Origin of the sequence: Chryseobacterium sp., assembly GCF_019236175.1 — a bacterium.
Classification (GTDB): Bacteria; Bacteroidota; Bacteroidia; order Flavobacteriales; family Weeksellaceae; genus Chryseobacterium.
Genome location: NZ_JAFAJM010000016.1, coordinates 1 through 57,671, shown reverse-complemented (window position 1 = coordinate 57,671; position 57,671 = coordinate 1). Strand labels below are relative to the sequence as shown.

General features: G+C 35.9%; 55 protein-coding genes (1 of these 55 running past the window's edge). 22 read left to right on the top strand and 33 right to left on the bottom strand.

Going from position 1 to position 57,671, the window contains the following annotated elements; all coding sequences use genetic code 11:
• The 7 genes from JO178_RS14565 to JO178_RS14535 all read right to left on the bottom strand — a co-directional run.
• On the bottom strand, positions 1 to 99 hold the 5' portion of the coding sequence (locus JO178_RS14565) for a chorismate mutase (RefSeq protein WP_291937383.1). The gene continues 984 nt to the left of window position 1, outside the view; only the first 99 of its 1,083 coding nucleotides appear in the window; it begins with the start codon at positions 97 to 99; its stop codon lies off the left edge, out of view.
• Positions 100 to 487: 388 nt separating this feature from the next.
• Positions 488 to 1,069 carry a hypothetical protein gene (locus JO178_RS14560; protein WP_291937381.1) on the bottom strand — a complete coding sequence of 194 codons (582 nt, stop codon included), beginning with the start codon at positions 1,067 to 1,069 and terminating at the stop codon, positions 488 to 490.
• A 32-nt stretch (positions 1,070 to 1,101) separates the two neighbouring features.
• Complete coding sequence (dnaX, locus tag JO178_RS14555; protein WP_291937379.1) at positions 1,102 to 2,187, bottom strand: DNA polymerase III subunit gamma/tau; 1,086 nt, start codon at positions 2,185 to 2,187, stop codon at positions 1,102 to 1,104.
• A 98-nt stretch (positions 2,188 to 2,285) separates the two neighbouring features.
• Positions 2,286 to 2,927, bottom strand: a complete 642-nt coding sequence (locus JO178_RS14550; protein ID WP_291937376.1) for a TetR/AcrR family transcriptional regulator — start codon at positions 2,925 to 2,927, stop codon at positions 2,286 to 2,288.
• A 6-nt stretch (positions 2,928 to 2,933) separates the two neighbouring features.
• Positions 2,934 to 4,190 carry an aminotransferase class I/II-fold pyridoxal phosphate-dependent enzyme gene (locus JO178_RS14545; RefSeq protein ID WP_291937373.1) on the bottom strand — a complete coding sequence of 419 codons (1,257 nt, stop codon included), beginning with the start codon at positions 4,188 to 4,190 and terminating at the stop codon, positions 2,934 to 2,936.
• A 419-nt stretch (positions 4,191 to 4,609) separates the two neighbouring features.
• The gene (locus JO178_RS14540; RefSeq protein ID WP_291937371.1) at positions 4,610 to 4,963 is read right to left on the bottom strand and encodes an AraC family transcriptional regulator; all 354 of its coding nucleotides are present in this window, start codon (positions 4,961 to 4,963) and stop codon (positions 4,610 to 4,612) included.
• A 79-nt stretch (positions 4,964 to 5,042) separates the two neighbouring features.
• Positions 5,043 to 5,780 (bottom strand): helix-turn-helix transcriptional regulator, encoded by a 738-nt coding sequence (locus JO178_RS14535; protein WP_291937368.1) that lies wholly within the window; start codon positions 5,778 to 5,780, stop codon positions 5,043 to 5,045.
• An 88-nt stretch (positions 5,781 to 5,868) separates the two neighbouring features.
• Here JO178_RS14535 and JO178_RS14530 point away from each other — a divergent pair, with 88 nt between their 5' ends.
• From JO178_RS14530 to JO178_RS14510, 5 genes are all read left to right on the top strand, one after another.
• Positions 5,869 to 6,516: a DUF1349 domain-containing protein gene (locus tag JO178_RS14530; RefSeq protein ID WP_291937366.1), complete on the top strand. Its 648-nt coding sequence runs from the start codon at positions 5,869 to 5,871 to the stop codon at positions 6,514 to 6,516.
• An 808-nt stretch (positions 6,517 to 7,324) separates the two neighbouring features.
• The gene (locus tag JO178_RS14525) at positions 7,325 to 10,315 is read left to right on the top strand and encodes a HAMP domain-containing sensor histidine kinase (RefSeq protein ID WP_291937364.1); all 2,991 of its coding nucleotides are present in this window, start codon (positions 7,325 to 7,327) and stop codon (positions 10,313 to 10,315) included.
• Positions 10,316 to 10,319: 4 nt separating this feature from the next.
• Complete coding sequence (locus JO178_RS14520) at positions 10,320 to 10,931, top strand: response regulator transcription factor (protein ID WP_291937362.1); 612 nt, start codon at positions 10,320 to 10,322, stop codon at positions 10,929 to 10,931.
• Between the two features lie 132 nt (positions 10,932 to 11,063).
• Positions 11,064 to 12,254: an MFS transporter gene (locus JO178_RS14515; RefSeq protein WP_291937360.1), complete on the top strand. Its 1,191-nt coding sequence runs from the start codon at positions 11,064 to 11,066 to the stop codon at positions 12,252 to 12,254.
• Between the two features lie 207 nt (positions 12,255 to 12,461).
• A complete protein-coding gene (locus JO178_RS14510) occupies positions 12,462 to 12,872 on the top strand; it encodes a hypothetical protein (RefSeq protein ID WP_291937357.1) in 411 nt (136 codons plus the stop codon).
• 144 nt (positions 12,873 to 13,016) lie between these two features.
• Here JO178_RS14510 and JO178_RS14505 read toward each other — a convergent pair whose 3' ends face one another.
• The gene (locus JO178_RS14505; protein ID WP_291937353.1) at positions 13,017 to 13,979 is read right to left on the bottom strand and encodes an AraC family transcriptional regulator; all 963 of its coding nucleotides are present in this window, start codon (positions 13,977 to 13,979) and stop codon (positions 13,017 to 13,019) included.
• 93 nt (positions 13,980 to 14,072) lie between these two features.
• Between JO178_RS14505 and JO178_RS14500 the strand changes: the two genes are divergently transcribed.
• The 4 genes from JO178_RS14500 to JO178_RS14485 all read left to right on the top strand — a co-directional run bounded on the left by JO178_RS14500 (position 14,073) and on the right by JO178_RS14485 (position 18,140).
• Positions 14,073 to 15,191, top strand: a complete 1,119-nt coding sequence (locus JO178_RS14500; protein WP_291937350.1) for an NAD(P)/FAD-dependent oxidoreductase — start codon at positions 14,073 to 14,075, stop codon at positions 15,189 to 15,191.
• Positions 15,192 to 15,353: 162 nt separating this feature from the next.
• Positions 15,354 to 16,262 carry a DUF6268 family outer membrane beta-barrel protein gene (locus JO178_RS14495; RefSeq protein WP_291937338.1) on the top strand — a complete coding sequence of 303 codons (909 nt, stop codon included), beginning with the start codon at positions 15,354 to 15,356 and terminating at the stop codon, positions 16,260 to 16,262.
• Between the two features lie 58 nt (positions 16,263 to 16,320).
• Entirely contained in the window at positions 16,321 to 17,388 is a 1,068-nt protein-coding gene (locus tag JO178_RS14490) for a histidine kinase (protein WP_291937335.1), read from the top strand.
• Positions 17,385 to 18,140 (top strand): LytTR family DNA-binding domain-containing protein, encoded by a 756-nt coding sequence (locus JO178_RS14485; protein ID WP_291937331.1) that lies wholly within the window; start codon positions 17,385 to 17,387, stop codon positions 18,138 to 18,140. The genes JO178_RS14490 and JO178_RS14485 overlap by 4 nt, the downstream gene beginning before the upstream one ends.
• Here the strand turns inward: JO178_RS14485 and JO178_RS14480 are convergent.
• Positions 18,137 to 19,003 carry a helix-turn-helix domain-containing protein gene (locus tag JO178_RS14480; protein ID WP_291937328.1) on the bottom strand — a complete coding sequence of 289 codons (867 nt, stop codon included), beginning with the start codon at positions 19,001 to 19,003 and terminating at the stop codon, positions 18,137 to 18,139. The two genes, JO178_RS14485 and JO178_RS14480, sit on opposite strands and share 4 nt — an antisense overlap.
• A 333-nt stretch (positions 19,004 to 19,336) precedes the next feature.
• Here JO178_RS14480 and moaA point away from each other — a divergent pair, with 333 nt between their 5' ends.
• From moaA to JO178_RS14455, 5 genes are read left to right on the top strand one after another with little or no spacing between them, the layout of a single operon-like run.
• Positions 19,337 to 20,326, top strand: a complete 990-nt coding sequence (gene moaA, locus JO178_RS14475; protein WP_291937325.1) for a GTP 3',8-cyclase MoaA — start codon at positions 19,337 to 19,339, stop codon at positions 20,324 to 20,326.
• 2 nt (positions 20,327 to 20,328) lie between these two features.
• Entirely contained in the window at positions 20,329 to 21,531 is a 1,203-nt protein-coding gene (locus JO178_RS14470; RefSeq protein WP_291937323.1) for a molybdopterin molybdotransferase MoeA, read from the top strand.
• Positions 21,532 to 21,549: 18 nt separating this feature from the next.
• Complete coding sequence (moaC, locus tag JO178_RS14465; RefSeq protein WP_291937320.1) at positions 21,550 to 22,026, top strand: cyclic pyranopterin monophosphate synthase MoaC; 477 nt, start codon at positions 21,550 to 21,552, stop codon at positions 22,024 to 22,026.
• Entirely contained in the window at positions 22,007 to 22,627 is a 621-nt protein-coding gene (locus JO178_RS14460) for an NTP transferase domain-containing protein (protein WP_291937317.1), read from the top strand. Before moaC ends, JO178_RS14460 begins: the two co-directional genes overlap by 20 nt.
• A 35-nt stretch (positions 22,628 to 22,662) precedes the next feature.
• Entirely contained in the window at positions 22,663 to 23,703 is a 1,041-nt protein-coding gene (locus JO178_RS14455; protein ID WP_291937314.1) for a HesA/MoeB/ThiF family protein, read from the top strand.
• On the opposite strand, the gene JO178_RS14450 is transcribed toward JO178_RS14455, so the two are convergent.
• The 10 genes from JO178_RS14450 to JO178_RS14405 all read right to left on the bottom strand — a co-directional run bounded on the left by JO178_RS14450 (position 23,704) and on the right by JO178_RS14405 (position 31,325).
• A complete protein-coding gene (locus tag JO178_RS14450; protein ID WP_291937312.1) occupies positions 23,704 to 23,913 on the bottom strand; it encodes a DUF2945 domain-containing protein in 210 nt (69 codons plus the stop codon).
• 36 nt (positions 23,914 to 23,949) lie between these two features.
• Positions 23,950 to 24,498: a DUF488 domain-containing protein gene (locus tag JO178_RS14445; protein WP_291937309.1), complete on the bottom strand. Its 549-nt coding sequence runs from the start codon at positions 24,496 to 24,498 to the stop codon at positions 23,950 to 23,952.
• Between the two features lie 19 nt (positions 24,499 to 24,517).
• Positions 24,518 to 25,432 (bottom strand): bestrophin family ion channel, encoded by a 915-nt coding sequence (locus JO178_RS14440; protein ID WP_291937306.1) that lies wholly within the window; start codon positions 25,430 to 25,432, stop codon positions 24,518 to 24,520.
• A gap of 29 nt (positions 25,433 to 25,461) precedes the next feature.
• Entirely contained in the window at positions 25,462 to 25,947 is a 486-nt protein-coding gene (locus JO178_RS14435; protein ID WP_291937303.1) for a molybdopterin-dependent oxidoreductase, read from the bottom strand.
• A gap of 15 nt (positions 25,948 to 25,962) precedes the next feature.
• Positions 25,963 to 28,356: an FdhF/YdeP family oxidoreductase gene (locus tag JO178_RS14430; protein WP_291937300.1), complete on the bottom strand. Its 2,394-nt coding sequence runs from the start codon at positions 28,354 to 28,356 to the stop codon at positions 25,963 to 25,965.
• Between the two features lie 22 nt (positions 28,357 to 28,378).
• Positions 28,379 to 28,729 (bottom strand): hypothetical protein, encoded by a 351-nt coding sequence (locus JO178_RS14425; protein WP_291937297.1) that lies wholly within the window; start codon positions 28,727 to 28,729, stop codon positions 28,379 to 28,381.
• A 198-nt stretch (positions 28,730 to 28,927) separates the two neighbouring features.
• Entirely contained in the window at positions 28,928 to 29,800 is an 873-nt protein-coding gene (gene fdhD / locus JO178_RS14420; RefSeq protein ID WP_291937294.1) for a formate dehydrogenase accessory sulfurtransferase FdhD, read from the bottom strand.
• Positions 29,801 to 29,847: 47 nt separating this feature from the next.
• Positions 29,848 to 30,264 (bottom strand): molybdenum cofactor biosynthesis protein MoaE, encoded by a 417-nt coding sequence (locus JO178_RS14415; protein ID WP_291937292.1) that lies wholly within the window; start codon positions 30,262 to 30,264, stop codon positions 29,848 to 29,850.
• Positions 30,265 to 30,313: 49 nt separating this feature from the next.
• On the bottom strand, positions 30,314 to 30,556 hold the full coding sequence (locus tag JO178_RS14410; protein WP_291937289.1) for a MoaD/ThiS family protein: 243 nt from the start codon (positions 30,554 to 30,556) through the stop codon (positions 30,314 to 30,316).
• Positions 30,557 to 30,575: 19 nt separating this feature from the next.
• Complete coding sequence (locus JO178_RS14405; protein WP_291937285.1) at positions 30,576 to 31,325, bottom strand: sulfite exporter TauE/SafE family protein; 750 nt, start codon at positions 31,323 to 31,325, stop codon at positions 30,576 to 30,578.
• A gap of 210 nt (positions 31,326 to 31,535) precedes the next feature.
• On the opposite strand from JO178_RS14405, the gene JO178_RS14400 reads away from it, so the two are divergent.
• Complete coding sequence (locus tag JO178_RS14400; RefSeq protein ID WP_291937282.1) at positions 31,536 to 32,462, top strand: Dyp-type peroxidase; 927 nt, start codon at positions 31,536 to 31,538, stop codon at positions 32,460 to 32,462.
• Positions 32,463 to 32,608: 146 nt separating this feature from the next.
• Here the strand turns inward: JO178_RS14400 and JO178_RS14395 are convergent, their stop codons facing one another.
• Positions 32,609 to 33,130 (bottom strand): DUF1062 domain-containing protein, encoded by a 522-nt coding sequence (locus JO178_RS14395; protein WP_291937278.1) that lies wholly within the window; start codon positions 33,128 to 33,130, stop codon positions 32,609 to 32,611.
• A 634-nt stretch (positions 33,131 to 33,764) separates the two neighbouring features.
• Here JO178_RS14395 and JO178_RS14390 point away from each other — a divergent pair.
• From JO178_RS14390 to JO178_RS14375, 4 genes are all read left to right on the top strand, one after another.
• Positions 33,765 to 35,180 (top strand): aldehyde dehydrogenase family protein, encoded by a 1,416-nt coding sequence (locus JO178_RS14390; RefSeq protein WP_291937275.1) that lies wholly within the window; start codon positions 33,765 to 33,767, stop codon positions 35,178 to 35,180.
• A 120-nt stretch (positions 35,181 to 35,300) separates the two neighbouring features.
• Positions 35,301 to 36,116 (top strand): AraC family transcriptional regulator, encoded by an 816-nt coding sequence (locus JO178_RS14385; protein ID WP_291937272.1) that lies wholly within the window; start codon positions 35,301 to 35,303, stop codon positions 36,114 to 36,116.
• A 148-nt stretch (positions 36,117 to 36,264) separates the two neighbouring features.
• Positions 36,265 to 37,296, top strand: a complete 1,032-nt coding sequence (locus JO178_RS14380) for a hypothetical protein (protein WP_291937269.1) — start codon at positions 36,265 to 36,267, stop codon at positions 37,294 to 37,296.
• Positions 37,297 to 37,569: 273 nt separating this feature from the next.
• Positions 37,570 to 37,983 (top strand): EamA family transporter, encoded by a 414-nt coding sequence (locus JO178_RS14375; protein WP_291937266.1) that lies wholly within the window; start codon positions 37,570 to 37,572, stop codon positions 37,981 to 37,983.
• Positions 37,984 to 38,660: 677 nt separating this feature from the next.
• Here the strand turns inward: JO178_RS14375 and JO178_RS14370 are convergent.
• The 11 genes from JO178_RS14370 to JO178_RS14320 all read right to left on the bottom strand — a co-directional run bounded on the left by JO178_RS14370 (position 38,661) and on the right by JO178_RS14320 (position 52,061).
• Entirely contained in the window at positions 38,661 to 39,365 is a 705-nt protein-coding gene (locus JO178_RS14370) for a LytTR family DNA-binding domain-containing protein (protein ID WP_291937263.1), read from the bottom strand.
• Positions 39,331 to 40,536 carry a sensor histidine kinase gene (locus JO178_RS14365; RefSeq protein WP_291937261.1) on the bottom strand — a complete coding sequence of 402 codons (1,206 nt, stop codon included), beginning with the start codon at positions 40,534 to 40,536 and terminating at the stop codon, positions 39,331 to 39,333. Before JO178_RS14365 ends, JO178_RS14370 begins: the two co-directional genes overlap by 35 nt.
• Before the next feature lie 11 nt (positions 40,537 to 40,547).
• Complete coding sequence (locus tag JO178_RS14360; RefSeq protein ID WP_291937258.1) at positions 40,548 to 43,559, bottom strand: lantibiotic dehydratase; 3,012 nt, start codon at positions 43,557 to 43,559, stop codon at positions 40,548 to 40,550.
• 18 nt (positions 43,560 to 43,577) lie between these two features.
• A complete protein-coding gene (locus JO178_RS14355; protein WP_291937255.1) occupies positions 43,578 to 44,303 on the bottom strand; it encodes a hypothetical protein in 726 nt (241 codons plus the stop codon).
• Positions 44,304 to 44,305: 2 nt separating this feature from the next.
• The gene (locus JO178_RS14350; RefSeq protein ID WP_291937252.1) at positions 44,306 to 46,606 is read right to left on the bottom strand and encodes a peptidase domain-containing ABC transporter; all 2,301 of its coding nucleotides are present in this window, start codon (positions 46,604 to 46,606) and stop codon (positions 44,306 to 44,308) included.
• A 10-nt stretch (positions 46,607 to 46,616) separates the two neighbouring features.
• A complete protein-coding gene (locus JO178_RS14345; RefSeq protein ID WP_291937250.1) occupies positions 46,617 to 46,811 on the bottom strand; it encodes a hypothetical protein in 195 nt (64 codons plus the stop codon).
• Between the two features lie 11 nt (positions 46,812 to 46,822).
• Positions 46,823 to 47,035, bottom strand: coding sequence for a hypothetical protein (locus JO178_RS14340; protein ID WP_291937247.1), 213 nt, complete (start codon positions 47,033 to 47,035; stop codon positions 46,823 to 46,825).
• Positions 47,019 to 47,873, bottom strand: a complete 855-nt coding sequence (locus JO178_RS14335) for a hypothetical protein (RefSeq protein WP_291937243.1) — start codon at positions 47,871 to 47,873, stop codon at positions 47,019 to 47,021. Before JO178_RS14335 ends, JO178_RS14340 begins: the two co-directional genes overlap by 17 nt.
• Before the next feature lie 3 nt (positions 47,874 to 47,876).
• Positions 47,877 to 49,172, bottom strand: coding sequence for a radical SAM protein (locus tag JO178_RS14330; protein WP_291937240.1), 1,296 nt, complete (start codon positions 49,170 to 49,172; stop codon positions 47,877 to 47,879).
• Between the two features lie 71 nt (positions 49,173 to 49,243).
• Positions 49,244 to 49,456: a hypothetical protein gene (locus JO178_RS14325; protein ID WP_291937236.1), complete on the bottom strand. Its 213-nt coding sequence runs from the start codon at positions 49,454 to 49,456 to the stop codon at positions 49,244 to 49,246.
• Between the two features lie 205 nt (positions 49,457 to 49,661).
• Positions 49,662 to 52,061: an outer membrane beta-barrel family protein gene (locus tag JO178_RS14320; protein ID WP_291937232.1), complete on the bottom strand. Its 2,400-nt coding sequence runs from the start codon at positions 52,059 to 52,061 to the stop codon at positions 49,662 to 49,664.
• 286 nt (positions 52,062 to 52,347) lie between these two features.
• On the opposite strand from JO178_RS14320, the gene JO178_RS14315 reads away from it, so the two are divergent.
• On the top strand, positions 52,348 to 53,649 hold the full coding sequence (locus tag JO178_RS14315; RefSeq protein WP_291937229.1) for a hypothetical protein: 1,302 nt from the start codon (positions 52,348 to 52,350) through the stop codon (positions 53,647 to 53,649).
• Positions 53,650 to 53,741: 92 nt separating this feature from the next.
• On the top strand, positions 53,742 to 54,686 hold the full coding sequence (locus tag JO178_RS14310) for a 3',5'-cyclic-nucleotide phosphodiesterase (RefSeq protein WP_291937227.1): 945 nt from the start codon (positions 53,742 to 53,744) through the stop codon (positions 54,684 to 54,686).
• A 124-nt stretch (positions 54,687 to 54,810) separates the two neighbouring features.
• Here JO178_RS14310 and JO178_RS14305 read toward each other — a convergent pair whose 3' ends face one another.
• Positions 54,811 to 55,176, bottom strand: coding sequence for a VOC family protein (locus tag JO178_RS14305; RefSeq protein ID WP_291937224.1), 366 nt, complete (start codon positions 55,174 to 55,176; stop codon positions 54,811 to 54,813).
• A gap of 98 nt (positions 55,177 to 55,274) precedes the next feature.
• Positions 55,275 to 56,567, bottom strand: coding sequence for a hypothetical protein (locus JO178_RS14300; protein WP_291937221.1), 1,293 nt, complete (start codon positions 56,565 to 56,567; stop codon positions 55,275 to 55,277).
• Positions 56,568 to 56,684: 117 nt separating this feature from the next.
• Between JO178_RS14300 and JO178_RS14295 the strand changes: the two genes are divergently transcribed.
• Positions 56,685 to 56,828: a hypothetical protein gene (locus JO178_RS14295; RefSeq protein ID WP_291937219.1), complete on the top strand. Its 144-nt coding sequence runs from the start codon at positions 56,685 to 56,687 to the stop codon at positions 56,826 to 56,828.
• Positions 56,829 to 57,671: the final 843 nt, after the last annotated feature.

Sequence of the window (57,671 nt, the reverse complement as noted above, 5' to 3'; positions counted from 1 at the left end):
AAGCATTTGAGCTTCACTTTCTGCGCTACATGGTCCTGCAATCATTAAAGGCTGTGTAAGCCCGTCGATCCACTCGTTTTTTAAATCTTTTAAATTCATATTCTAAATGTATTGTTTTGTATTGTTTAAGTTCAAAGCACGGCCCTTTCATTATAAATTTACTTTATAATTCTTTTCAAAAAATGCCGTTCAAAGTTTTTTTAAAGGAATCAGGAGAATAAAAGGGCTTTACTCCTCCTGTATTTTTTGGAAAGAAATTCAGTTAACAGTACCAATAAAATCGGTAATACGTTCTGAAATTTCTATAATAAGAAGCAGAAAAACTAAAATAACCGCTAAAATAATTAGCGGGTGTAAAATAAGACAGATATGTATTGAATCTATTTTCCATTTTCTTCTGGAAATGTCTTGTTTTAGCGTTTCTTGTTACTATTTGTTTTTGTCAAAAAGTTATTTTCGACAGAAATATTTGACAAATATATAAAAATTATGTCAAATCAAACTTCATTAAATCATCAAGATCTTTTAAAATCGGATTTTTTTCTACAAGTTTTTCAAATATTTTTCTTTTGGTGACTACCTCAATCTTCAGATTTTCAACGTCTCGCAGGTAATCTACCTCAATCGAATGGTTGTGAACTTTTCTTCTGAAATGATTAAAAAATTCGCCACTTATTTTATCAAATTCTACTTTGGCGGAATCTGAAGGGTATAAAACCTTGATTCTGTTTTCTTCTTCTTTGACTAATTTAAAGGTTTTTATGGCATTAAAAACAAAACTGTCTTTTCTCTGAAGCTGTTTAAGCATAAGATTCCACTCCATCTGCAGATCTGTGTCTGTAAAATGACTTTGCGGAAGATGATCTGTTTTTACCGTTACCTCTTCTTCTGGTGTCTGTTTTTCTTCTTTATTCAGGAAAGAATTAATACTGAATCCGGAAGATGTCCCTGGTCTGGATAAGGGTTTATTGGCTTTCTGTACAGCAATTTCCTGCATACTCTCAGTTGGAGCCACAGATTGTTCCACAGGTTTTTCTTTTTTCTCAGGAGTTTTTTCAGAAATCTTCACTTCCTGTTTCTCACTGAGAAACGGGGCCAGTATCAGGAATTTTTTTTTTTAGTATCACCTGAATTAACTGTCAGGGAAGCCAGCTGCATCAATGCAATTTCAACTGTAAGTCTTGGATTTTTTGAATTTTTATAATTGATATCTGCATGATTACAAATTTCAACAGCGTCAATCAGTTCTTGGGCATTCCATTGCTGGCTTTGCTCTACAAATCTGACCTTTGTTTTTTCGCCCACCTCAATAAGTTCTAAGGTGGCGGCATTCTGAGCCATCATAAGGTCTCTGAAATGATTTCCTAAGCCTGCAATAAAGATATGCGGATCAAAGCCTTTTTTTACAATTTCATTAAATGCAAAAAGTACTTCGGGAATTTTATTTTTTTTAGCAAGATCTACAATATTCAGATATTGATCATAGTCCAGAATATTCAATACTTCGGCAGCTTTAGCCAGTGTGATATTCTTTTGAGAGAATGTGGAGAGTCTGTCAAAAATAGAAAGTGCATCTCTCAGTGCTCCGTCGGCTTTCTGGGCAATCAGATATAAAGCATCATCTTCATACCGGATATTTTCCTTTTCGGCAATACCTCTCAGGTGGCTCTGGATATCTTCAATCGTAATTCGTTTGAAATCATAGATCTGACATCTCGATAAAATGGTAGGAATGATTTTATGTTTTTCCGTGGTTGCTAAGATGAAAATAGCATGAGCCGGTGGTTCCTCAAGTGTTTTAAGGAAAGCATTGAAAGCTGCAGAAGACAGCATGTGTACCTCATCAATGATGTAGACTTTGTATTTTCCTACTTGAGGGGCAAAACGTACCTGATCAATAAGCTCTCTGATATCATCCACAGAGTTGTTGGATGCAGCATCAAGTTCGTAGATGTTGTAGGCAAAGCCATCTTCAGACACCGAACCGTCTTTCTCATTGATCTTTCTTGCCAGAATTCTGGCACAAGTAGTTTTACCCACACCACGAGGACCGCAAAAAAGTAAAGCCTGAGCTAACTGGCTTTCTTCGATTGCATGTTCTAAAGTATCCGTAATATGGGATTGCCCTACAACAGTATCAAACTCCTGAGGGCGATATTTTCTTGCAGATACTATAAAATTTTCCATTGGTCAAAAGTAAGAAATATAGTTTTAATTTGAAAATTAAAAGTTTTCAAATTATCCACAAAAACTTATTTCTGGTCAAATTGGAAAACTTTTAATGATCAAGCTTTTGCCTTTTTTGTTGTATAATAATGATCTATAATTTCAACGATCACTTTTTCAACTTCACTTCTTCCTTCTTCCGTTCTCATATCAATACCGCAGAATTCGGTTCCGTTATATGCAGGGAATAGGTTCAGATAATAAACTCCCGCTGCTATTAGCGCCAACATAGCTCTGACATTTGTTGCATTTTCACCAAAATAAGGATCTGTTACATTTTCAAATAAATTGGCAGCTACATCTTCTCTTTGCTTTAGTATATTTTTAAGAATAGGTTTGCTTTCAGAAAGCTCCCAAAGAATAATTTTTTGTAATTCTTTATTTTTCTTTAAACTTTCAAACTGTGTAAGAATTCCTTGTGTTAAGGCATCTTTACCTTTCCCCACCTGTATTTCTTCTTCAATATTCGGACTGAATTTGCTCCAATAATCCTGAGACTTGATATACTCATCAATAAGTTTATCTGTGCTTCCAAAGTACTCATAGATAAGCTTTTTATCAAATCCGGCTACGGCTGCAATTTTACTTACTTTCAAACCTGAATAGCCTTTTACTCTCAAAATTTTCCCAACTGCGGCAAGCAGTTTCTGTTTCGTTTTTTCTTTGTCCCTGATGGGGCCTTGCACTACTTTTCTAGGCATAATTTATTATTTTTTCGCAATATGCAATTTTTTATTAATATCATCAAAAACATTCAATGTTTTGTCAAGATGTTCTTTTTCATGTCTTGCGGTTACCGTCATCCGGATCCGGGCATCTTTTCTTGCCACCGCAGGATACATAATCGGGTTCGTATAAACTCCGTGTTCTATTAGAATTCTACCAATATCCCACATTTTACTCTGATCCCCGATTTTCACCGGAATAATAGCCGAACAGGTAATCCCTGTATCTAATCCTAAATCATCCAGTCCTTTTTTAAAGTAATTGATGTTATTCCACAACTTCTCTTTCCAGATAGGCTCTTCATCAATCAGATCAATTGCTTTCACTATTCCTGCAGAAGACGGAGGTGCCGTCACTGAGAAAATATGCTGCCTCGACTGAAACTTAAGGAAGGATGCAATTTTTTTATTGGTAATCATATATCCGCCCAGATTACCAAAGGTTTTACTGGATGTTCCCGCTATAAAATCTACCTTCTGAAGCAAATCGTCATACTCAAGAGCCCCTCTTCCGGTTTCGCCTAATACTCCTACTCCGTGTGCATCATCTACCATCAGGTAAGCGTTATATTTTTTCACAAGATCATAAATTTCACTTGCGCGAGACGTATCACCTTCCTGGGAATACACCCCGTCAATCACTACAAGTTTTGTACGATACAGGTTTTCGGACATCTTCAGAATATGCTCCAGTGCTTCCAGGTTATTATGCGGAAACGTCTTTTTATTGGTGAAAGCACAGCCTTCATGTACACTGGCATGTACGCCCATATCTAAGATTGCAATATCTTCTTTTTGCATTAATATCTGTAGAGTGGCACTGTTTGCAGCATAGCCTGTAGTAAACAATACTACTTCATCTTCATTTCTCCCAAAAAACTGAGCAATTCGTCTTTCCAAAATATTATGATAATCAAAATAGCCACCGATAAGGGGTGATGCTCCTGTACCCGTTCCGTATTTTTCAATTCCTTCAATAGCTGCTTTTTTTACTTTCGGATGTTGAGAAAACCCTAAATAATCACTGGAAACAAAACTCACATATTCCTTATTCTGGTTGGCGATATCTATGCTTAATGTCGCATTGGTTCCTGATGTATTTTTCAATCTGTAATTATTATGTCCTCTAGCGGTCATATGTTCTAGAAATTCATAAAAATAGTCTGCTCTTTGAGAAATATCATAATCAGGAATATTCTCAAAATCCTTAAAAGTTGCTGTTGTAAAGTCAATTATCATCCTTAATGTTGTTTGTGAAATTTAAAGAAGCAAATATATAACTATTAAAGGCCTTTAGCTTTTATTATAAGATTAAAATATCATTAAAGGTAAATCATTTTATTCTTAGCCTCCAAAGCCTTTTCCATTTATATTTCTGCCATTTTTTAGTATGTTTTTTCGTTTTAGACTAACCTGTTTTACTAATCTAAATTTATGAAAAAAAAGAGAATGATAAAGTAATATCAATAAATAAATCATAAAAAAAATGATCATTTTTTACAACGATCTCATTTTTAAAACTTTATTTTTTTGAAAATTCTTCTACGCTATTACCATTAGTCTACTAAAAAGATCTTTTTATACAAAAACAACGCTTTTTAAATCCCTAAAAAGAGAAATACCAATATCAAAAAAAATGCCAACCAGACATTTTTATTTTATTTGATGTGAGACTTTCTAAATTCCCCGGGTGTCATTCCTGTCATTTTTTTAAAAAATTTGGAAAAATTGGAAGGATCATAAGTAAGGATCCGGGCAATTTCTGCTATAGACTCATCAGATTCTACAAGCATTGCCTGAGCCTTCTGAATAATTTTCTCATCATAGAAAAAACACGGATGTTTACCCTTTTCTTTTTTGATGGTATCGGTGAGATGGGTATGGGAAACAGCAAGCTCTCCGGCAATTTCACTCAATTCCATAAATTCCGGAACATTTCCTGAAACCACATCCTCAATGTGCTGATCCAAAAAGGTAAAGTACTGGATGGTAATTTCTTCACTTCTTTTCATCGTTTTTGTTTTTAAATAATAAATTTAAGAATATTAATGAAAACAACAGGGTGAACTTTTCGGATATACAGAATCTCAATTAGTAAAAACTATCTTTAAATGCCTGTGTAGAGTTTTTTACTTTTAATTTTTCAAGAATATTCTGACGGTGTCTGCTTACAGTATTAACACTAATGGAAAGCAGATCTGCAATTTGTTTACTGCCGTACCCCTCGCCTACAAATTGTAAAACCTCCCGTTCTCTATGAGTCAGAATATTTTTATAATCCAGTTTTTCTTTGGCTACAATTTCTCCTTTAACTGTATTAATAATCAAGAATTCAGGAATTGTGGAGGGCTTTAGGGCTATATTGTAAATACAGAAAGCCAGTCTCAGTTTCCTGTTATAGGGAGAGTAAACATAAAACATCCTGTGTTTCATCCATTTATATTCATTATTTTTATCGGCCATCCTGATATTTGACAATACACTGTATTCAGAACGGGATTCAGCAGGCATAGCCTCAAGCAGTCTAAAGAAACGAAGTTCGTGGATATATTTTTTAAGTCTGTCATCCGGATGTATTTTTTTTAACATTTCTTCTTCCCAGATAGAATCAATTTCCACGGGATTCTCATGAAAACTCATTCCTAATTCCAGCGCCGCGCCGGATTTATAAATATAGCTTTTGTCTGCCTGCATATCGCTTAATACACATATAGCTCCTTCTATCTGAGCATGCATTAAAGCTTTTTGCTGATAAACTTTAATATCAAGCCGGCATTTTTTTCCGGTATTTTTCAATAATTTACCACTTAATTGTTCCCGGATTTCCATAATGGTTATTTTTCAGTATTGATGTGAAATTGCTTTAGTTATACTTTTGCTAAAATAACAATTTACGTTTAGAACTTATTAAAAGAAAATGAAGAGATTAGTCTTAAGCTTCTGTGTCTTTATCCTGCTTCAAAAGGTTTCGGCTCAGACACTGGAAAAAATGTCCTGGTTTAACGAACCTGAAAAATGGGAAATTAAAAACAAAAGTTTATTGATGCAGGTAACCCCGCAAAGTGATTACTGGAGAGTGTCTCATTATGGGTTCACGGTAGATGACGCCCCTTTTTATTATACGACTTATGGCGGAGAATTTGAAGCGAAGGTAAAGATAGCAGGAAACTATAAAGCAAGATTTGACCAGGCAGGACTTATGTTGCGAACGGATCATAATAATTATATCAAGGCCGGAGTGGAATTTGTAGATGGAAAATATAATATAAGCACTGTTGTTACCCATGACAAAAGTGACTGGAGTGTAATTACACTGGATAAAACACCTCCTGCTATCTGGATAAAAGCCATAAGAAGGCTTGACGCCATTGAAATCTTCTATTCTTTTGACGACAAGAATTATATCATGATGAGAAATGCTCCGTTTCAGGATAACACGCCTGTTATGATTGGGCTTATGGCCGCCTGTCCCGATGGTAATGGTTTTACTGCTGTTTTTGAAAACTTCAAGGTCAGCCATTTACCGGATCAGCGCAGATTAAACTGGCTTAAGAACAATAAATAACCGATTGAGATACGTTTCAATATACAGTCAATTTTTGCCTCTCGTTTTTCGGGAGGTTTTTTTTTTGCTCCAAAAACAGATACATCAGCAAAAAAATAAAAGCAAAAGATCTCTGGATGAGACCTTTTGTAGCCATGCTTAATCGCCTGTGTTCTTAGAATCATGATCTGATGCATTTCCACCAGTATTTGGAAACAATTTTGCAAAAGTAAACATCCTATTTCTCAGATGCAAAATAACAATCGTAGAATTAACATGCCATTTTTGTAAAATTATTACTACATTTTTTTTAATTAATTTAAAATTTAAATCAATAATATAAATGACAGAAAAAAAATAAATATAAATTAAAAAATCACTACATTGAGAATCAATAAATTCTGATCACTCATTTTAAAAAGAGAGTAATAATAATGTATTTCCTTTAAGAACAAGACTTAACGTACGAAAATCATAATGAAATAAGAAATACTTATCTGCCAATACCATCTCTATTACAGAACATATTTTCACGAATCGTAGAAATAATACAACAAAAATACAGCCTACAGGCCTTTTATCCTTACTTATGCCGGATAAAACTCATATGAAAACGCCATAAAACATACCCGTTAATCTATATAATTTCACTATTTTTACACCAACAAATAAAACTATTAACGACAAAAACACAAAGACCAAAAAAAATTAATGACAAAAATTTATTTTCAATCATTCCCCATTTTAAAAAAAACTTCGACTTGTACAAAAACTAGTATTAACCATTTTTTGCATTGATATGCAAAAAACATAGATCTGTTTTGCACATATGAGGATTTGGGCATTATTTTTTGCTTTCTTATATTTAAACATTCACGGGCAGCGTTATACCTCTACCTGGTATAATATAGATAACGGGCTTCCGCAAAGCAGCGCGAAAGCTATTGTCAAGGATAAATATGGCTTTATCTGGATCTCAACGGAGAGCGGACTGGTACGTTATGACGGTATCTCATTTGTAACATTTAATAATTTCAAAACAAATAATCTTCATTTCGGAGAATTTACCGGCGATCCTCTTTTGGACAGTATTACCACATTCAATGATTTCCAGGAAAGTAAAATTATTATTAAAAATAGATTTCCTAAGCTAAGTCATTTCAAAAACACGAATAAGGTCAGTTTTCCAAAAGAGAATAATTTTGTTCAGAGAATTGCTAATAATATTATTTCGTCTAATTTCTATAATGATCTTCAATATTTTATACAGCTTAAAAATTCAGCCTATATTTTCAAAGAAAAGAATAGTATTTATTATAAAGATGAAAAGGGAACCGAGACGAAGATTTCCCTTTCGTTTTCTAATGAAGACCTGAGTAACATTTTCGTTTTTGATGAAACTCTTTTTATCAATGATCCCGGAAAAAGAAAAACGTATTCTATCAACAAGGGAAAGCTCTCTGTTTTTGAAAAGCCAAGTCTTTATAATGATCCTGAAACTAAAATATACTGGCAGCAGATCACCAACCAGACCTTTATCATTAATCACGGTAATATCTATATTGTGGAAGATAACGGAAAGGGGCCTGCTTTGAAATTTCTGGTACAATATAAAGAAATAGGAAGCCATTCCTACTACTCTATGTTTTATGATAAAGATTTTAATAAACTCTACCTTGGAACTCTGAATAACGGGCTCAATATTCTCCGTCTTTCCCATTTTTACGTAGCGAAAAAGGAAGCCGATTTTTCAAATAATGTTTCTAATGCCTCTTTACCATTCAGTAAAAATACAATTATAGCAGAGGACGGAACCGAGTTTAATCATGATGGCATTGTCAACACGTATCCATTTGGGAAAAATGATAATTACCTTATGATGTATGATCATTCGGGGAATATACTGATCAGAAAGAGAAACAGCATTCTCAGGTTTTACAAGGATTCCGGCTATACAAAGAAAGACTCTATACTTATCAGACAAGGTTTTGAAGCGTTTATGAAAAGTGGTAACCTCTATGGTTTTTCTTTATTCGGGACTTCAGATAATCAATTACAGATTTTCAAAAAAGGACTTTTTACAAAACCTGATTTCATCTATCGTTTTAAAAGTTATGTCACTACATTCTTTCAATATAGTGAAAACGAGATATTAACCGGAAACAGTGACGGATTGTATTCTATTATGTTAGGAAAAAACAATATTACTCCTCTGTTTAAGAATATCCACGTTAAAAGTATTGTCAGAACCCGGGATAATCTGGTTTGGATCATGACCAATAAAAGTGGTTTTTACCTTTTAAAGGACAGAAAGCTTATCAAAATGCCTAATGACAGGAATAATTTTCTGCAATCGGCTCACTATATCCTTGAAGACAGGAAAGGCTTCTACTGGATTTCCTCTAATAACGGGTTGTTTAAGGTTCCTAAAAATCAGTTATTACAGTATGCTAAAGATGGTAAAAGCAAAGTCTTTTACTATCGTTTTACCAAAAAAGACGGTTTTCTTTCTAATGAGTTTAATGGCAGTTCACAACCCAATGCCTATACATTGGAGAATGGGGAATTTGTATTTCCATCGATGGATGGCTTTGTATTTTTTAATCCTGATCAGGTTCAGACATTTTATCCTGATCAGAAGAAAATTTATCTTGAACGTGTAAAAATCGGCAACGCTGCAACAGAACACTTTGATGGTATACTTGATTTAAAAAACAATTATAAAACAGCAGAAATCTTCATTGATATTCCGTATTTCTCAAATCTTGAAAATCTTTATATTGAAGCCAAAATATCCGGTGAAGAAGAGACGAACTGGGAACCGGTTACAGGAAAAGATTTAAAATTTACAATCAGTAATCTTAGCCCGGGAGATTATACCCTGAGTGTAAGAATGCTGGCTTCTCCTGAGGGAAAGTATGAAGAAAAAACTGTCAAATTCAAAATCCAGCCGCTTTTCTTCCAGACTTTATTGTTCAAAATCCTGTTTTCGATAATATTTCTGGCCGGAATAACGGCTATTATCCTTCTGATGACAAGATTTTTAATAACAAAAAATAATGCTTTAAAACAAATTGTCCACAATAAAAACTCTGAACTTAAAGAAACGTCTCTTAATCTTGAGGTGGTAAAAAATAATTTACAAAGAGAAACGGAATACCAGAAAAAGCTGGTGGAAACCATTAGCCATGACATCACAACTCCTATCCGGTTTATTGCCATGTTATCTCAGAAACTTCATGAATCAGATGATGTAGAGCTTCAGAAAAAATATTTTGACAGCATTTATAAATCTTCTGAGCAACTCTATCAGTTTACTTTAAATTTAAAGGAATATACTGAGTTGTATAAGGCAGAAAATATATTCGAGGAAAAAGAATATCCTGTCAACAGGATTCTGGAGGTTAAAAAGAAATTATTCTGGGAAATTGCCAAGGAAAGAGGAACAGTCATTATTAATTCTACTGAGACCAATGTATCCAGCAGAGTCAGCGAGAGCATACTCTCTGCTATTATTCATAATATTCTTGATAATGCAGTAAAAAATACATTCAAAGGAGAAATCACACTGAATATTATAGAGGATGAGCAGAAAATCATTTTTATCATAGATGATACGGGAACCGGCATGTCTACGGAACAAATGATTCTTTATATGAACCTGTTTAAAAATCCGAAATGGAAAACCCCAAGCTTTAAAGGTAAAGGTTTAGGTCTGCATATGGTTATTCATTTGGTAAAAAAAATTAACGCAGAAATTAGTTTCAGCCAAAATTTTCCAAAAGGAACTATTGTAGAAATAACTGTCAAAAAAAACTAAATATATGAATGAAAGAATTTTAATTGCTGATGATCATTACGTAGTAAGAGCAGGCACTTCCCTTGTTCTAGAATCGGCCTATCCGGGGCTGAAGATAGATTTCGCAGAAAATTATGAACAGGTAAAGGAGCGTTTACAATCCCATTATTATCATCTTCTTATTCTGGATATTGATATGCCCGGAACTCGGTATAAAAAAATGATTTCCGAGCTTAAAAATATACAGAGAGATTTAAAGATTCTTGTTTTTTCAGGATATGACAAAGATGTAGCTATTCAATATATCAGAGAGGGTGCTGAAGGATATCTTAATAAGCAAAGCAGTGAGGAAGAAATTAAAAATGCGGTAAAAGCGGTTATTGAAAAAGGATATTTTTATCCGGCAGAACTCATGGGGATTATTATTCAAAACAAGAGAGATAATCCTGTAGAGAAGCTTTCCACAAGGGAATATGAAATCTTTAAATTATTAGCTGACGGCCACGGAAATCTCGAGATTTCCAACCAGCTCAGTATTCAGATGTCTACCGTGAGTACTTATAAAAAAAGAATATTCCAGAAGCTGGATATCAATAATATTGCAGAACTGATCAAAGTGTATGAGATGCTGCACTGATATCCCGTTATTTCTAATTGGTTTCACCAATGAGATTCATTGAAATATGCATTTTTAGATTTGAAAAATAATCAGGAAATTTACAGGAGAATAATTTCTGTGCAAATCACTGCATTATAAGGGTAAAAAATCATGAATTCATCCGAAAAAGCAAACCAGGGAAGCCTACGTTTCCGATCTATAAAACTTTGTATTTTCTTTTCAGGGCTTTCCGTATTTGCTCAGCTTTATCTTTTTCAGCCGATGCTTCCCATGGCAGCAGAACAGTTTAATGTAAGTGTAGGAGACACTTCACTTCTTGTCTCTTCCTCTACTATAGGGATGGCATTAGGATTATTGTTCTTTGCATTTAAAGCTGACAGCTATTCAAGGAAAAGCCTGATGACTTTTTCTTTGATTTCATCAGCATTACTCACTATTATTTCAACATGGATCCCCAGTCTCAGCCTTCTCATTGCCATTGGAGTTTTGAAAGGGTTTGTCGTTTCGGGCGTTTCAGCGGTGGCACTGGCTTATCTTTCCGAAGAAGTAAGTGTCGCAGCTGTTCCTGCTGCCATTAGTATGTATCTGAGTGGTAATACGATTGGAGGAATGAGCGGAAGAATATTGGCCACTATTTTAGCAGGCGAATTCGGGTGGAGGAATGCCGTTTTTTTCATCGGTATAGAGAGTTTAATTCTTGGGACGATTTTCTGGAAACTCTTCCCGGAATCGAAGTTTTTTAATCCGCAGAAAACTGATTATCATCAAAAAGCCAAACAAATGAAAAACTTTATAACGAATTCTTATATGCTTCGTTTGTATTTCATTGCGGCATTGCTGATGGGGGCTTTCGTAAGTGTTTATAACTATCTTACTTTCAGACTGGAAGCCAGACCTTTTTCATTAAGTCATTTCATCATGGCTTTTATATTCCTGATGTATATTTTTGGGGTATTCGGAACAATGATTACAGGAAGGCTGTCTAAAAGATTTAATAAAAATAATATTTTAAAAAGCTCGATTCTTTTTATGCTTTGTGGTACGTGTTTACTGTTATCAGAAAATATTTATATTGTTATTTTCGGATTAGGCCTGTTTACGCTGTCATTCTTTGCTGCCCATACCATGGCAAGCCAGATGACCGCACTTCATGCGAAACAGGGTAAATCTTCCGCTACTTCTATTTACTGGTTATTTTACTATTTCGGATCGAGCATTCTGGGAAGTGGTACCGGCTATCTTCTTCATTCATTCTCATGGAATATATTCATCAGCATTCTTGCTATTAGCGTTATAACAGCTTTGTTGCTGGCCACTGCTAACTCCTCATTAAAAGAATAATTATTCAGGTACCACATTGATACCACAATTATTTTGTCTGGGTAATCTGCTGTAATCGTTATGCCATGCCTCTTTTAAGAGATTATTAATGATTACGACACAACATTTAACATATTATTCACTAAAAGCCTGTCCCGCAATAGGATGCAGGGCATAATATTTGCTATTTTACCGATACCAAATACCACCTTTAAAAATCAAAATATTATGAACGTAGCAGATCTTAAAATCAAAAATTTAGTCGAGTACAAAAATCAGATTTATACGATCACTGAAATTTTTCAGAGTATGAAGCAGGCCTATTTTGTTAAAATTGAAAATGACATTCACAGTATTTCAGTTCCGGCAGAATCCATTAAACCTATTCAAATAACGGAGGAATGGCTTGAAAAATTAGGTTTCTCTAGAATTTACAGTTCAGATCAAAGAATCCGATATGAAAGACCGGAAGCATTTATAAAATATGATATAGATTTAAGCTCCCGAAAAATTCTGGAAGGGCTGAAAATATACGGAAATGCTATAAAATGCAAATACATCCATGAATTCCAGAATATTTTTTCTTGTTTATTTGGAAAAGAACCTGTTCTCAATTATGGATATTTAAAGACAGAATAGTATTAAATAGTTCTTAGTTATTTATAGAAGCTGTACCCGTAAAAAGTACAGCTTTTATTTTGTATCCTTAGATCTTACCCCTGTGGTCATTATAAAATCTAAGACAATGATTCTGATGCTTATACAACAGTTTGACAGATCCAATTAAAGCCTCATTGAATACTGTTTAGGTTTCATACCTATATGTTCATTGAATATTTTTGAAAAATGGCTCAGATTGGAAAAACCCAGCCTATACCCCACTTCTGAAACTGAATATTTCTTTTCTTTAAGTAAAGCAGCCGCTTCTTTCATTCTGAACTCCTGATAATAATTAAAAATACTATTTCCGAAAATCTGTCTGAAAAGGCGTTTAAGCTTAGTAGGACTCATGCCAGCTTTTGTTGCCAGATCATGAATAACAGGCGGAATTTCCAACTGTTCAAGTATATTTTCTCTGACTTTATAAATAGTTTCAATATCCTGTATATTCAGAGCATATACTTGTTTTTCGCTTCTTTTTTCCAATTCCATCAGTAATTTACAAATCAGCTCTTCTGCCTTTATTCTGAGGAAAAACAATTTAAAAAACTCATCAGTCTGTCCGGAAATCATTTCGTTGACAATATTCTGTAAACCGGGATCCATCACCTGTTCAAAAAGAAAAGGACGGGTATTTTGCAATAAACTTTGTAAAACCGGAGACTGATGGGATGAAGGAAATAATCCTGCAAGATAACCTGCATCTATTTCAATATTAATGGTTGAGGTATTAGAATGAATAGAAACAACCTCATCCGTATTCATCCGACTGGTAGCTATTAAAACAGTTGGGATTTCAGATGAAAATTTTTCGGATTGCAAAGCTTTTATTTTAGGGAAAATATGCCGGAATTTAAAAAATATCATCCTTTTCTCAGAATTCATCTCTTTGTTTTCAATGCTGACATCTTCTTTTAATTCATAATTACAGACCAGCATCCGGATATTTTCATTAAAAATAAATCCGCTGCAATACCCGCTCCCAAACTGGGGCGGAATTTCAAGAGTTCTCTGTTTTATTTCTGTTCCTAATAAAGCGGCCAGCTTTTTTAATACTTCCGGAACTGTTGGATCATCTTTTTTCATAAAAGTCTTTTACGGCTATTTTAAAGTCTAATGTAATTATTTTATCTCTAAAAAACACCGGAAATTCGCATCAATATGTAACAATACCACATTATGTTATTAAAAGATAAAAAAATAGCTATTATTGGTGCCGGCCCTGTAGGACTTACCATGGCAAGGTTACTTCAGCAACAAAATGCAGAAGTAACGGTTTATGAAAGAGATAAAAATCCTCAGTCCAGAATTTTCGGAGGTACTCTGGATCTGCATAAAGATTCAGGTCAGCAAGCAATGAAAAAAGCCGGATTATTAGAAACTTACTTTAAAATGGCGATACCGATGGGAATCAGCATTACTGACCAGCATCTTAATGTCCTGTTTACTAAAGAAATCACTCCTGAGAATCAATATGATAACCCCGAAATCAACAGAAATAACTTAAGGACCCTGTTACTCAACAGCCTGTCGGAACATACCGTGAACTGGGACAGGAAATGTATGACGCTGGAACCTCATCAGGGAAAGTGGCAGCTGATTTTTGAAAACGGAATACAGGATACTGCGGATCTTGTCATTGTGGCTAATGGCGGAATGTCCGGAATCAGAGATTATGTGACAGACGCTCAGGTTGAAGATACCGGAACTCTAATCATTCAGGGCGACATTTCCAATCCTGAAGCAGATTGTCCTGAATTTTATCACATATGTAACGGAAACAGATTAATGACGGCCTATCAGGGAAATTTAATTGTGATCAATCCCAATAATAACGGAGCGTTAGCTTATGGTATCATTCTCAAAAAACCGGATAATGATGAATTAACTATTTCAGATCCTCAGAGCGTTCGTGAATTCCTTCTAAAGAGATTTTTTCATTGGGATACCCGCTATCTGCGTTTATTTCAGTCAACGGCATCTTTCTGGAGTCTGCCAACACGAAAATTACCTCTGAACCAGCCCTGGAAAAGCGATCGTCCTCTACCCATAACGCTTATTGGTGATGCAGCTCATCTTATGCCTCCTTTTGCAGGACAAGGTGTTAACAGCGGATTAATGGATGCCCTGATCCTATCCGAAAAACTTACCGGCGTAAGATATACTTCTGTAGAGGCAGCCATTGCTCATTATGAACAGGAAATGTTTGTGTATGCCACCGAAGCTCAGCTGGCTTCCTCAAATAATGAAATAGAAATGCGCAATCCTGATTTTTCCTTCCGGCAGCTGATTCATTAATCATTCAGACCTTTTTGTTATCAGAAAGCAAATAGAATAAAAAATTCATTCCTGAAATAATGCAGTTCATCCTTAAAACGCTAAACCTTATCATTTAATATGCTAAATACCAGTATATTACAAAATTATTGAAGTTTCTTTGTGCTTTCAAATGAGAAAGTAATGAGAAAGAAATGGATTATAATGGCTGCACTGATACAGGCAGTTCATACTTTTGCCCAAATAGAATTAAGATCGGAATATCTTCCGCAGCAAAAGTATATTGATGACAACGGTGATAAAACAGCGGGAAAGAGTTCTGCGATTACCACTACTCTGACTGCCAGTATTCCTGTCAGTATTAGACCGACAGGGTATCAGCAGCCCAGAATGTGGGCAACAACGCTTAATGCGTCCTATACTTCTTTTAATAACAACGGGGTCGCTTCAGATGTTTTACCTAAAGAAATGGGTTCTGCAGATCTCGGGGTATTGTATATGAGCCCCATCCATGAAAAGCTAATGTTTATCGGAGGGGTATCGGCAGGAGTATATGCTACTCATACTGATCTTAAAAAACTAGAGGCAGATAATATTATTATTAATATGTATTCGTCATTTATATGGCAGCTCCGGCCCAAAATTAAAATCGGAGTTGCCCTTGTCGCTAATAATGCCTTTGATAAACCCATGCTTATCCCTATGCCCTATTTCCAATACCATAGTGAAAAAAAGCGCGGTATGGAGTACCATGCAGAGCTTAGTTACAATCCTAAATTTTCTGTAGGTTACAAATTCAATGATGAATTGGCCATACGCATTGTAAACCGGCCCCGATTTTTCTTTTCTACAGCTAAAATCGACGGGCAGAAAAAATATTTTGATCATCATTATGTAAGTTTAGGCCTGGAGCCTGAGTTTAAAGTAAACAATTGGATAGTCAGCGGTACATTCGGGGCTAATTTTGGACGTACCGACCGGTACCGGGACAGAGAACCTTCTCAGTTTCTGAAATGGGGGGATGCCAGTTTTGATCCTTCCTTGTATGTTTCTGCCGGGATTAAGTATAACTTTGCAGGAAAGAAAAAATAATCAGTGGCAACATCGATGATAAACTTACAATTTAACAAAACCATATTTGAAACGGTATATGAATTTTTCTGAAATTTTCCGGGATCAGGAAATGAAATCAAGGCGATATGTGATTCTTTTCTATTATTTTATAGTCACCACCATTTATACGGTATACCAGATTTTTTTCTTCAATACCATTATGCAGAGTAGCATCCTTTCGAAAGTAAATCTCTGGGATAATTTTCTGCTCCAGTTTGTATTGTTCTATCCTATAGTACTGGTTATGACTTTCCTGGATTATCTGCTGATCAAACTCATCAACGGGATCACGCCTATGCATACAAGTATGTACAGGCACGCTTCTTCATTATTCGTAAGTAATATTTTGCTGTGCATCCTGTTGTATTTTACATTTAATTTTATGGTTACCGAGATATTTGATGTGGGAATAAAGCAGGCTCTTTCCTATAAAACAGGCCTTATTCTCAATATCACTGCTAATCTCCCGATTCTTCTGGTTCTTGATTTATTATTTTATTTCCGGGCAGAACGTAAAGCGATTAAGATTTCCGAAAAAGCGAAGCGAAATATGCTCATATATCAGTATAATGCCCTGAGAGCACAGGTAAACCCCCATTTTCTGTTCAATTCACTGAACGTATTATCTTCTCTTATTTATGAAAATCAGGATCAGGCCAATAAATATACTAAGGCTTTATCTCAGGTGTACAGACAGGTTCTTTCGGTAAGTAAAAAACCATTAAATACTTTGAAAGAGGAGATGCATTTTTTCAGACAGTATCTGTTTTTAATGGAAATAAGATTTGAAAACGGATTCAGAATTGAAATAGAGCCTGCTGAACAATGGGAACAGCATAAACTGGTGGCCTTCAGTTTCCAGTTGCTTCTTGAAAATGCCTTTAAACATAATGTAAGTTCTGTTGCCGATCCTTTGCTTATCTATATTTCTATAGATGACAACGGAATATCTTTCCGAAACAAAATATCTTTGCGTAACGATATTACCAGAGGAGAAGGAATAGGCTTATCTTTTCTGAATACGCAATATGACCGATATCATAAAAAACTGATGATAGAAGAGAATAATGATCAGTTTATTGTAAAAATACCTTTCATAGAATGAAAAAATATTTAATTGTTGAGGATGAACGTCTGGCTTTTTCCGAACTCAAACGAATGATGGATAAACTACGTCCGGATTATACTTTACAGGGAAGAACTCAAAGCGTCTTAGAATCTGTAGAATTTTTACAGGAGAATAAGCCGGACTTTATTCTGATGGACATCAGCCTGTCAGATGGCAGTTGTTTTGAAATATTTAATCATATCAAAGTGGAAGTTCCCATCATCTTTACCACTGCCTATGATGAATATGCCATTCAGGCTTTTAAAGTCAACAGTATAGACTATCTTCTGAAGCCTATTTCTGAAGAAGATCTGGAGCGGGCATTTATAAAACTGGAAGATCTGCATTTTGATAAAGAGCAGGAAGCGATAGGTATACGTATGGTAGAATCTTCTCTGATGAAAAAGATTAAAAATCGTTTTCTTGTACATTCCAGAGAAGGGTATCTTTATGTGGAATCCAGAAATATTGCCTATTTCTACAGTGAAGAAAAAGTGGTCATGCTGCATACCTTTGATGATAAAAGGTATATTGTCAACTATACCCTGGATCAGTTAGAAAATCAGTTACCGAAAGATACATTTTTCAGGGTTTCCCGCAATTGTATTACCAATATAAAAGCTATCAATGGAGTTAAAAAAGTAGTCAACAGCCGTCTTGCCATTGAATTTGATCCTGAATGTCCTCATGAAATTATCGTAAGCAGAGTGCGTGTTCAGCATTTTCTTGAATGGCTGAATGATGATTAGGGCGTACTGGGATCCGACTGTTGGAGCCTCTTTCTGTAGTTTTTAGGTGTTGATCCCGTTTTAATTCTAAAAAGATAGGAAAAGTGAGAAAAGTTCCGGAATCCCAATTCAAAAGCAATTTCCTTAATAGACCGCTCAGAACTGTGAAGAAGATTTTTTGCTTCCAGAATACTTCTTTCCTTAATAAATTCCAGTGGTGAAACCTGATATTGTTTTCTGCAAATAACTCCAAGGTAATTAGGTGTTATACATAATTCTCTGGCATAAAACGCTACATTTTTCTGGGTTTTAAAGTTCTTATCAACCAGCATATGAAAACGAAAAGCTAAATTATCCGGAGTGTTCAGCGCTTTATTTCCATAAGCATGTTCTACCCACAAATTGATAATCAAAGCCAGCAGCCTGATCCGTGCATTAATCAGTTCGGGAAAAATGGTATCTGCAACGATTTCTTTCCTGATTGCATTAAACTCAACACTGAATCTATGATATGTTTCTTCATCGGGCTTAATCATCTCAAACCTGCTGTAGGAAGAAAAAGTATATTTGAGTGTAGGAGAAAATGTCTTTAATACAGAATCATTGATGATAAGTCTTCTTCCGGCAGTTCCGGCAGGCAAATTCCATTTATATTCTCTTTTGGGAAGATGAATGAAGAGTTGCTGAGATACCAGATCATAGGTATTAAGGCCTGTAATACAACGTCCGCTTTCACACTTGTCTAACAGGATAATCGTAAAACAGTTCTCGGGGAAAAAATTTAATGATTCAGCATTGATTTCATCCTGAAAAACAACATCTATCCCTTTATTAAAAACTTCTTCTACGGAATTTTTATTGATTAAACCTTTATCTATTACCATACAATTTCTTTTCACTCTCCATAAAGCGGTACACTAATTTATGAAAATACAATATATATTTTCTATGCACAAAGAGCATATTTTAACAGCATGCAAAGTTACGCTGTCCTTTCCTTTCAGAAATATCACAAATGGTGAAAGAACTATCATATTTTCATCCCATTTTTTCTTAATATCCAAACTCAAATTAAGAGAAAACCTTACGTACTCGTCATTATTCCAAAATATTAAAACAGAATCGGCCAATGATTAATGCTTAATTTTCAATATTGAGATTTTGGTATATCGTTAAAACAATAAGTATATTTGTATAAGGCTCTTTTGCTGTGAAAGATGTTAACAGATAAATTCGGAAGACATATCAACTATCTGAGATTGGCCGTTGTAGACCGATGTAATCTCCGCTGTACTTATTGTATGCCGGAAAACGGACTTATATGGATCAAACAGAAAGAGCTGATGACTGATGAGGAAATGCTCAGAATATGTTCTGTGTTTACCGAATTGGGGGTTGATAAAATAAGAATAACCGGAGGGGAACCTTTTGTAAGGAAGAACTGTATCGGACTTATCAAAAAAATCTCACAACTCAACGGGCTTAATGGTCTGAGTCTAACAACCAACGGACTTCTTACCGAACAATATATCCCACAGCTTAAAGAGTATGGAATACAATCTGTCAATCTGAGCCTTGATACCCTGAATGAAGAGCGTTTCTTCAGAATCACCCGCCGGAAAAGCTTTGATAAAGTAATGAAAACACTGGATGCTCTGTTAAAACATCACATCAGAGTAAAAATCAATACCGTGGTAATGGAAGGCCGGAATATGGAGGACATTATTCCTTTAGCTGAGCTGGCCAGAAATCTTCCCATAGATGTGCGCTTTATTGAAGAAATGCCTTTTAACGGCAATGATCACGCAGCAATATCCCTGCAATGGAACCATCTGCAGATTCTCCACCACCTCAAAAACCATTTTCCAGAGCTGCGGAAGACTGAAGATCCGAAAAGTTCTACCTCCTATAATTATAAAATTCCCGGATTTACCGGAGATATCGGAATCATAGCCGCCTATACCCGATCATTTTGTGGTGACTGCAACAGAATCCGCATTACACCTTCCGGTTTATTGCGAACCTGTTTATATGAAAATGGTGGTATCAATTTAAAAGACGAGATGAGATCGGGGAAAACCAATGAAGAACTCAAAAATATAATTATCAACAGTATACATAAAAAGCCAAAAGATGGATGGGAAGCTGAAAAATTAAATGCGGATGCTTCGGAAATCCACCAGTCTATGGCTACAATCGGAGGATAACTATGGAAATGATTACCGTACAACAGGCAGAAGATATTATACTTTCTCAGGTACAAGACTTTGGGAAAGAAGATATTTCTTATCACGAAGCATTGGGAAGAGTACTTGCAGAAGATCTTACTGCAGACCGGGATCTGCCTCCTTTTAACCGCCCCACTGTAGATGGGATTGCCATCAGTTATGAAGCCATCAGTAAAGACAGACATTCCTTCACTATTAAAGCCGTGCAACCTGCGGGAGAGCCCTCGATACCTATTGATTCAGAGGATGAATGCGTTGAAATAATGACAGGAGCCGCTTTGGATCCTTCCGTAGATACGGTGATACGGTATGAAGATATTTCAATAAACAACGGGATAGCGACCATTAATACAGACGTTAAAAAGGGACAAAATATCCATCTGCAAGGAAGGGATAAAAAAGAAGGTGAAATTCTGGTAAAAGCTGATGAGGTCATTACCTCTGCTATTATCGGAATTGCTTCTTCTATTGGAAAGACTTCTGTATCGGTAAAAAAACTACCTAATATTCTTATTGTTTCCACCGGAGATGAAATGGTAAGTGCAGAATCTGTTCCCAGTCCGTTTCAACTAAGACGTTCTAATGGAATTACATTACAATCGGCATTGGAAAAATATAAAATTAAAGCAGATTTTCTTCACCTTAACGATGATTACGAAGAGATTAAAAAAGAACTATCCCGTTGCATTAATCAATACGATGTCCTTCTCATGAGTGGTGGCGTATCCATGGGAAAGTTTGATTATCTCCCTCAGGTTTGCGAAGAACTGGGAATAGAAAAGCTTTTTCACAAAATACAGCAAAGACCCGGAAAACCTTTTTGGTTCGGTAAAAATAAATACCGGAAACTTGTCTTTGCGTTTCCCGGGAATCCTGTTTCCGTTCTGATGTGCTTTCACCGTTATTTTATTCCCTGGCTGGAAAGATCACTGAAAATGAATGAAAATCCTTATCAGTTTGCTGTTTTACAAAATGATATTGAATTTCCTTTTTCGCTTCAGTACTTTTCACAGGTAAAGCTTAACGTCAATCATCTCGGACAACTCACTGCCGAATCTGTCAATACAAACGGTTCGGGAGATTTTTCTCATCTTGCCGAAACTCATGCCTTTATGGAACTTCCCCTGGAACAGAAAATTTTCCGAAAGGGAGAGGTTTATAAAATCTGGAGATATACTTATTAAAAACACAACGAAACAAATATGTCAGAATTTACCCATCTTAATCAAAACGGCCAGCCGGCCATTGTAGATATAAGTGACAAAAAAGTGACCCACAGAAAAGCTGTTGCACAAGCGGTTATTACATTGCCTCTTCCCGTTCTGAAAGCATTACAGCAAGGAGATTTTAAAACAAAAAAAGGATCTGTTTTCCAAATAGCTGTTATTGCCGGAATTATGGGCGCAAAAAAAACGAGTGAGCTTATCCCGCTTTGTCATCCCATAGGACTAGACAACTGCTATGTACAGATTGAGCTTAATGAGCATCATGAAATCGTAATCGAATGTACGGCAAGCATAGAAGCGAAAACCGGAGTGGAAATGGAAGCACTTACAGGTGCTTCTGTTGCTGCATTAACGATTTATGATATGTGCAAAGCACTAAGCCATGATATCGTTATTAAAGAAATAAAATTAATCGAAAAAACCGGTGGAAAAAATGACTTCTCCAGAATATAATAACATCCCAATAATCAATGGTCTTGTTCTCGCAGGAGGAAAAAGCCGAAGAATGGGGAGTGATAAAGATCTTCTTAACTGGCATGGAAAAGAACAACGTTATTTTGCGGCTGATCTTCTTGCTCCGTTTTGTAATGAAGTGTTTATTTCTTGCAGGCAGGATCAGTTGGAAAATTTTGATTATTCATATCATGCGCTTACCGATACTTTTCTGAATATGGGGCCTTTTGGCGGAATTCTCTCTGCGTTAAGAGCTCAAAGGGATAAAGCATGGCTTGTGGCAGCTTGTGATCTTCCTTTACTGGATCATCGGTCACTGGACTATTTAATACGGTCGAGAGATCCTGAAAAAGCAGCTACAACTTACGAAAGTCCGTTTGATGGGTTTCCGGAACCTCTGATTACTATTTGGGAGCCTAAGAGCTATCCATTGCTTCTCCATTTTCTGGGAGTAGGAAATACATGTCCCAGAAAAGTGTTGATCAATAGTGATACCCTCATTTTAAAACCTGATAATCCGGAGGCCTTAATGAATGTCAATACTCCTGAGGATGCAGTAAAAGCAAAGGAAATTCTGAATAAGCAGGCAATGCATAAATAAAATATTTTGAACCCCGAAAGGAAATAATGATAACAATGAGTGATTCGTTTGAACGTTACCGCTGCCAGATCGCTTTACCAGGATTTGGAACTTCATCTCAGGAACGGCTCGCCAATGCCAGAGTTCTCATTGTAGGTATGGGAGGCCTTGGCTGTCCCACCGCTCAGTATCTCACATCTTCAGGAGTCGGAACCATCGGTATTGCAGATGATGATATTGTTTCTTTAAGCAACCTGCACCGTCAGATTCTTTATACGCCTGAAGATATCGGATTATTTAAAGTGGAAGTGGCCGCAAAAAAATTACAGCGGCAAAATCCCTCTGTTTCTGTTATTCCTTACCGTATCAGGATTTCTTCCTCTAATGTTACGGATCTGATTTCAGAATTTGACCTCATTATTGAAGGAACAGATAATTTTGAAACCAAATGCCTTTTGAATGATGCCTGTGTATTAGCCGGAAAGCCTTTGGTATATGGTGCTATTTATCAGCACGAAGGACAGGTAAGTATATGGAATGTTTTACAAAAGGACGGCACTTATTCTCCTAATTATCGGGATGTTTTTCCGGATGCCGAGGAATCCCAGGTTCCGAACTGCAGAGAAGGCGGAGTTATTCCTACACTGGCAGGAATTGTCGGGAATATGCAGGCTAATGAAGCTATAAAATACCTCACGCATTCGGAAGATATTTTAGCAGGAAAATTATGGATGATGAATGTCCTGAATGGAAGAACACAAATCATTAAGCTTAAAAAAACATCAGTCCGGATTATCGATTTACCACAGACTGTTCCTGTCATTACCCTGGAACAGTGGAAGCAGGATCAGGATGATTTTGAAATAATAGATGTCCGTTCAGAGCTGGAACATTCTCAATTCAATATCGGTGGCAGAAATATTCCTCTCGATGAGCTGCATCATCATGTACACCTCATTTCTGCAATATCTAAATCTATTCTCATCTACTGTCAATCCGGAAAACGCAGTGGGGAGGCCGTTAAAAAAATCAAAGAAGCTTTTCCTAAGAAAAAGGTTTTTTCTTTAAAGGGCGGAATCAGTAAAATACAGCTGTAACTAGATCTTTGTAAGGGCAGATTCTTTGTGGGCCGCAATATGGTCGGATTTATTACTCCTGATCTCGTACTGAGGACTTTCTTCACTGGCATGATGAGTATACCCTTTATAATCAAAATCTTTCATATGGATTTTAATGATCGTTCCTGAAACTCTTCCCCCTTCGGAATTCCAGCTAACCTGATCTCCTATTTTGAATTTGGTTTTCATAAGCTTTGATCTGATTAAGTGATGTAAACAATGATCCTATTCATCAAAAAGACTTTCATCAGAATAAAAAACCTGTCCGTTTCTTACCCTCGCCGGTGAAGTAAAGGAATGTTCTTCCGCTTTTCCGATATTCATAATATGTTCCACCTTCCAGCCTCTCGCTTTGAGGTAATCGGAAACCATAGACCTGTGACAGCTCCACCATACTGCTTCTGAGCACATAAAAGCAGTTGTTTTTTCCATGGCAATATGCTCAAGTTTCTCAATAGCCGCTACAAATACTGAAGTCTGCATATAATCGGCATATCCCCGGAAAGACTCATTCCTCCATCTGTTGTTCACCGAACCGGGCTGTACCTTTCTCCGCCCTCCCAGATCTTCAAAATGGATATATTCTATGTGATTTTCAGGTAATATTTTCTCCAGATTATCTTTACTGAACCATGGATACCTTTTTGATCCCGGATATCTCCGGATATCTGCCAGTATTTTAATATCAAATGAATTCAGCATCTCAAGAAAATAATCCAGAGAATGCACGGAGTGTCCCACCGTATACATCACAGGTTTTTCCGAATTTCCCATGTATTCGTCGTTTAATATATCAGTCAATGATATTTTGTACTGTTTTTGGAGAAATCACAATCTCTTCTCCGGACATCTCATGAATGGTTTCATCAATCATGACGGACATCGTATTTAATGCAAGATCGTTGGCTTCCGTACCAAATGGTTCTTCAATTTCATCTGCTATAGCTTCGAAGGCTACAAAGGTATATGCTACAAATACCACGATAAGAGGAGTAAACCATCTTAGCGAATCTACCAGTCCAAAAGGTAAAAGAAAACAGTAAATATAAACCGTACGATGCAATAAAACCCTGTAGCTGTAAGGAATTGGTGTGGAAACTATCCGTTCACAACCTCCTACGATATCAGAAAGTTTATCAAAATTCTCATCAAAACGTGCCTGCTGAATAGAATCTATACCACCATCCTCTTTTAATTGTTGTACCCATTCTCCTAATAAACGCAGGATAACAGCAGGTTTATATTTTGAGAAAGCAACTATTTTAAACTGATCTTCATTCAATCTGGTTTTTAAATCCTCAGAGGCATCCGTTCCTCTAAGCTGATGTTTTAAAGCAAAAATAAAAGCACCCACCAGCCCGATAAATTCAGGAACAGAAACATTTGTATTCATATTTTTAAGTGTTAAAGCCTGCCGGGTCAATGACCGTGCTGTATTTAATAAAGCACCCCATAATTTCCGCCCTTCCCAGAATCTTTCATAGCTTGCATTATTTCTAAAACCTAAAAATAAGGCCAGTACAAAGCCAAATAAAGTTAATGGTGCAGGGTTAAGCGGAACTTTAAATGAAAAGATCACTCCGCGCAGATACACTACTCCTACCGATAAAATAAAAAGTAAAAAAAGACGTGGCAGCAACCCCGGTAATACAGAGCCGTGCCATACAAAAAGCATTTTAAACCAATGTTCCTTCTTCCTTATAATCATAATGTGTTTTTGTAAAGTCTTTCCTAAAGTTATTTTTTAATCTGTCCTATTATCAAAGATTCCAGCTGGTAAGAACTTCGGGCCGGTTTCTTTTCTCCTTCCGCAATAAGACGAAGCGGACCTCTTGATTCGGGTAAAGGTTTTCCGTCTACCATATCTGCTACAATGACATTTTTATCTGCAACAGAAGCATCAAGTTCGGCCAGTGAAAATAATACCTGATACCCGTCGGTACATCTGGCAAGCAGATATTTTGATAAGTTTTCACCATGAAGCTCTTTACCGGAAGGAACTCCTGCTTTGGCAAGAATATCCTGTAATGACACACCTTTGTATAGGTGAATGCTTCCGTCTTTATCTTTCAATGAAGCTTCTTTTCTGGGCATTTTTGATAAATCGGTCAGAGTCATTTCCAATGGTTTTGAAACGTCTCCACTCACTTTAAGTGTAAATCCGGACTGGCAAAATACCCATCCTGAAAATAAAAACAACGCTAAAGGCAATATTTTTTTCATATATAACACGATAATTTATGGTCTTTGAACAGCTCCCTGATAAAGCATCTGATCTACTTTCTTATACACTTCCGGATCGTGTTTTTTTATTTTAATTTTCACATACTTGGAAGCCGGCATATTACTTTCCTTCACCACATTGTTTACAGAGATCAGCACATTGGTTTCAGGAAAATAAGTTACTGTATTTTTTTCAGGAATCTGGTAAGAAACAATGATAAATAAAGGAGCCACCCTTTCAATCCCGTCATCGTAATTATAAAGATCTACCCTGTCTCCGGCCTTAAATCCGGCCTTATCAATATCTTTCTGATTCATAAAGATCACCCGACGTTCGTTTTTAATCCCACGATAGCGGTCGTCCAATCCATAAATCGTTGTATTAAACTGGTCATGGGTACGTGTGGTTGCCATCATATACTCATCAGGAGCAAGGCTGTTATCCGGAATTTCCGTTAATGTAAACGGAGCGCGCCCACCGAATTCTTTCGAAAATACCTGTTCATCTCTTGCGGCATTGGGAAGATAAAATCCGCCTTTTTCTCTTACACGGACATTATAATCTTTAAATCCGGGAATACATTGTTCAATATCATCTCTCACGGCATCATAACTGTCATGATACCGCTGCCAGTTTACTACAGATTTGTTTCCTAAAGTAGCCATAGCCATGCGGCATACGATCTGGGTTTCATTGATGAGGTTATCCGATACGGCGTCCAGCATTCCCTTTGAGCTCTGCACAACCCCCATTGAATTTTCTGTACTTACGATCTGTACTTCTCCGTTTACGATATCTTTATCACTTCGTCCATAAGTAGGCAGGATTAATGCTTCTTTCCCATGTACGAGATGTCCTCTGTTTAGTTTTGTGGAAACACATACCAGCAGATTGAGCTTTCTCAGGGCATGTGCCGTATAAGTAGTGTCCGGTGTTGCAGAAAGGAAATTTCCGCCCATACAAAACATCATTTTCACTTTTTCCTCATGAATTGCTTTTATAGTACGTACTACGTCTAAGCCATGTTTACGGGGGACTTTAAAACCATAGAAATTTTCAAGACGATCAAGCTGTTCATCAGTAGGTTTTTCATCAATCATCATCGTTCTGTTTCCCTGTACATTGCTATGGCCCCGTACAGGGCAAACCCCTGATCCCGGTTTACCTATACTTCCTTTAAGCAAAAGAATATTAAGTATTTCCCGAATCATATCCACTCCGTTAGGCTGTTGTGTAAGCCCCATTCCCCAGCTTATGATAATCCGTTTTTTAAAAGCGATCATTTCTGCTGCTTTATAAAGCATGTCTTTGGAAACACCTGAAAGTTCAGCTAATTCTTCTAACCTATACGCATCAAATTGTTTCAGGAAATCTTCATATCCTACCGTTTTATCTCTGATAAAGCTTTCGTCAAAAACTTTCCCGGGATTTTGCTTTTCAAATTCTATTAAAAGAAGTTCAAGTGCTTTTAAGAGCGCCATATCTCCATTGATCTTTACCGGTAAATAAAGATCTGCAAGCTGTACACCTCCGGTCAGGATGGCTTTTACATTCTGTGGATTAATAAATCCCATTAAACCGGCTTCCGGCAACGGATTAACGGCAATGATCTTAGCTCCGTTTTTCTTTCCTTTTGCCAAAGCACTCATCATCCTGGGAGCGTTGGTTCCCGGATTCTGACCTATAATGATAATCACTTCGGCATCATAAAAATCTTCCAGAGTTACCGTACCTTTTCCGATTCCTATGGTAGGCCGCAATGCGGATCCCGAAGTCTCGTGGCACATATTGGAACAGTCCGGCATATTATTGGTCCCAAATTCTTTGGCAAATAACTGATACACAAAAGAGGCTTCATTACTTGTACGTCCGGAAGTATAAAATGCTGCCTGATCCGGAGTTTCCAGGGCATTGAAATGTTCTGCTATTTTTTTAAAGGCATTATCCCAACTGACAGGTTCATAATGAGTGGCTCCCGGAGCAAGATACATGGGATCAGTAAGTCGTCCCATTTTTCCAATCTGATAATCATCCAGTTTCGCCAGATCATATACTGAATGCTGTCTGAAAAATTCCGGAGTTACCCTTTTTGTCGTTGCTTCTTCGGCAAGAGCTTTTGCTCCGTTTTCACAGTATTCTCCAAGAACTGAACGTTCATCATCGGGATCAGGCCATGCGCAACTCGGACAGTCAAAGCCTCCCATCTGATTCATTTTAAACAGGGCTCTCATTCCCCGGACAGGTGCTTTTTCTTCAAACAAATCACTAAAAGCGGCCATTACAGCCGGTACTCCCGCTGCTGCTTTTTCAACATGGGTCAGCTTAAGATCAAGTAATGTAAAAGGATTCTCAGCACTGGGTTCTTTGCTGATTTCATTTTCTACTTTCTTTTTGTTATTTTCTTCCATACCCGTTTATTTTGTAAAGTGATCAACATTTCATATTGGGATTAGGATAGTTATCGCTTTGGTCTTCTATCGTATTGTCTATACATACGAAGTCTTTTTCTACCAATAGCTTTACCATCCCTACCTCTCCGCTGAAACCGACAGTATCTGTAGATACCAGTTCTTGTACCATGGCTTCAGGTATTTTCATGACGATTCTATTTTCAATAAATACGGCAGATAAAACTTCATCTTTTGTTTTTTCGATGAGGTACACAAATGGTCTGTCCACAAACTGAGTCACACTGGAAACCATACCGTCTCTGCTTAATTCCGATACTTCTGGCTGAGTCAGCCGGAATCGTATTGAGTTATCTTTTATTCTAATTTTCATAGGTTTATTTTTTTGCCACTTAGATTTTCATTCGTGTATCCGTGGCTAATTTTTTATTATTTAAATTATCTGATTTTGCCACGAATACACGAATTTATTGTCTATGGATTCATTACATATCATACTACTATTCGTTTATAATTCAATTTTAACTCTCCAAAATTCACTATCAATGTGAATCTAACTGACCAGAATTGATTATTTTTTTATAATACGATGAGCACTGCTTTCATTATAAATATTAAACCGGTTATCCCGTAGAAATCCCAGCAGACTCATATCAAATTCTTTGGCAAGATCTACTGCTAAACTGGAAGGTGCCCCTATTGCTGCAACAATAGAAATACCTGCCATCGCAGCTTTCTGAATCAGTTCAAAACTGGCACGACCGCTTAAAACTAAGATATTATTTTTTAAAGGAAGCTGCCCTGTACACAAAGCGTGGCCTATCAGTTTATCCAATGCATTATGCCGTCCTACATCTTCACGCAAGGCAAGTAAGTTTCCATGCCCATCAAAAATTCCTGAAGCATGAATCCCGCCCGTGGCACTAAAATTATCCTGAAAAGACTGCAGATTTCCTGACAACCTGTACAGAATTTCCAGCGTTATATTTTGCTGTTCTTTTTTTTCATTCTTAAAAGTACTTACCGTTTTGATAGATTCTATAGAACCTTTCCCACAGACTCCGCAACTGGATGTTGTATAGAAGTTCCTGTCAGCATTCATCAGCTGAGGGATAAAGTCTTCTATTAATTCTACTTCAATACTATTGTCCCGGTTTCTGGAGCATTCTGCTTCGGGATTTTGTATGTTTTTGATCTGATGGTATCCTGAAATTATTCCTTCCGTAAACAGAAAACCGGTTGCGAGTTCCGCATCATTACCGGGAGTTCTCATAGTTACTGATATATTTCTGATTTCTCTCCGTTTTTGATTACCATAGGAAATCCTGATTTCCAGAGGTTCTTCTACAGAAATATCATCGGTATAAGAAAAGCTATCGTTGCCTTTTACTTTGATAATATCTATCTGCCGGACAGATTTATTTTCTAATATACTGGTTTTCATATCTGAATAATCTGGTATAGTAAATATACGAAATTTCACACCTCAAATTACGGATGGGCAGAAACCCATTCTTCTCCGTCTTCAAAAATTTCTTTTTTCCATATGGGAGCTGTTTGTTTAATGGTATCAATAATATAACGGCAGGCATCAAAAACAGCATCTCTGTGTCCGTCACTTACCACTATTATTACGGCTGCATCGCCCGGAAATAAAATACCGGTACGATGATGAACGACTACATTACGTGCAGAAAACTGAAAAACAGCCTGTTCAGCAACCTTTCTGATTTCCTTTACAGCCATAGACTGGTAACATTCGTATTCCAGACGGATTACAGATTTATTTTTTGTAATATTCCGGACTGTTCCTATGAATGTTGCAATACCTCCACTATTCAGATCTTGTGCTATTGCGAGGCATTCGGTACTATTTAATTCATTTTCTGTGATTCTGATATCAATCATTTACTTATTTTTTACTCCAAAACAGATAGACTTTGAATGTTTTTTACTTTTATCCGCCGCTTACAGGAGGGATGATGGCTATTTCATGGGTATTGAACACAACCTGATGGTCTTCTGCATATTCTTCGTTCAATGCAATAAAATAGGATTTTAGCTTTTTCAATTCCGGAAAGTCCTCTTCCAGTATTTTTTTTAATTGCCCTACAGTCAGGCCCTCAATGACTTCCATTTCTTTTTCAGATGTTCCGAAAATATCTTTCGTAATCCCAAAAGCCAATATTTTAAGTTTCATTTTTATTCTTTATCTAGATTTACCAATATTTTATTAAAACATTTACACCTGCCACAAGAACAAGAATAGCTGTCATTCTTTTTATGATGAGAGGATTCCATTTCAGGGACATTCTGGAACCGATCTGTCCGCCAATAAAAACGGCAAGACATAAACTCAGAATTCTGAAATAATCCATATCTACTGATAGTTTTGATAGTTGCCCGAAAATACCGGACACGGAATTGACCAGGATAAAAACGCTGGAAGTGGCTGCTATTTTTCTTGGAGTATCCCATTTCATCAGATTAAGCAAAGGTGAGAGAAAAATTCCGCCGCCGATTCCCACTAATCCGGATAAAAAACCGATTCCCCCTCCTAAGAAGCTATTTCCGGCTAAAGAAAATCCGGAATCCGGTGCTGTTTTTCCATCATTCTTTGTTTCTGTTTTGATCCATAGCAATACGGCAGCAATGATAAGGGTAATTCCTAAAATCAGAAAAAAAGTTTCCTGACTTATTTTAAGTATAGCTCCTGCATAAGCCATGGGAACACTTACAAGGGTAATGGGGACTACTTTTTTCCAGTCGATCTGGCTATTTTTAATATAAATATAGACGCCTCCCATCACTACAATAACATTGCAGATCAATGCTGTTAACCGGATTTCCTGATAAGGCAGATTATACATCGCCAATACGGCAAGATAACTGGACCCGCCTCCAAATCCTACTGATGAATACACGAAAGCAATGATTAAAAAAAAGAGAAAAATCTCCCAGTGTCCCATATTATTTTGTTGAAGGTTTATTCTATACAATAATACTCATTATTATAGTTTGTTTAGTAAAATAGAATATAAAAGTCATACAGTGGTTTGTGAAAAAAATGTCATCAATTGTGTATCTCAAGAATAAAATAGTGAGGTACCGGTATCATTTTATTATATTTGATTCATTAGAAATAATAAAAAATGCCAACAGACAAAACACAAAAAAACATGCATTCTCAAAATGTTACAGACTATCCTAACAACAATACTTATTTTCTGGTTTGGAATTTTAAACAGAATGCAGATCCTGCACAGATCAAATCAGTATTTCAGAGAATGTGTTCTTTAATCATCAATCTTAACAATTCTGCTCTTGACCGGTTTCCGGATTCCAAAGCAAGCTGTGTAATGGGTATCGGGTATGAAGCATGGCTTCAGCTGGAACTTCCGACGCCGCTACCCAGGGAGTTTAAAAAGTTTGAAGAAATCAAAGGTAATAAGCACACTGCTGTGAGCACCAGAGGGGATCTTCATTTTCACATTCGTGCCGATGAAAAGAGTTTTGCCTATGACATGGCTGCAACTATTTCTGATTTTATGAAAGATGTTGCAGACTGTATTGTTGAGGTTCAGGGCTTCCGTTATTGGGACAGCAGATCGATTTTGGGGTTTGTAGACGGAACTGAAAACCCTCATGGTGAAGATCGTGATTATTTTGCTGTTATCGGAGAGTCAGATCCTCAGTATGAAGGGGGAAGTTATCTTTTTGTTCAGAAATATATCCATAATATGAATGCCTGGAAATCGCTATCTGTTGAACAGCAGGAACAAGTGATTGGCAGGTCAAAAGAACAGGATATTGAAATGGATGATGACGTCAAACCTAAAAATTCTCATATCGCGTTAGCCAATGTAGGTGACGATTTTAAAGTAGTCAGAGATAATATGCCTTTTGGCAATGTATCTACCAATGAAATGGGCACTTATTTTATCTGCTACGCCAGCACATTCAGTACCGTAGAAAAAATGCTGACCAATATGTTTATTGGAGATCCACCTGGAAATTATGACCGAATTCTGGATTTCAGTACCGCAAAGACCGGAACCTTATTTTTCGTTCCTTCTGCCGATATGCTGGATGATCTTTCTTCTTAAATCTGAAAATTTTCGTTAAGATATATTATAAATAGCCCCGAATACACGAATGAACGGTTTGTCTATCCGGGGCTATTCTATTTTTAATGCAGATCATAAATATAAAACCTGTGCATCAAAATCTGAAGGTTTATCATTGACAGCTATTACTGCTTTTCCTGCCGTCTTTCTTTTTCCGGATCATACAGCTCCGTCAGCTTCTTTTTATTGACCTGCACCCTATCCCCATTCTTTAATTTATATTTCTTCCGTAAAGGTTTTCCCTGAAAAAAAACGCCATTTATCTCCATCAGCTGATTAAGTTTACTTGAAGAAAGATTCAGACATGTTCTGATCACTGTTGAAACCCTGAGATTAAAATCGAACGGATATTTAATTGTAAATGTGAGTATTTCACTTTCAGAATAAAGAAGATTTTCTATAGGATCATGCTCTATATCATATTCCACACTTTCCAAATCTGATTCTACATTATTCTTCCTTCTTGTTTCCAGAGAGAATGCATATTCCCAGGCTGTATCTGCATTATTTTCTGAGAATTTACTAAAGAGATCTCTAGTTATGGATTCTGTCCTGGTACGTGAATACAGCGTCATATTATAAGTATTTTTACATTTTGTACACCTGTAAATTAACCATATATCGATATTCTTTTTTTGAGCATTCATTCTGAATTTATCGCTACAGTAAAACCTTTCGCTGTCACAATGATTGCATTTCTTTTTGAGAAAGGGGGTATTTTTAGCTTTTACCTCCCATATATATTCCTGACTCATTATTTATAATCGTGCTTAGTATTATCTGTTTAGTTTTTGTATACTATTCACGCATGACCTGACCTGATATCCTGTTTGTTCTTATATGAAACTTTCCTTCAGTTGTATCTGAGAAAATGACAATATCCGGGACAGCTTCAAGGATCCTTTTCAATGTAATACAGGAAGTTCCAGACTAATTCTGTCGTTTTATTGGCAAACAAAAAGCAGGTTGTTGGTGCGAAAATAATATGATGAAAACCCGTTCAGGGAGAATTACCTGAACGAAACAATGACTAGCCTCTGGTTTGGAAGGCTAATACTAAGCGAATATAGGTTTACGGGTGGTTCCCAAAATGTGACCTTTTTATATTAATGGAATAAAAATAATCAATTTTTACTAATAAAAACAAAAAACATCCTTTTTATATCCGGAATATGAATTTCAATCTTTAATAATGAGCCATACAACAAACAAAATTTGAGCTATACAACAAACTCATCTTTTATTTTTCAACCGAAATTTGCTGTATCAAAATCAATCAAAATGATACAGATTAATAAAATTTACATCAATGGCGAATTTGTTTCGCCACGCGGAACAGAAACTTTTAACCTTATTGACCCCACTACCAATCAAAAAACGGGAGAAGTTACTTTAGGAAATAAAGAGGATATAAAAGCCGCTATTGCAGCTGCCAAAGAGGCTTTCAAAGCGTTTTCAAAAACGACCAAGGAGGAACGTATTGATTTTCTTAGAAAGCTTCATGAAACGGTAAGCAAAAGAGAAGAAGAGCTGGTATCCGTTATGGTCAGTGAATACGGAGGTACATTACAATTCTGCAGAATGAGTGTACAAAATGCAATCTCAGCCTTTACCAATACCATAGAGCTTGTGGAGTCTTTTGATTTCGAAACCACCATCGGGCACTCAAAATTACGTTTTGAATCTCTGGGTGTTGTCGGCATCATCACTCCCTGGAATGCAAGTAACGGTTTTATATGTACCAAACTGGCTACAGCTATTGCTGCAGGATGTACAGCAGTGATTAAGCCGAGCGAAATGAGTGCAAGACAAACCCAGATCATTACAGAGTGTTTTCATGAAGCCGGCTTGCCAAAAGGTGTTTTTAACATCGTTAATGGGCTAGGAAATGTGGTAGGCACAGAGATTACCGCTCATCCTGATGTTGCCAAAATTTCCTTTACAGGATCTACGGTTACAGGAAAAGCAATTGCCAAGGGAGCTGTAGATACGATGAAACGGGTTACCCTTGAACTTGGTGGAAAATCTCCCAACATTATCCTTGAAGATGCTGATCTTACAACGGCAATTCCTATGGCTGTTTTCGGAGCTTATATGAATAACGGACAGGCATGTATTGCTCCTACCCGTCTTCTTGTTCCTGAGGATCAACTGGAAGAGGTGAACAGACTTGCCATAGAGGCTGTAAAAAATGTAAAAGTTGGAAATCCCAATGAAGAAGATACTCTTGTAGGGCCTATGGTAAGCGCGAAACAATACGACCGTGTCCAAAGCTATATTCAGCTTGGGCAGTCTGAAGGAGCTACATTGCTTGCAGGAGGTGAAGGAAAACCGGAAGGGCTGGAAAATGGTAATTTTGTAAAAGCAACCATTTTCACAAATGTCCGTAACAATATGCGTATCGCCCAGGAGGAGATATTCGGGCCTGTATTATCTATTATTCCTTATAAAAATGAAGAAGAAGCCGTTTCTATTGCCAACGATACTACCTATGGTTTAGCGGCATACATCAGTTCTTCCGATAAAGAACATGCAGAACGCATTGCAGCACAGATTGATGCGGGAAGAATCTGTATCAACGGATTTGCGCATGATCCAAAGGCTCCTTTCGGAGGGTTTAAACAAAGTGGTATTGGCCGTGAATACGGAGTATTCGGGCTTGAGGCTTACCTAGAACCTAAAGCAATATTGGGATAAAATATCATGACCATCCGGTGAAATCAGTATTCATGTGATTGAACCGGATGGTATCTCTATATGCTGATAAAAGTTTGTAAGTTTGAAAAAGAAATCATTCCCGATAATAATATTCAAATCATGAAAGATCAAAAGACCCTTATGCCTGTTAATTACTCCTGTCATTTTGCAGAGTTCAGAGACGGAGAGCAATTCAGCCTGACTCATAGTTTAGGTTTAATACTTTCTGGTGAAATGGAGCTAAATGATGGTACTGTTAAAACTTTATTTAAGGAAGGTGAACTTTATTCTTCAAGAAAAAACAGCCTGGTAAAGTTTGCCAAATATCCGCCTAAAAACGGTGAAATTAAAACGGTAACTATTTATTTTGATGATGATATATTGCATGATTTCAGTCGTGAATACGGGTACCAGGCCGAAAAGCAAAAAAATATCCAGGCATTTATAAAGCCGGACAGTAAAGCTTTATCAGCTTTTATGTATGGCCTTCTTCCCTATGAGGAGCTCCTCAGTAATCCTGATTCTAAAGAGCTTATTCGTTTAAAGCAAAAGGAGGCTCTTCTTTTGATGATGAGCTACGATCCGGATCTTGCTCATGTTTTATTTGATTTCTCTGATCCTTATAAAATAGATATCGAGTCTTTTATGAATAAAAACTTTCATTTCAATGTTAAAGTTGAACGGTTTGCTTATTTAACCGGAAGAAGTTTATCGGCTTTCAAAAGAGATTTTCAGAAATGTTTTGGGCTCCCGCCGCGGCAATGGTTACAGATTCGGAGGCTTAAAGAAGCTCATACTCTGCTTAGTCAGAATGGAAATTCGGTTTCTGATATTTACTTAGATCTGGGATTTGAAAATCTTTCTCATTTTTCATTTGCCTTCAAAAAACAATTTGGCTACCCTCCGAGTTCAGTCCGGCTGATGGATACAAAATAGCCGTATTATTTATTCATTGTACCGCATACTGCTGCGGCAAAGAATCACCCTTTTGTGTTATTGTAATGCATTAAGGTTTGCTTATAAATTTACATAGGTTTTCACCTGGCGGAAAGTCTACAATAATTACTAACAAAACCTTAATGTCATGAAAACTAAAAAATTATTTACCGTAATATTGTTATTGTTTGCAGTGTACGGCTGGGGACAGAATATCAATCAGACCGAAAGGGAAATGATGGTTTATGATAAAAAACCGGATTCCCTTAAAAAAGAGGGAAAAGAGATAAATACAAAGATACAATCAGCGGACACTTTAAGTTTATTGTCAAAACTTGTATTTTTGAATGCTTATAATTTCAGTTCTCCCACCAGCTTAAAATCTAATTATGTATGGCAGTTAGGATTAATGGCTCCGGATCTGGGAAAAACAAGATGGGGCTTTAATGCAGGCTTCACAGGAATTGATTATTCTGTCACTCCGGAAACGGAAGATAATATCAGAGTCCTGCGACAGATCGATTATGTTGCCCAATCACCACTTGACCAGGTTAAACAGGGCTCAGAGTATTATCAGCAGTTGAATGAGTACAGTTTTGAAGTAAAGAATTCTTCTTTTAGTGTGTATGTCCAGCCCTTATTTCGGCTTACCGATTCAAAGTCAAATCAAAAAATATTTATTCATACCCATTTTGAGCTCTACAATTCAAAAAATATGACTACGACAACTATTAAAACTATTCTTCAGAAAACGTTAGTTTATGATTCTGTGCAGAAAACAGTAGTTAAACATAATATTAACGGAGATACACAGGTTCAAAAGTCGTCTTTATTAACCGGATATTTTGGAATTGGAGCCACATTTTATTTGCAGGATAACAGGCAAAAATGGGAATTTTTTGTTCAGCCTACCATCGGGTTCAGCGTTTCAGGCCAGAATTTTGGCAAAAGGGAAGACAGCTCTTCTTTCAGCTTTCCAGCCTATGGCTATGAAAGCCGTCATATTGCTTATGGTTTCTATTTAATAAGAGCTCATATTGCGTACCGCCTTACCGGTAAAAAAACATCGTTGATTATAGGAACGGATATTCGGGGCTTCCTGCCTTATTATTCTCCGCAATATGCTGTTTATGCAGGAATTAATTTAGGTGTTGAAGATATTTTGAGCCTGTTACAATAAGCTCAGTTTATTTCCCTGCTTCCCAATAAGATAAATTACTGCAGGAATGTCTGTCATTAAGAGTCTGACAGGTGATAATTCATCGTAACAAAATAGAAGGTATAAAAAATGCATAAAAATTTGATTTGTCTATGACAAAAGGCACCCTGTCAAAATAAACCTGATATTGGGTACAGGATTTGCTGCACATGATAAAGGCAATATGAAAGAATAAAAAATGAAGTTATTATGCCGGAAACTTTAACAATATTTCAAACCAGTAAATTTTAAAATATGTGGTGGGTCTACGCAATTCTTTCTGCATTTTTTGCCTCATTAACAGCAATTTTTGCAAAAATCGGGATTACAGGGGTTAATTCTAATCTGGCTACAGCTATAAGAAGTATCATTATCTTATTTGTTGCATGGGGAATTGTTATAGCACGCAGCGAATATAAAGGAATCCCTGCTCTCTCCAGGCATAATCTTACGTATATCATTATTTCCGGAGTGGCCACCGGACTTTCATGGATATTTTATTTTAAGGCACTACAGGCCGGAAAAGTAACACAGGTAGCACCTGTAGATAAGCTGAGCCTTGCTTTAACGATTGTATTATCTGTTTTGTTTCTGGGAGAATCTCTTACCCTGAAAACCGGTATTGGAGCTCTACTCATCATTATCGGTACTATGGTTCTGATTTTTTGAATCAAACTATCTTATAAAATAAAAAAACTCAAATGATACATTTGAGTTTTTTTGGTCACATGGTAAGAGATATTTGTTAATTTTTATCTATAACATGACTTATTTCTGTAATAAAATCGTGGTAGCTAGACTTCTTATTTAAAAATCCGAAGTTTGAAAAACTGTTTCCCATAAGCTGTTTTATAAAATCCCGTGAATATACGGATGAAATAAAAACAGGCAGAAACGGCAATGACAAAATTTTCTTAACATTCTGGACGCCAATCTTTAATGAATCTATATCAAAAAACATAAACATTGGATATCCGTCTTCAAATGATAATTCCTCTTCGTCAAAAATTTCTAAAAAATAAGTTTGCTCAATAAAAAATGTAAGTTTATTAAGAACCAGATCATTGTTGCTTACCATAAAGCATTTAATAGAAGTACTCAAAAAATTGTCCAGGTTAATGTTGGGGTTGTATTTATTATAGAAGTTGCCTCTTTAGAATTGTCGTTTTTCTTTACAACTTTCTTTTTCACTTTTAACTTTTCGATCTCAGTTTTTTTTGATTGTGTATTCATGTTTTATTTAGTTTGATACAAAAATGTAACATAACTAAAACTTACACAAAATCTGTCGCTGAAAAATCAAATTTTACCGATAGAAATAAACAAAAGCAGGTTTAAATAAATAATTACAATCCCAAAAGAGTGAACAACTCGTCTTTTTTACTCACCGCAATAGAGATGATTTTTCCGTTAACAAGCTCCACCATATTCCCGTTAATAGCCTGAACAGCAGAAACATTCACAATAAAAGAACGCTGAACACGAAAGAATGCAGGAAGGGTCAGTGCTTCATCCATAGACTTCATGGTAGAAAGTGTGGTATAAGAATTTTTCTCTGTAGCAATTTTCAGATAATCTCCCTGAGCCTCGACGTATAAAATATCCTTCAAAAGGATTTTAACCAGCTTTCCGTCTGTTTTAATAAAAATCCTGTCTGTAAGATTTTCTTTCTTGCTTTTTTTATTATTTCCTATAAAGTCTTTGGCTCTGTTGATTGCTTTTAAAAACCGGTCAAATCTTACCGGTTTTACCAGATAGTCTGCGGCACCGGTGTCAAAACCGTCAAGAGCAAAATCACGGTGAGCTGTAATAAAAATAACGACGGGAGGATTAGGCAATGATTGTATCAATTCAAGTCCGTTGATTTTAGGCATTTGAATATCGGTCAGGACAATATCGACTTCGGATTTTTGCAAATAATCTAATGCTTCAAGAGGATCTCCAAATGAAGATGATAATGTAATAAAAGGAATCTTTTCTACAAAGTTTTCAATAACCTCTCTTCCAAGTGGCTCATCATCTATTACTATACAACGCAGTATTTCGCTCATTCAAATCAATTTTTAGAGAAACTCTGTAAATCTCATCATTATTTTCCACCACAAGCTCATGCATATCAGGATATAATAATGATAAACGCTTTTTGGCATTTGAAAGACCTATACCTCCAAAATAACTTTTGTTCCGGTTTGCAGTTTCTTTTTCTTCAATATCGTTTTCGACTACAAAGAAAAAAATATTTTCTTTAATATCAATAATAACCTTAACAAATTGCTTATTAATATTTTTCAATCCATATTTAAAAGCATTTTCTATAAATGTGAAAGTCAGTAAGGGAGCGATTTCCAGCCCTGCTGCTGCCTCTTCTCCTAAAATAATTAATTGAATTTTTGTGTCTTCCGGATAGCGCATTTTTTCCAGCTCAAAATAATTGGAAATAAAATCCAGCTCTTTATGTAAAGGAACTTTTTCAGTATTGGATTCATATAAAGTATAGCCCATTATATCTGATAAGTTTAAAACAATCTCAGGAGCTTTGTCATCTTTTTTAACGGTCAGAGCATATAAATTATTCAGTGTGTTAAATAAAAAATGGGGATTAAGCTGGGCTTTAAGAAAATCTTTCTCAATGTTTACATTATTAATTTCAAGATCAGATTTTTGCTTTTGTATGCGAAGTTTTTCTTCATTCAGCCTTGTGACATCCACAATGATCTTAGTAAAGAAAAATGGAGATAAGGAATAAATGACAGATAAAGAATTCAGAATGATAAATTTAAAATTAAAAACTTCTTTAAGATTAGGACGATAATCTTTTCCTTTTCCCATGATAGGATACAGATTAGAAAGATCAAATTTCAAATAATCTGCCATCACATAACATAAGTTGTTAATAACAAGCCATATAACAATAAAAACAGGAAAGAAAATGACTAAAATCCATATTTTTTTATTTTTCCGGGCAAAAGGCAAAAACAGATAAAAAAACAGATAAAAGACCACAGCACTGCTGAATAACACCCGTCCGGATAAGAAAACAGACTGCCAAAAGGAAATGTTGAGTGCTAAATAATAATCTAAGAACAGTAAAAGACTAAATGACAACCACATGGCGGTGTGTAATAAAATCTTGGTTTTCAGACTTTGTGATTCTTTATTTTTTATCAGATAATTAATATTGGTGAAAGCGAAAAAACCTTTCTCTTTTTGGGCAGGGCTCATTAAAATTCAGTTTAGTTATTTAACAATCTGTTGTAATAGTTTTTTAAAAAGATATAGATCATATATTCAAACATTCTCTGGCTGGAATCAAACCACCTGTTTATGCTCATATGAACAAAACTAGGTAAATTTTCTTTGTCGAGGCTAAGACTTTTTATTTTATCCGCTCTGGACTGAAACTGTTCTGTTAAATCATCACTTCTCATATAATCATAAAGGGGTTTTGAACAGTCACGAAATTTTGAGTATAATAATTTTTTCATTTCTCCTCCAAATTCCAGTTCAAAAGCCAGCTCCATTTCTTTACAGAAGAAAAACTTATCTTCAAGACCTGTATAGAATACCGACAAATAACTATCCGTACTTTTAATGGCTGAAAATATTCTGGTATTTTCATCTGTATCAAAATATTCCGCCATAAGACATTGAACGAAAAAAATACTGTCATAATAAAAAAGCATTTCAGTATTTTCCATACTCTGAACACCATATCGTTCAATTTCCCGTTTGTAGGTATCCAATTGAATATTCCATACTGCCTGATTTTCAATATAAGGGTTTACCGCCTCATAAAATGCTCTTAAAATCTCAGCAAAATGAGATGCCTCATTCAGATGAAGCCGTAATCTGATATGATAATGCGGATCAGTATATCTTATAAAGAAAAATGAGCTGATCATGTTTTTTGCCTTCCAGTCCATCAGCAAAGGGCTCAGAATATCCTTTAACAGAGTATCTGAAAAAGGAGAACTGCAATATATTTTAACATAGAACCATTCTGATCCCGGAACAAAATCTCTTGTAATATTTACCGTTTCTCTTTTTTCGATATTTGAATTATACCGTCGGTAATTTAGATTTCTGTACGGAATAATTACCTGATCGGCAGAATCCAGACAATCAGCAGGTTTTAACCATTCAGTAAGTACAATATTAGATTTTCTTTTAATTTCTTCCAGCAACAATCTGAGGTAGGAATCATTACGGATATCAATAAAAAGCTCATTATCTCCATCCATCAGCATAACAAACTGTTCCGTTTTTATATTTTTCAGGAATTCTTTCAGGGTCTGTAACGGTTGTTCTGATTTTAGAATTCCTGAAATATCAGAATCTCTCAGCACCCAGCTGGCCCTGTGTAAGATTATGTTTTTATAAACGATTCTCGGGAAAAAACGCTTATAGGAAGACTGATAATCTATACTAAAACCTAATCCTGATATTTTCTGGTATTGTAATGAGCATAAAAACCGGAACACAGGGATAGTACTGTTATCGAAATTATAAGCATTAGAAAGCCTCGGAATGATTCTTTTATTTAGTTTTTCTGATTTTAAAATCACTTCATTGTCAACAATAGAAATCATCAGATCATGTAAAGGGATTTGTGTTCTGCCCGTCACAGGCCCTTCCGTAAGAATAGGAATTTCATAATCTGAAAAAGAAGTATTTCTCACCACATTCCCAATTTTACCATTAGGTATATGGCAGACGTCTGCAAAAATAAGATCAGGATTATCTTTTTTTTCCGTCTCCCGGATGTCTTTACATAAGGTGTCTATTTTTTCATCCATATACGCAAACCGTCCTAAAAGAGAAGCATGAGCCCCACCTATATTTTGAATGAAGAAATGTTCTTTATGAAAGCTGCCCATTACGGCAAAGTTTTCGGAAATTGTTGTATTAGGAGTAAAATGAGAAGGAATATCGGTGTCATTGATTTCAAGGGCATAAGTATCCCCTGCCTGATCTATTTTATCATACAGCCAATTCAATCTGGAGTTCTTATTCCCTGCTAAAGATTCATTGCTGTGGCTTTTTTTAGCTTCCACAAAATAATCATCATGTGCAATATTTCCCAATGATTTTTCAGCCGGAAATCCAATTCCGAACTCATTGTCCAGAACACTCAATAAGGGAAGTTCCTGATTCTCATATTTGGTTCTGAAAACATTAATAAAATTTTTCAGCTGCCTGTCAATCTTTGATTCATTTACAGACAGTTTAGTCAATAGTACAATAGCTGACAATAAGTCTCCCGAATATTGCCCGTAAAGAGATTTATAGATCAGATCATCCTTTGCTGTTTTCAGAAAGTCAATATGAAAAATACATTTGCATGTTATATCTTTTTTGAGAATATGTTCTTCAAGTTCACTAATTTTCTGTAGGGGAAGATAATCCTGTTCAGTATTGCTGATCATATCAATACATTCCGATATTTTTTCCAGTAAAACGGAATAGCTTTTATCATCCGGATAATAAGCATTTTCTATTCTGCTGACGACTTTATATAAACTCTGAAGATCTTTAATTCCAAAAACTTCACTGGTGATAAATCCGGAATCAATCAGGTCAAAAATAAAATTCCTTACATCTTCATCTGTAAAGCTATCGGGAAGTATGGATCTGATCTCCTGCAATGTGGCCTTTCCTTTTTCTTTCAGCTGATGGTAGATAATATCTATAAATTCCGTTTTTTCCAATGAGCTCAGCTGATACTGAGCGGCCTCTTTATCTGAAAAAAAAGGCTCTGTAAACCTGTAACTGTCTGCAATCTCATAGACTGAATCATTCACAGCATACATTAAGTAAGGTTTTATTCTGAAATCATTTTCAATGGTCTTTTTCAGCTCATCCAAAAACAAAAGATCAATTCTGGCCACCCTTTTATTCTGATCTGTATGATGATCTTCTGACAGGTCAATTGAGCCAAGTCCTGCAAATGTACCATAAGGCGTAGCACGGGTGCTCGCCCTTAAAGCATATTTGGTCAGAGAAGCCAGCAGTTTTTCTTTTTTTGATTCTTTAAGCTCTCCTTTTTTATACGATTGAACAGTTTTATACAGTTCCGGTGAACTCCAGTAGATTGACGCCATAAAAAAATCATCCTCCAGTAAATCGCGGACAACATCCTGTAAAGGTTTTGTTTTATGACTATCTATAAAAAGAATATCATAAGAAAAAGAAGGTTTTCTTATGATATATCTTTGAAAATTTTTAAATGATTTTTCTGAAAACATAAAATAATTTAGCTCAATTTAGAAAACGCTTCCAAAGATGCGATAAAAAATACTTTTATCACTTAATAAAATTTCGCCTTCGCCTTGCATTACCGGCATTATAGGAATTTCTTTTTGTTCGGAAGTCATTATTTTTTTACCCGGAAGCTTGACATAAGCCTGATGCATTCCGTCTATTTCTACAGGAAGAATGGTGGATATCTGTCCTTCAATAAATCCGTATTCGTGGCTGGGAAAACCATGAAGGCTGAATTTTACGGTTTGCCCGGTTTTTACATTCCCGGAGCCTTTGGTCGGATATTTAATTTTAACTTCGGAGCCGGTAGACTCCGGTACCACCCAAATAATTTTGTCTAATGTATTTTTTTCATCTGTCCCGTTAGACAAATAAATTTTGCCTTTCATTGGCGTTGTTGTCGTATATTTCTGTCCTGTAATCTTATCTACATGAATAAGAAGAGTATCTCCCGGTTTCACCTCATCTCCATTCTTTACTAAAAAATTAAAGATCTGATTGGCATCATCTCTCTTTACGGTAACTTTTCCCGGCTGATTTTCAGACTGAACAAGCACTGTCGTTTGTAGCGTTTCAGGATAGCTGATGAAAAAAGATACAAACAATCCTATCATAGCAATAATAAAAAGGCATGTCAATCCCCAACGGGTTATCCAACTTGGTATAATGCCAACGATTTCTTCCATCTCGGCACTACGCTCTTCTAAAATTTGATTTAATTCTGGCATAATTACGCTGCACCTAATTCTAATTGGTTCTTAACGAGTTCAAAATAATATCCTTTGTTTCTGGCAAGTTCGTTATGGTTGCCCTGTTCTACAATTTCTCCGTCTTTCATCACGATGATCTGATCTGCATGTTTTACAGTACTCAGCCTGTGCGCAATCACCACAACAGTTCTCCCTTCATAAAACCGATTCAGGTTTTCCATAATAATTTTCTCATTATTAGCATCCAAAGCACTGGTAGCTTCATCAAAAAACAGATACTTCGGATCTTTATAGACAGCTCTGGCAATGAATAGTCTTTGTTTCTGACCACCACTCAGCCCTGAGCCGCTATTTCCTATACGTGTTGTAAATCCTAGCGGAAGTTTTGAAATATAGGGATGCAGATTGGCAATTCGTACAGAGTCAAAAAGTTTTTCTTCATCAATTCTTTCGCCGTTCATGGCAATATTTCTGGCAATAGAATCTGAAAAAATATACCCTTCCTGCATTACCGTTCCCACATTATTACGCCAAAGCTGTGCTGAAATATCCTGAAGAGAAATTCCGTCTACACTGATATTACCTTCACTGGGTGGATAAAATTTAAGAAGTAATTTCAGTAATGTTGTTTTCCCGCTTCCGCTTGCTCCTACAATGGCTGTAATTTTACCTTTAGGAATAAACAGATTGACATCTTTCAGTACCAATGGGCTTTTAGGGGATCCGTAGCGGAATGAAAGATTAGAAATTTCAATACCGGAGCCTCTGTTTTCTTTTAATCTTTTGGTAAACAATTCATGACTCAAGTATAAAGAGTCTGAATCATTTTCAGGACGAATAGGATATTTGCTGTCATTATACCCGATAAGATCTTCTTCACTCTCCTCTTCTTTTCTGTTATGAATTTCGTTGAGTCTGTCCAAACTTATCTGAGCATCCTGAATACTTTTGATAAATGAAATAATCTGGGTAAGCGGACTGTTCATCTGTCCTACAATATAAGATATACTGAGCATTACCCCCAGAGAAATCTGCTGATTAACCACAAGGCTGGCTGCAATGTAACTGATCAGAATATTTTTCAATTGGGTAAAAAATGTAGCTCCCATTTCCTGATATTGCTCAAGAGAAAGACTTTTTATGTTGACCCGGAATAATTTTGCCTGAATTCTTTCCCACTCCCATCGTCTGCTTTTCTGGCTATTATAGAGTTTTATCTCCTGCATTCCTGTGATAATTTCATACAAGCTGTTCTGATTTTCTCTTGACCGTTGAAATCTGTTATAATCAATATTTTTTCTTCTCTTCAGGAAAAGCAGGATCCATCCTATTGACAAAAGACTTCCTATTGCGAAAACGCCTAAAAGTTTGATGTTATAGATTCCCAGAATAAACGAAAAAACAAATAAATTGATGATCGAAAAAAGAGTATTTAAGGTAGACCCTGTTAAAAAGGTTTCAATTCTGTGATGATCATTAATTCTTTGTGTGATATCGCCTACATTTTTGGATTCAAAAAAGTTAACCGGGAGTTTCATCAGCTTGATTAAAAAGTTGGATATAATGCTGATGCTTATTCGGGTACTGATATGGAGGAGAATCCAGTTTCGCAACATATCAATCGCAATACTTCCTAAAAACAGCAGCAGCTGTGAGAATAAGATAAGGTGAATGAAGCTGATGTTTTTTCTGTTAATCCCAAAGTCTACCAAACTCTGCGTAAGAAACGGAAAACACATACTGATCAAACTGGCCAGAATCATCCCCAAAACAAGTTGCATGAAGTAGCTTTTATAGGGTCTGAGATATCCCATAAGGAATCCGAAGCCATTCTTATTTTTTTCTATTCCTTCTTCATTACGATAGAAATCGGGTGTAGGTTCTAATAAGAGAGCAATTCCCTTTTGATTGGCGGTAGATATCCAGCATTTTTCAAATACGTCTTTTTCAACCCTCACCATGGTATGGCCCGGATCTGCAATGATAATCTGATCTTTTTTACGGAAAAGATTCTTCTTTTTAATATCATAAAGCACAATGAAATGTTCCTGATTCCAGTGCAACACACAAGGAAGCGGTACATCATTGGTAAGTTGCTCAAAATTCAATTTGGCAGTAAGGGTTTTAAATCCTATTTTTTCAGCCGCCTCACTCAGTCCAAGAAGACTTACACCATTCTTAGTAATATATGAATTGGCCCTCAAATAGTCCAGTGAATATTCTTCTCCATAATAGGAAGATATCATTCGCAGACATGTTGGACCACAATCCATGTAGTCCAACTGTTTATAAAACTTAAATTTTTTACTAAGAAATGACATTGATACAATATTATGGGTTAATAGTAGGCCATTGCGTGCGAACGGTAGGGTCTGTCTGCTTCCCTCCGGTAATACTTTCCGGATCCACACTTTCAATATCAGTAGGTAATTCTTTTGTAATTCCTAAGAATTTTATTTTTTCACGATTGACAATCGGATTTTCTTTATTGCTCTGATCCTTATTTTTTTTATCTGTTTTTTTCATGGCTTATAGGTTTATTGTGAATGGCTGTCCGCAAATAGATTTTTTATCTTAAGTTCTGTATGTTCAATGTGATCCTGGGTGTAAATCGGGGGTTGATATTCTCTGAATCCTCCGAAAAATTTATCTGCTTCCGTCTGTTCCTGTATGTCTAATTTTTGCTTACAGTCTTCTATATTTTTCACTTTAAGTTTTGTGATCCTTAGTTTGTCAAATAACTTTTTCATTTTCGTATATTTTGTTTATTACAGTAAGTATTGAAGTGGTTCCGGGGAATAGTACATCTTTATTTTTTTCAATAAAGTCTGCTGCATTTTCAGAATATTTTTCCGAATCATACTGTGAAATAGTTTCAAGAAATTCTTTCAATACCATTTCATTTTCAAATTCAGGTGCAAATTCAGATAAAATATTCGATACAAATTCTATAAAAGAATACAGATACCTTTTGTTTTTGATTCTGTAAAGATTCTGGATAGTTGCAAAAACAATCTGATAGGCCATACTGCATTTTAGACCCGACTCTTCTGTTTTATCTGTAAATGCAAAATGAGAAAGATATTTTACACCTACGTCTTTTTTCGTAAAAAGAAACAATAACAATCTGCAGTTCAGAATAATTCCTTCAGAAAAATATTTCGTTTTGAAACAAATAACTGAAATATTCTGATATTGCTGTATCTGAACAAAAACCGGCAGATCGACACCGCTCTTTTCTTTAATTTTCTGATTGGTAATGATTGATCTTAATGTAAGATATCCGGCCAATCTTATCTTTCCTTCTCTGTAATATAAATAAGCTTTCTTCGGGTAAAGCGTATCGTTTAGAATAAGGCCGAAAACATCTTCATTATCTTTTTTGGGGAATAATTTTTCTCCGTTATTAAATAAAGTTTTACTTTCTTCTAATTTATTCTCTTTAATGAGATCAAATGCCTCAAGGAACGTATTTTCCAGGTGATTATACAGTATACTGTCATCTAAAGATCTCTTATTAATAAATTCTCTGTTATAAATTTTTGTGAAGAGATCATCGTTTATTATAGAGGAGATATTTTTCTGCATTGTTTAACCTGCTATACGGATAAGTTTTTTTCTGACAATTTCTTTTTTCTGATTTTCATCAAAATCATAGACACAATAGTCTTTACCTTTGTTTTCAAGTGCATGTTGCGAGCAGCCTCCGTTACATAATGGTAGTATTGAACAGGAAAGACAAGGCTTATTATTGAACTTGATGTTCATTCTGTCTTCAAACTTTTCATTCCAGTCTATTTCACCGTTATCCTTTAAGATACCTTCTCTTGAACCACCGGAGAAATCTCTTGCCGTACATTTGAATACATCCCCGTTATAGTTGATGGTTGCATTATTAATTTTATCTGCATAACATGAGTGTTTCACGTTATCCGGAACAGCTCCCTCATGAGCAGCAAATCCTAAATCTTTTACTTTTCTAATTAATTCATTGACTCTGTCAGAGGTTTGCGTCTCTTCTACTACCTGCCAAACCTTATGGAAAGCAATTCCTGCATAATCTCTTTTTTCTTCGTCAATTTTTTGAAGATCTTTGTAAACTTCTTCAAAATCTTCCAGATTATCATTTGTATAATTGACTCTGATTCCTACGCTAAAATCATTTTCACAAAGTTTTTTCACATTCTGCATAATGACATCATAAGAACCACGTTTAGCGTTTACATATCTTACGGTATCATGAGATGCCTTATTTCCGTCTAATGTGATTTGAAACCCATTGACATTATAAGCTTTTAATTCTTCTATCATCTCATCTGTAAACAAAAATCCGTTGGTTGTAAACTGAGTATCAAATTCTACTCCGTGTTCTTTGCAGATTTTGTCAGCAAATGCCATGATAGGAGCAATTACTTCTTTATAATACATTAAAGGCTCTCCGCCAAACCAGGAAATGTGAAATGTTTTTAACTCTTTTTTAGTAGTGATGATATTATTAATCAAAAGGCAGGTTTTTGTTACCGTCTGACTATTCATCTTTGATCCTTTTACGTGGGATTCATAGCAGTACCAACACTTGAAATTACAATTCATTGTCGGGTTTACAATCAAAGAATAATGAGTCTCGTCAGTATCAATCTTCTTACTCAAAGAACGTACTTTATCTACCTCATTCACCTCTTTCTCTACAATAAACCCATTTTTATATAAAGAGTTATAAAAAGAAGGATGGTAGCCTGAAAGATCATTGATATCTTCTTCAGTTCTTAAGGCTTTAAAAAGGTCGGAGATGGTTGTATCTATAGCAATGAATTTATTGCTGAAAGAATTATAGATATAGTTGGTATTATTATGAAAAATAATATGATTGAATTGACTTGTTTTCATAATTAGTTAGTTTTTTTTTAGGAAAAAGTTAGCCTAAACCGAAATCCAGGCTAACTTGATTTGTTTTTTAATTATGCTGGGTTTAAACCTGTTTCAGGCTTAGTAGCACATTTACACTTGAAGATGTTGATGTTGATATCTTCCAATTGCTCTTCTGAAACAGCTTCTGAAAAACCACCAGCTAATTGACCAGCTTCGTTTTCATTTACAGATTCGAATTGTAATGATTTTGATAATTGCTCTAAAGCCTTCTCATTTGCGTTGTTTAAATCTTTTTTTGACATTTTAATTGTATTTATGGTTATTTTTGCCTACTCTGTTCTACCGGTTTTCAGCTTCCCCGTATTTGCTGCAACAATATTTTTAAAGTCTGCCTTTATTGGCATTTACTTATTTATCTTGTATTTATTTAGGATCCAGGCCTGTTTCAGGTTAATTGTATTTTATGGTTTTGTCTCTTTTTTCAATCTCTCACCTTACAGCAGGATCTTATAATCTTCCTTTTTCATCCGTATTACTGGATTCTATCTTTTTAGCTTTAAAGTTCTCTCCTGTTTTAAAACTGTAAATCAGAGAAATAGAAAACACCCTTGACTGTTCTTTATGATTGATCCAGATTCTTGTATCATTAAAATAACTGGTCGCTTTGTAATTATTGGTATAAAAAATGTCACTTACAGAAGCCCTTGCGGTAAGCTTGTTCTTGAAAAATTTCTTCTGTACCCCGACATCTACACTGGCAATTCCTTTAGTCACCACATTTCCGGTTACCATTTGCGGAGTATAAAATCCGTTTAAAGTGAAAGTATATCCTTTACCTAATGATATTTCATGCTCTGTCTGTAAAATAAATGACGGCTTCTCTATTAAAAAATACGGTGACTTTGAAACCGTATAGGTTAATAGTAAATTATTATTGGTTGTCCACCATTTGGCAATAGTAACCGGAGCACTTAACGTTGCAGTCAGTACTTTATTTGTACCGGCATTGGCTTTGATAATTGTAACCAGCTCCTGCCCCGGATAATTTTCTATAATCTGGGCAATAATATCCGTCGTATAATTATAGCTTATAGCAGTGTAATATTTCCCGCCCCACATGCCACTGATTTCATAAGAATTCGTAAACTGTGGTTTCAAATAAGGATTCCCTGTAGTCACAGAATAGTTATCTATATAGTATTTATAGGGATTAAGATCAAAATAAGATGGTCTTTTAATCCTTCTGTTATAGGAAAGAGCCAAATAATTATTCCCTTCTTCATCCAGATTCCTTTTTAGAAATACCGATGGAAACCAGCTGAAATAATTTTGAGAAACTTCTGCTGCCTGACTTCCCGAAAGGATACCTTTTACATCCGATTGTTCACCCCGAAGGCCCAGTTTATATTCTATTTTTTTCCATGCTCCGGTAAAACTTGCAAAAGCGGCATATATTCTTTCCCTGTAGCTAAAGTTAAAATCATGGTCAGGAATGCTGTACCACGTGTTTTGAAATACATCATAACGGTTTTCATTATCAATATCCGTACTTGTAACTTTCGCACCGAAACTCAGGTTGGCTTTAGATTTAAAATTCCAGCTGTATTTTGCATCAGCAGTAAAAATCTTTGCCGTGCTGGGATATGAAAACCTGAATAAAGTATCTCTTACAATTATATTTTGAGCATTAAGATCTCTACTGTCACTTAAACTGCTTCCGTTTCTTTTGTTATAAGTATAGTCTGCAACTAAACTGAATTTTGAACCTAAACTATCCGTCTTAATATTGTAATTCAGCCCTGCATTATGAAAAGTAGTTTTAGATTCGGTAGGAAAACTTCCTACAGATCTCAAATTCTTAGTAGCATCAGGATAAGTAATATATGAATCTGATACGGAACTACTGGAAAAATTACTAAACTGTCCTGTATACTGAAGGCCTATAGATTGTTTTTCAGAAATATCATAAGTTGAACCTATTTTGACTCTGTTGCTTTTATTCTTCTGAACATCTGTGGTCGACTGGTCATAATTACCGCCATTGGGAAAATTTCTTTTTTGCTGTAATTCTTCATAACTTTTACTGTTGTTATAAGAATAACTTGCACTTAATCCCAGCTTACCTTTTTTATAATTAATAGCTGCATATGGATTATAAGTCGGGTACTTACCCATTCCGATTGAGTAGTCATTCCCTATATATCCGTTAATGCCTTCTTTCGTATTTTTCTTAAGAATGATATTAATGATACCTCCGGAACCTTCCGCATCAAATTCTGCCGGCGGGTGCGCTATTACTTCAATAGACTGAATTTCATTTGATCTCAGATTCTGCAAATAACTTTTTAAATCTGCTCCGGCAAGATTGAGCATTTTACCATCTACCATAACCCTCGTGCCCCAGACTCCATTAATAGAAATTTTTCCGTTATTTACAAATACACCCGGAGCGAGTTTAAATAATTCTAAAGAAGATTTTCCTGCAGCTATCGGATTTTCAGAAACATTCATTACGATTCTGTCTATCTTTCTTACAATACTTGATTTCGCTTTTTTATTCAGAACAACTTCCTTGATATCTGTCACTTTCTCTTTTGGAAGAGTAATAGTAACCGCTACTTCAGAAGTAGCAAAATCATATTGTTGTGAAAAAGGGGCCAGGTTTTTATAAGACGTAACCACATTATAGGTTCCGTTTTCTGCAAATAAAATTTGGAAATTCCCATTCTCATCAGTAATTTTTTCAGTAATGGATTTTGAAGTATCATTGATTTTAGAAAATTTAAGTGAAGCGAAAGACAGAGGTTTTCCTTCCGCATCTACCACACGACCTGTTACTGTAGTCTGTGCGCCCAATGCTCCTAAACCCATAAAAAAAATAGCACTTATAAAGACTGACTTTCTCATTACCTTCAAAATTATATCTCAAAAATATCAGGATGAATGATTTTTATCAACTCTTTTCGACAGAACAGGATTTTTAGTCGATAAAAATGGCAAATAAGACGTTAAATAGAAATCCGTATAGTGATAATCCCCCTCTCAGGCCCCTTAAATTACAATAATAATCTGTAAAATATTAACCATTAGTATCCTTTCTAAACTATAAAAAATACTAGGTGTCAATATTTTACATATTTTTATAGTATCCAATTATGTCACTGATCTGCTTTATCATTTAAACTGTCATTTTATGAATCATATTATCAGGAAGTATACTTGCATCAGAATACATCATCTCCTCTTCATGGTATTTCTACTTTTCCCAGTCCTTCATGCAGCTGCTTTGAATGGCAATTATCCAACGATAACGCTCAATGGCCCATGGAAATTCAAAACAGGAGACAGTATGGAATGGGCTGCCCCTAATTTTAATGATTCGACATGGGAAAATATAAACCTTACCGCTCCTCCGGGGGCACACGACGGTGATGTAGGACTTACCGGATATACCGGAGGATGGACTACCAGAGGCCATCGGGGATACTCGGGATATGCATGGTATCGTATAAAAGTTTCATTAGATTCTATAAAAGGGAATACACTTGCATTCACTGGCCCCCCATCTGTGGATGATGCTTATCAGGTATTTGTAAACGGAAAATTACTGGGTGGCGCCGGGGATTTTTCAGATCCGGTACCGGTAGCCTATAGTATACAACCCAAAATGTTTCTGCTTCCTCCTTATATCAGGAACAAAAAGCAGATCACCATTGCATTCAGAGTATGGATGAGTCCTGCTACACTAGATCAGATTTCTGATGCCGGAGGAATTCATATCGCTCCTGAGCTGGGAGAAAAAAATAGTATCGAATTAAAATACAGAGATCAGTGGGGACAAACGATCAAAGGATATATCCTGGAAGTTATTGAACCTTTATTATTTATCTTTCTGGCAATCATGATTTCCATATTGTTTAAACCTGTAAAACCATACAAATGGTTGATTGTTGCTTTAATTCTGCTGGCTATGGTTCGCGCCAACCAGGCTTTTTATTATTGGCTGCAGATAGAAACTACCCATGGAATTGATATCATAACCACTGTGATATTAACGCCTCTGGTACTGGGTTCCTGGCTTATGGCATGGCGGGACTGGTATGGCTTGTACCGGCCGTCATGGATTCCGCCGTTTATCATTCTCCTTACTTCTGTTTATATGGCCTCACAACTTGTAGGCCTGGAATGGGTTGCCCGCTCTATTCCGGATGCTCCTTTTCATTTAATCTCCGGATATACCCGTTTTTTGTTTGCTTTACTGATGATACTCATTATCATCTGTGGAGTTTACAAAGAAGGAGCAAGGGGCTGGCTTTCTCTACCGGCAGTCCTATTAATCTCCACAGGATTGTTTGCCCAAGAACTTTCCCAACTTCATATTCAGGGGATCTGGTTTCCTTTCGGAGTCGGTGTTTCCCGCAGTCAGTATGCATATGCTGCTTTTGTCATCGTGATGTGCCTTCTATTGATATACGAAAAAAAACACAGGGAATAAAAAGCTTTCATCTGCTTAGCTTCCCTGTCAGTCCATAAAAATAATGTAAATTTGTTCCATCCTTATATACAGGATGTTTTAGCTTAAAATTCATGAAAAAAATTACAGTCTCTTTATTTGCATTTTTTGTACATATTGCCTGTCAGGCTCAACATTTTGATGTTGTTCCGTTAGGAATATATGGCGGAGAACAAGAAGATAACTTATCAGCTTACCTGGTTGGGGCCCCTAAAGATCCTGCATTTCTATGTCTGGATGCAGGAACTGTTAATACAGGAATACGAAAAGCCATTCAGCTGAATAGTCTTACCGGATCTGAAGAAACAGTTCTAAAAGATCAGATAAAAGGATATTTTGTATCACATGGCCATCTGGATCACCTTGCAGGTCTTATTATCAACTCCCCTGCTGACAGCAAAAAAGATATCTTCGGAATAGCTCCTGTACTTCAAATTCTGCAAAACCATTATTTTATTACAGATACCTGGATCAATTTTGCAGATCAGGGACAAAAGCCCATGCTCGGGAAATATCATTACAATGAACTTCAGGAAGGAAAAGAACTTCCTGTAAAACAAACTCCGCTTTTTATAAAAGGCTATGAATTAAGCCATATAAATCCCTATAAAAGCAGTGCTGCACTGGTAAGATATAATGACCACTATCTGCTTTATTTAGGAGACACGGGAGCCGATAGAATTGAGAAATCAGAACAACTTAATAAACTTTGGGAAAGTGTTGCCCCGCTTATAAAAAAAGGACAGTTACATACCCTATTAATTGAAGTCTCTTTCCCAAATAGCCAGCCTGAACACCTGTTGTTTGGCCATCTTACTCCTAATCTCCTGACAGAAGAAATGAGCAAACTCAAAGAAAAAACAGGACAAAAAAACCTGGAAAATCTAACAATTGTAGTCACCCACAGAAAACCTACAAAAGACAATCCGGAAATCATTAGAAAGGAACTTCTGGAAAACAATCCTTTAAAAATAAATTATATTTTCCCTGAACAGGGTAAGAAAATTAGTTTACCATAATACATACGAAAAAGATGAGACAAGAATTTGTTTCATCTTTTTTATTGGCAGGAATATTTAATTGTTTTGTATTATTCTTTAGTCTAGTCATTTTTCATAACCATATCTTCCTTCGGTCTCCCCGTTATTTTTGTTGTACATTAAATACCGTACCTGCAGGATCTGTGATCCAGTGCATATTTTCCGGAAGCTTTTCAATTTCGTCGCAGGTCTCTACTCCGTTAGACTGAAGATATTGTGTAGCTTCCTCCACATCAGGAACAGTAAGTTGCAGCCAGGTTTCGGAATGCGTATAATTATCCACACAATCCAGCCATATTATATTATTCCCGAATTTCACTTCATGGGTTCTGGAAACGGTCGGGTTATGGATAGGCTTTTCTTCTACTTCCAGTTTTAAAATATTTTTGTAGAAAGCCACTGTTTTTTCATATTTATTTTTGGGAATTTTTATAGCAATATTAATTCCGGCTTCAAAGATTGTCTTCATATTTTATATTTTAATGTGTATACAAAGTAATACAATTGATAAAGACAAGGACTTATCTTATGACAGTATTTTTGAAATTTACGACCTAAATTCTGTCATCAGTTTTTATTTTTTTTTAATTTATAATTCCCATTGGTCTGATCTTTTTCCAAACTATAGCCATCCTTGAGTTCAAGTGTCCAGCCATCACCGGCAATTTTTTCACCTTCTGTTCCGGTAGGATTTGTTATGGAAATCTTATCCCATTTCGGGCTCATTAACGCTCCGTTTTCAACAGTCAGAATTCCCCACAGATCGGTAACCCTGATATTGGGATAAACGGTTCCCTGATCTCCCAGCGGAATAATATTTCTGGGATCAAAGGAAACATTCATTTTTTCAAATTGAATTTCAAAATGAGGCCGGTCGATGAATTTGAGCTGATATGCGGCAATGAGTTTCTTTGTTTTTTCTTCCCGTTCTTTTTCCTCTTTAATGATGACGTTTCCGTTGTAATATCCGGATATTTTCCCGGCCGTTGTTTTTAAATCTGCAGGAATATATATCTTGAATGCCTGTATAAAATAATCCGTCAAATCAGTGTCTGACTTAATTTTTTTATGCCCGTTTCTTTCTTTATGATACGACAGATAAAGATAAACCGGAGCCGTATAATAAGCAAATGAACGGACAAAAGTAGGATTTCCGAAAAACTCATCTATTCCGTTTATAAAAAAAGTTTTTGACTGTAGTATATTTCTGCCGCTTACTACCGCGCCTGTAAACTCCGCTATTCCTTCATTTAATTCTAATGAATTTTCCGCAGCTGCTGCCCCATTATACAACAGATGTCTGTATTTTCTGAAGATGAGAGCATGGGTCAGATGTTCTTTCATTTCCTTTTCAGAAGAAGACTGAAGCGCTTTCTTCAGAGCTTCCAGTTCCAGGCGCAGATAAATTCTTCCCTCCTTCTGATCAAGGTGATTGTTTTCGGTATTGTTCAGTTTAAATCCTAAACCGGGTTGAATATTGTGAAAGGATTCATGAGCCAGTAAATGAATACGGTTCTGCTTATTCTGAGGAAGAGGAAGCATTACCATAGTCCATCTTTTCCCATTCCAGCTGAACGCCGTATTGGCAATATTGATCTGAGCGGGTAATATTCCGGAATAGAGACTTCCGTCAGCTTTTAACAAGCCTCCTGTGTCAGATTCATTGGCCAATATTTCTCTGGTTTTCGGATCAATGAGAATCGTTGGCCCATACAGATCTCTGTCCCAAAGTTCTGTATTCTTCTTGGATGCTGTTCTAATTTCATCAAAAAAAATAGCGACACTGTCATGAGAAACTTTCTGTCCCGTTACAAATTGGATAGATAAAAAAAATACAGCGATCAAAGCGATCTGTCTCATAATTCAAGTATTTGCTCCTGTTATAGGGTTATATTGGGTTAAAGATAAATATTTTATAATAATTTAATTCAATTAATAAAATTTGATTAATTTCGAACAGAACTAAACCAAAATATTATGAAAAATTTAAAAAAAATCGAAAGACAGGAGCTAAAAGTAATTAAAGGAGGGATCAATTGTCCCGGAGGTCAGATATGCATGATCAACGGAAAATGGACCTGCATGCCGTACGACGGATGTGGTGGCGGAAACCAGCCTTAAACAGGATATTAACTAAATTACTTTGTTATGAAAAATTCTAAAAAAATTTCAAGAGATCAATTAAAAAGTATTCAGGGCGGAGCATCCGGATGTTCCGAAGCCTGCTGTCCCCCTCCGGGTATTAAAAAATGTCCATGGGTAATTTGCATAGTTCCATGTGAGATACTAAGCTAATAATGTATCAGTTTACTGAAACACCTACACAACCTTAGCATTTTTGATGCTAAGGTTTTTTATACCATTATTATCGGACGCAAAGTACTCGAGCTCAGACTCTTTCAATATCAGCCTTTATTTTTCTTATTCTCACATAAAAAGCCTGCCGTATTATCACAGCAGGCTCAAAAGTTTTTACTTTTAAAAAACTTATCTCATTGCCTCACAAAATTACAATGAAATTCCTGATCCAAAACAATAACTTCTGTAGAATAAAATAGAATATTCTGTAAAATTTTTTCTATCCTCTTGTTAAAAGTACTCCATAAAAACGCTCAGTAAAGATGGATAGACCTCATAAAAAAACCTGTTGTATTTCTACAGCAGGTCATCTCAATAATATCAAATAATGAAAATAAATTATTTCACTATCTCAAAGCTAGCATTCTTTAAAACACACTGAAAACTAATACCACAGAATAAAATCCCATATCCTATAAAACTTTTTCTACATTGTTTATATAAATTATTCCCCTGCCCTAAGTGTTTCTTATTTCAGGATTTTATATCTAAATAGCTATAGAAAAAATTTGACCATTAATAGCCATTTCATTCTACACAATATTCCCGTATTGAAAGACTAATCTTTCTATTTTTAGTTTTAAAGATTCATTATGTATGCTACCT

Coding starts and splice junctions, on each gene's coding strand:
- JO178_RS14535 (WP_291937368.1), bottom strand. CDS start 5,780: ATGGAAATCCGGGAACAATTAAGTGGTAAATTATTGAAAAATACCGGA.
- JO178_RS14480 (WP_291937328.1), bottom strand. CDS start 19,003: ATGGTAATAGATAAAGGTTTAATCAATAAAAATTCCGTAGAAGAAGTT.
- JO178_RS14450 (WP_291937312.1), bottom strand. CDS start 23,913: ATGAAAACCAAATTCAAAATAGGAGATCAGGTTAGCTGGAATTCCGAA.
- JO178_RS14320 (WP_291937232.1), bottom strand. CDS start 52,061: ATGAGAAAGTCAGTCTTTATAAGTGCTATTTTTTTTATGGGTTTAGGA.
- JO178_RS14470 (WP_291937323.1), top strand. CDS start 20,329: ATGGAAATGATTACCGTACAACAGGCAGAAGATATTATACTTTCTCAG.
- JO178_RS14485 (WP_291937331.1), top strand. CDS start 17,385: ATGAAAAAATATTTAATTGTTGAGGATGAACGTCTGGCTTTTTCCGAA.
- JO178_RS14545 (WP_291937373.1), bottom strand. CDS start 4,190: ATGATAATTGACTTTACAACAGCAACTTTTAAGGATTTTGAGAATATT.
- JO178_RS14375 (WP_291937266.1), top strand. CDS start 37,570: ATGTGGTGGGTCTACGCAATTCTTTCTGCATTTTTTGCCTCATTAACA.
- JO178_RS14360 (WP_291937258.1), bottom strand. CDS start 43,559: ATGTTTTCAGAAAAATCATTTAAAAATTTTCAAAGATATATCATAAGA.
- JO178_RS14350 (WP_291937252.1), bottom strand. CDS start 46,606: ATGTCATTTCTTAGTAAAAAATTTAAGTTTTATAAACAGTTGGACTAC.
- dnaX (WP_291937379.1), bottom strand. CDS start 2,187: ATGGAAAATTTTATAGTATCTGCAAGAAAATATCGCCCTCAGGAGTTT.
- JO178_RS14525 (WP_291937364.1), top strand. CDS start 7,325: ATGAGGATTTGGGCATTATTTTTTGCTTTCTTATATTTAAACATTCAC.
- JO178_RS14380 (WP_291937269.1), top strand. CDS start 36,265: ATGAAAACTAAAAAATTATTTACCGTAATATTGTTATTGTTTGCAGTG.
- JO178_RS14345 (WP_291937250.1), bottom strand. CDS start 46,811: ATGAAAAAAACAGATAAAAAAAATAAGGATCAGAGCAATAAAGAAAAT.
- JO178_RS14295 (WP_291937219.1), top strand. CDS start 56,685: ATGAAAAATTTAAAAAAAATCGAAAGACAGGAGCTAAAAGTAATTAAA.
- JO178_RS14530 (WP_291937366.1), top strand. CDS start 5,869: ATGAAGAGATTAGTCTTAAGCTTCTGTGTCTTTATCCTGCTTCAAAAG.
- JO178_RS14435 (WP_291937303.1), bottom strand. CDS start 25,947: ATGAAAAAAATATTGCCTTTAGCGTTGTTTTTATTTTCAGGATGGGTA.
- JO178_RS14445 (WP_291937309.1), bottom strand. CDS start 24,498: ATGGGAAATTCGGAAAAACCTGTGATGTATACGGTGGGACACTCCGTG.
- JO178_RS14515 (WP_291937360.1), top strand. CDS start 11,064: ATGAATTCATCCGAAAAAGCAAACCAGGGAAGCCTACGTTTCCGATCT.
- JO178_RS14300 (WP_291937221.1), bottom strand. CDS start 56,567: ATGAGACAGATCGCTTTGATCGCTGTATTTTTTTTATCTATCCAATTT.
- JO178_RS14400 (WP_291937282.1), top strand. CDS start 31,536: ATGCATTCTCAAAATGTTACAGACTATCCTAACAACAATACTTATTTT.
- JO178_RS14365 (WP_291937261.1), bottom strand. CDS start 40,536: ATGAGCCCTGCCCAAAAAGAGAAAGGTTTTTTCGCTTTCACCAATATT.
- JO178_RS14340 (WP_291937247.1), bottom strand. CDS start 47,035: ATGAAAAAGTTATTTGACAAACTAAGGATCACAAAACTTAAAGTGAAA.
- JO178_RS14490 (WP_291937335.1), top strand. CDS start 16,321: ATGAATTTTTCTGAAATTTTCCGGGATCAGGAAATGAAATCAAGGCGA.
- JO178_RS14540 (WP_291937371.1), bottom strand. CDS start 4,963: ATGAAAAGAAGTGAAGAAATTACCATCCAGTACTTTACCTTTTTGGAT.
- JO178_RS14410 (WP_291937289.1), bottom strand. CDS start 30,556: ATGAAACTTAAAATATTGGCTTTTGGGATTACGAAAGATATTTTCGGA.
- JO178_RS14500 (WP_291937350.1), top strand. CDS start 14,073: ATGTTATTAAAAGATAAAAAAATAGCTATTATTGGTGCCGGCCCTGTA.
- JO178_RS14405 (WP_291937285.1), bottom strand. CDS start 31,325: ATGGGACACTGGGAGATTTTTCTCTTTTTTTTAATCATTGCTTTCGTG.
- fdhD (WP_291937294.1), bottom strand. CDS start 29,800: ATGAAAACCAGTATATTAGAAAATAAATCTGTCCGGCAGATAGATATT.
- JO178_RS14505 (WP_291937353.1), bottom strand. CDS start 13,979: ATGAAAAAAGATGATCCAACAGTTCCGGAAGTATTAAAAAAGCTGGCC.
- JO178_RS14550 (WP_291937376.1), bottom strand. CDS start 2,927: ATGCCTAGAAAAGTAGTGCAAGGCCCCATCAGGGACAAAGAAAAAACG.
- JO178_RS14460 (WP_291937317.1), top strand. CDS start 22,007: ATGACTTCTCCAGAATATAATAACATCCCAATAATCAATGGTCTTGTT.
- JO178_RS14430 (WP_291937300.1), bottom strand. CDS start 28,356: ATGGAAGAAAATAACAAAAAGAAAGTAGAAAATGAAATCAGCAAAGAA.
- JO178_RS14395 (WP_291937278.1), bottom strand. CDS start 33,130: ATGAATGCTCAAAAAAAGAATATCGATATATGGTTAATTTACAGGTGT.
- JO178_RS14510 (WP_291937357.1), top strand. CDS start 12,462: ATGAACGTAGCAGATCTTAAAATCAAAAATTTAGTCGAGTACAAAAAT.
- JO178_RS14415 (WP_291937292.1), bottom strand. CDS start 30,264: ATGATTGATATCAGAATCACAGAAAATGAATTAAATAGTACCGAATGC.
- JO178_RS14305 (WP_291937224.1), bottom strand. CDS start 55,176: ATGAAGACAATCTTTGAAGCCGGAATTAATATTGCTATAAAAATTCCC.
- JO178_RS14325 (WP_291937236.1), bottom strand. CDS start 49,456: ATGTCAAAAAAAGATTTAAACAACGCAAATGAGAAGGCTTTAGAGCAA.
- moaC (WP_291937320.1), top strand. CDS start 21,550: ATGTCAGAATTTACCCATCTTAATCAAAACGGCCAGCCGGCCATTGTA.
- JO178_RS14370 (WP_291937263.1), bottom strand. CDS start 39,365: ATGAGCGAAATACTGCGTTGTATAGTAATAGATGATGAGCCACTTGGA.
- JO178_RS14355 (WP_291937255.1), bottom strand. CDS start 44,303: ATGCCAGAATTAAATCAAATTTTAGAAGAGCGTAGTGCCGAGATGGAA.
- JO178_RS14440 (WP_291937306.1), bottom strand. CDS start 25,432: ATGATTATAAGGAAGAAGGAACATTGGTTTAAAATGCTTTTTGTATGG.
- moaA (WP_291937325.1), top strand. CDS start 19,337: ATGTTAACAGATAAATTCGGAAGACATATCAACTATCTGAGATTGGCC.
- JO178_RS14330 (WP_291937240.1), bottom strand. CDS start 49,172: ATGAAAACAAGTCAATTCAATCATATTATTTTTCATAATAATACCAAC.
- JO178_RS14385 (WP_291937272.1), top strand. CDS start 35,301: ATGAAAGATCAAAAGACCCTTATGCCTGTTAATTACTCCTGTCATTTT.
- JO178_RS14335 (WP_291937243.1), bottom strand. CDS start 47,873: ATGCAGAAAAATATCTCCTCTATAATAAACGATGATCTCTTCACAAAA.
- JO178_RS14520 (WP_291937362.1), top strand. CDS start 10,320: ATGAATGAAAGAATTTTAATTGCTGATGATCATTACGTAGTAAGAGCA.
- JO178_RS14315 (WP_291937229.1), top strand. CDS start 52,348: ATGAATCATATTATCAGGAAGTATACTTGCATCAGAATACATCATCTC.
- JO178_RS14455 (WP_291937314.1), top strand. CDS start 22,663: ATGAGTGATTCGTTTGAACGTTACCGCTGCCAGATCGCTTTACCAGGA.
- JO178_RS14390 (WP_291937275.1), top strand. CDS start 33,765: ATGATACAGATTAATAAAATTTACATCAATGGCGAATTTGTTTCGCCA.
- JO178_RS14310 (WP_291937227.1), top strand. CDS start 53,742: ATGAAAAAAATTACAGTCTCTTTATTTGCATTTTTTGTACATATTGCC.
- JO178_RS14495 (WP_291937338.1), top strand. CDS start 15,354: ATGAGAAAGAAATGGATTATAATGGCTGCACTGATACAGGCAGTTCAT.
- JO178_RS14425 (WP_291937297.1), bottom strand. CDS start 28,729: ATGAAAATTAGAATAAAAGATAACTCAATACGATTCCGGCTGACTCAG.